At 35.2% G+C, this 57,671-nt stretch carries 59 protein-coding genes and 1 pseudogene (1 of these 60 running past the window's edge); 5 read left to right on the top strand and 55 right to left on the bottom strand.

Annotation, left to right across the window (positions count from 1 at the left end; genetic code table 11):
• From PGC14_RS04935 to mtaB, 20 genes are all read right to left on the bottom strand, one after another.
• Nucleotides 1-79, bottom strand: the beginning of a protein-coding gene (locus PGC14_RS04935; RefSeq protein ID WP_011917385.1) for a rod shape-determining protein. The gene continues 953 nt to the left of window position 1, outside the view; 79 of the gene's 1,032 nt are visible here — the first part of the coding sequence; it begins with the start codon at nt 77-79; its stop codon lies off the left edge, out of view.
• Entirely contained in the window at nt 79-687 is a 609-nt protein-coding gene (locus PGC14_RS04930) for a Maf family protein (RefSeq protein WP_039767708.1), read from the bottom strand. The genes PGC14_RS04935 and PGC14_RS04930 overlap by 1 nt, the downstream gene beginning before the upstream one ends.
• A gap of 186 nt (nt 688-873) precedes the next feature.
• The gene (locus tag PGC14_RS04925) at nt 874-2,613 is read right to left on the bottom strand and encodes an NADH-dependent [FeFe] hydrogenase, group A6 (RefSeq protein WP_039767707.1); all 1,740 of its coding nucleotides are present in this window, start codon (nt 2,611-2,613) and stop codon (nt 874-876) included.
• A gap of 17 nt (nt 2,614-2,630) precedes the next feature.
• On the bottom strand, nt 2,631-4,427 hold the full coding sequence (gene nuoF / locus PGC14_RS04920) for an NADH-quinone oxidoreductase subunit NuoF (protein ID WP_271629689.1): 1,797 nt from the start codon (nt 4,425-4,427) through the stop codon (nt 2,631-2,633).
• Between the two features lie 17 nt (nt 4,428-4,444).
• Nucleotides 4,445-4,834 carry a (2Fe-2S) ferredoxin domain-containing protein gene (locus PGC14_RS04915; RefSeq protein ID WP_039767706.1) on the bottom strand — a complete coding sequence of 130 codons (390 nt, stop codon included), beginning with the start codon at nt 4,832-4,834 and terminating at the stop codon, nt 4,445-4,447.
• A complete protein-coding gene (locus PGC14_RS04910; RefSeq protein ID WP_307742499.1) occupies nt 4,827-5,387 on the bottom strand; it encodes an ATP-binding protein in 561 nt (186 codons plus the stop codon). The genes PGC14_RS04915 and PGC14_RS04910 overlap by 8 nt, the downstream gene beginning before the upstream one ends.
• A 44-nt stretch (nt 5,388-5,431) precedes the next feature.
• Nucleotides 5,432-5,914 (bottom strand): NADH-quinone oxidoreductase subunit NuoE, encoded by a 483-nt coding sequence (nuoE, locus tag PGC14_RS04905; RefSeq protein WP_271629687.1) that lies wholly within the window; start codon nt 5,912-5,914, stop codon nt 5,432-5,434.
• A 108-nt stretch (nt 5,915-6,022) separates the two neighbouring features.
• Complete coding sequence (locus PGC14_RS04900) at nt 6,023-6,718, bottom strand: PHP domain-containing protein (protein ID WP_039767703.1); 696 nt, start codon at nt 6,716-6,718, stop codon at nt 6,023-6,025.
• The gene (locus PGC14_RS04895) at nt 6,702-7,055 is read right to left on the bottom strand and encodes a DRTGG domain-containing protein (RefSeq protein ID WP_011917377.1); all 354 of its coding nucleotides are present in this window, start codon (nt 7,053-7,055) and stop codon (nt 6,702-6,704) included. The genes PGC14_RS04900 and PGC14_RS04895 overlap by 17 nt, the downstream gene beginning before the upstream one ends.
• Nucleotides 7,056-8,390, bottom strand: coding sequence for a [Fe-Fe] hydrogenase large subunit C-terminal domain-containing protein (locus tag PGC14_RS04890; protein ID WP_271629686.1), 1,335 nt, complete (start codon nt 8,388-8,390; stop codon nt 7,056-7,058). It lies immediately after the preceding gene.
• Nucleotides 8,391-8,432: 42 nt separating this feature from the next.
• Complete coding sequence (locus PGC14_RS04885; protein WP_039767784.1) at nt 8,433-8,852, bottom strand: ATP-binding protein; 420 nt, start codon at nt 8,850-8,852, stop codon at nt 8,433-8,435.
• 4 nt (nt 8,853-8,856) lie between these two features.
• Nucleotides 8,857-9,207, bottom strand: coding sequence for a DRTGG domain-containing protein (locus PGC14_RS04880; protein ID WP_039767782.1), 351 nt, complete (start codon nt 9,205-9,207; stop codon nt 8,857-8,859).
• Between the two features lie 24 nt (nt 9,208-9,231).
• Complete coding sequence (locus PGC14_RS04875; RefSeq protein WP_271629685.1) at nt 9,232-10,044, bottom strand: TlyA family RNA methyltransferase; 813 nt, start codon at nt 10,042-10,044, stop codon at nt 9,232-9,234.
• Complete coding sequence (dxs, locus tag PGC14_RS04870; protein WP_271629684.1) at nt 10,041-11,894, bottom strand: 1-deoxy-D-xylulose-5-phosphate synthase; 1,854 nt, start codon at nt 11,892-11,894, stop codon at nt 10,041-10,043. The genes PGC14_RS04875 and dxs overlap by 4 nt, the downstream gene beginning before the upstream one ends.
• Nucleotides 11,895-11,913: 19 nt before the next feature.
• A complete protein-coding gene (locus PGC14_RS04865) occupies nt 11,914-12,462 on the bottom strand; it encodes a hypothetical protein (protein ID WP_271629683.1) in 549 nt (182 codons plus the stop codon).
• A gap of 738 nt (nt 12,463-13,200) precedes the next feature.
• The gene (locus tag PGC14_RS04860; protein WP_039767780.1) at nt 13,201-13,647 is read right to left on the bottom strand and encodes a divergent PAP2 family protein; all 447 of its coding nucleotides are present in this window, start codon (nt 13,645-13,647) and stop codon (nt 13,201-13,203) included.
• Nucleotides 13,648-13,654: 7 nt separating this feature from the next.
• The gene (locus PGC14_RS04855) at nt 13,655-15,799 is read right to left on the bottom strand and encodes an ATP-dependent helicase (protein ID WP_271629682.1); all 2,145 of its coding nucleotides are present in this window, start codon (nt 15,797-15,799) and stop codon (nt 13,655-13,657) included.
• Between the two features lie 9 nt (nt 15,800-15,808).
• On the bottom strand, nt 15,809-18,181 hold the full coding sequence (gene pheT / locus PGC14_RS04850; RefSeq protein ID WP_271629681.1) for a phenylalanine--tRNA ligase subunit beta: 2,373 nt from the start codon (nt 18,179-18,181) through the stop codon (nt 15,809-15,811).
• A gap of 34 nt (nt 18,182-18,215) precedes the next feature.
• Nucleotides 18,216-19,238, bottom strand: coding sequence for a phenylalanine--tRNA ligase subunit alpha (pheS, locus tag PGC14_RS04845; RefSeq protein ID WP_271629680.1), 1,023 nt, complete (start codon nt 19,236-19,238; stop codon nt 18,216-18,218).
• A gap of 17 nt (nt 19,239-19,255) precedes the next feature.
• Nucleotides 19,256-20,560 (bottom strand): tRNA (N(6)-L-threonylcarbamoyladenosine(37)-C(2))-methylthiotransferase MtaB, encoded by a 1,305-nt coding sequence (gene mtaB, locus PGC14_RS04840; protein WP_271629679.1) that lies wholly within the window; start codon nt 20,558-20,560, stop codon nt 19,256-19,258.
• A 228-nt stretch (nt 20,561-20,788) separates the two neighbouring features.
• On the opposite strand from mtaB, the gene PGC14_RS04835 reads away from it, so the two are divergent.
• A complete protein-coding gene (locus PGC14_RS04835; RefSeq protein WP_011917365.1) occupies nt 20,789-21,019 on the top strand; it encodes an HPr family phosphocarrier protein in 231 nt (76 codons plus the stop codon).
• A gap of 33 nt (nt 21,020-21,052) precedes the next feature.
• Here the strand turns inward: PGC14_RS04835 and PGC14_RS04830 are convergent, their stop codons facing one another.
• Nucleotides 21,053-22,186 carry a D-alanyl-D-alanine carboxypeptidase family protein gene (locus PGC14_RS04830; protein WP_271629678.1) on the bottom strand — a complete coding sequence of 378 codons (1,134 nt, stop codon included), beginning with the start codon at nt 22,184-22,186 and terminating at the stop codon, nt 21,053-21,055.
• A gap of 62 nt (nt 22,187-22,248) precedes the next feature.
• The gene (gene aroC / locus PGC14_RS04825; RefSeq protein WP_039767778.1) at nt 22,249-23,394 is read right to left on the bottom strand and encodes a chorismate synthase; all 1,146 of its coding nucleotides are present in this window, start codon (nt 23,392-23,394) and stop codon (nt 22,249-22,251) included.
• Between the two features lie 69 nt (nt 23,395-23,463).
• On the opposite strand from aroC, the gene PGC14_RS04820 reads away from it, so the two are divergent.
• The gene (locus PGC14_RS04820; RefSeq protein ID WP_237738282.1) at nt 23,464-24,006 is read left to right on the top strand and encodes a hypothetical protein; all 543 of its coding nucleotides are present in this window, start codon (nt 23,464-23,466) and stop codon (nt 24,004-24,006) included.
• 5 nt (nt 24,007-24,011) lie between these two features.
• On the opposite strand, the gene PGC14_RS04815 is transcribed toward PGC14_RS04820, so the two are convergent.
• The 21 genes from PGC14_RS04815 to PGC14_RS04715 all read right to left on the bottom strand — a co-directional run bounded on the left by PGC14_RS04815 (nt 24,012) and on the right by PGC14_RS04715 (nt 43,021).
• On the bottom strand, nt 24,012-25,634 hold the full coding sequence (locus tag PGC14_RS04815; protein ID WP_039767688.1) for an MBL fold metallo-hydrolase RNA specificity domain-containing protein: 1,623 nt from the start codon (nt 25,632-25,634) through the stop codon (nt 24,012-24,014).
• 14 nt (nt 25,635-25,648) lie between these two features.
• Nucleotides 25,649-26,725 (bottom strand): DUF3048 domain-containing protein, encoded by a 1,077-nt coding sequence (locus tag PGC14_RS04810; protein WP_271629677.1) that lies wholly within the window; start codon nt 26,723-26,725, stop codon nt 25,649-25,651.
• A gap of 13 nt (nt 26,726-26,738) precedes the next feature.
• Nucleotides 26,739-27,437, bottom strand: a complete 699-nt coding sequence (locus tag PGC14_RS04805) for a diacylglycerol kinase (RefSeq protein ID WP_039767684.1) — start codon at nt 27,435-27,437, stop codon at nt 26,739-26,741.
• The gene (gene ybeY / locus PGC14_RS04800; protein WP_271629676.1) at nt 27,434-27,910 is read right to left on the bottom strand and encodes an rRNA maturation RNase YbeY; all 477 of its coding nucleotides are present in this window, start codon (nt 27,908-27,910) and stop codon (nt 27,434-27,436) included. Before ybeY ends, PGC14_RS04805 begins: the two co-directional genes overlap by 4 nt.
• On the bottom strand, nt 27,879-29,393 hold the full coding sequence (locus PGC14_RS04795; protein WP_307742507.1) for an HDIG domain-containing metalloprotein: 1,515 nt from the start codon (nt 29,391-29,393) through the stop codon (nt 27,879-27,881). Before PGC14_RS04795 ends, ybeY begins: the two co-directional genes overlap by 32 nt.
• 1 nt (nt 29,394) lies before the next feature.
• The gene (locus PGC14_RS04790) at nt 29,395-30,372 is read right to left on the bottom strand and encodes a PhoH family protein (protein WP_271629674.1); all 978 of its coding nucleotides are present in this window, start codon (nt 30,370-30,372) and stop codon (nt 29,395-29,397) included.
• Nucleotides 30,373-30,394: 22 nt separating this feature from the next.
• Nucleotides 30,395-31,537: a sporulation protein YqfD gene (locus PGC14_RS04785; protein WP_271629673.1), complete on the bottom strand. Its 1,143-nt coding sequence runs from the start codon at nt 31,535-31,537 to the stop codon at nt 30,395-30,397.
• 1 nt (nt 31,538) lies between these two features.
• Nucleotides 31,539-31,832: a YabP/YqfC family sporulation protein gene (locus PGC14_RS04780; RefSeq protein WP_271629672.1), complete on the bottom strand. Its 294-nt coding sequence runs from the start codon at nt 31,830-31,832 to the stop codon at nt 31,539-31,541.
• Between the two features lie 120 nt (nt 31,833-31,952).
• Nucleotides 31,953-32,402 carry a GatB/YqeY domain-containing protein gene (locus PGC14_RS04775; protein ID WP_039767677.1) on the bottom strand — a complete coding sequence of 150 codons (450 nt, stop codon included), beginning with the start codon at nt 32,400-32,402 and terminating at the stop codon, nt 31,953-31,955.
• A 17-nt stretch (nt 32,403-32,419) separates the two neighbouring features.
• Nucleotides 32,420-32,596: a 30S ribosomal protein S21 gene (rpsU, locus tag PGC14_RS04770; RefSeq protein WP_011917352.1), complete on the bottom strand. Its 177-nt coding sequence runs from the start codon at nt 32,594-32,596 to the stop codon at nt 32,420-32,422.
• A gap of 98 nt (nt 32,597-32,694) precedes the next feature.
• On the bottom strand, nt 32,695-33,111 hold the full coding sequence (locus tag PGC14_RS04765; protein WP_271629671.1) for an acyl-CoA thioesterase: 417 nt from the start codon (nt 33,109-33,111) through the stop codon (nt 32,695-32,697).
• 18 nt (nt 33,112-33,129) lie between these two features.
• Nucleotides 33,130-34,881 carry a pyruvate kinase gene (gene pyk, locus PGC14_RS04760; protein ID WP_039767668.1) on the bottom strand — a complete coding sequence of 584 codons (1,752 nt, stop codon included), beginning with the start codon at nt 34,879-34,881 and terminating at the stop codon, nt 33,130-33,132.
• A 21-nt stretch (nt 34,882-34,902) separates the two neighbouring features.
• Nucleotides 34,903-35,871 (bottom strand): 6-phosphofructokinase, encoded by a 969-nt coding sequence (pfkA, locus tag PGC14_RS04755; RefSeq protein WP_011917349.1) that lies wholly within the window; start codon nt 35,869-35,871, stop codon nt 34,903-34,905.
• 24 nt (nt 35,872-35,895) lie between these two features.
• Nucleotides 35,896-36,087: a hypothetical protein gene (locus tag PGC14_RS04750; protein WP_011917348.1), complete on the bottom strand. Its 192-nt coding sequence runs from the start codon at nt 36,085-36,087 to the stop codon at nt 35,896-35,898.
• Nucleotides 36,088-36,103: 16 nt separating this feature from the next.
• Nucleotides 36,104-36,349, bottom strand: a complete 246-nt coding sequence (mtrB, locus tag PGC14_RS04745) for a trp RNA-binding attenuation protein MtrB (RefSeq protein WP_011917347.1) — start codon at nt 36,347-36,349, stop codon at nt 36,104-36,106.
• A 48-nt stretch (nt 36,350-36,397) separates the two neighbouring features.
• Complete coding sequence (locus tag PGC14_RS04740; protein WP_271629670.1) at nt 36,398-39,823, bottom strand: DNA polymerase III subunit alpha; 3,426 nt, start codon at nt 39,821-39,823, stop codon at nt 36,398-36,400.
• A gap of 23 nt (nt 39,824-39,846) precedes the next feature.
• Entirely contained in the window at nt 39,847-40,920 is a 1,074-nt protein-coding gene (locus PGC14_RS04735; protein WP_011917345.1) for an HD-GYP domain-containing protein, read from the bottom strand.
• Entirely contained in the window at nt 40,901-41,500 is a 600-nt protein-coding gene (locus tag PGC14_RS04730) for a 5-formyltetrahydrofolate cyclo-ligase (RefSeq protein WP_039767662.1), read from the bottom strand. Before PGC14_RS04730 ends, PGC14_RS04735 begins: the two co-directional genes overlap by 20 nt.
• A gap of 109 nt (nt 41,501-41,609) precedes the next feature.
• Entirely contained in the window at nt 41,610-41,786 is a 177-nt protein-coding gene (rpmF, locus tag PGC14_RS04725) for a 50S ribosomal protein L32 (protein WP_039767660.1), read from the bottom strand.
• A gap of 5 nt (nt 41,787-41,791) precedes the next feature.
• The gene (locus tag PGC14_RS04720; protein WP_039767658.1) at nt 41,792-42,313 is read right to left on the bottom strand and encodes a YceD family protein; all 522 of its coding nucleotides are present in this window, start codon (nt 42,311-42,313) and stop codon (nt 41,792-41,794) included.
• 63 nt (nt 42,314-42,376) lie between these two features.
• Nucleotides 42,377-43,021 (bottom strand): helix-hairpin-helix domain-containing protein, encoded by a 645-nt coding sequence (locus PGC14_RS04715; RefSeq protein WP_039767656.1) that lies wholly within the window; start codon nt 43,019-43,021, stop codon nt 42,377-42,379.
• A gap of 133 nt (nt 43,022-43,154) precedes the next feature.
• Here PGC14_RS04715 and PGC14_RS04710 point away from each other — a divergent pair, with 133 nt between their 5' ends.
• Nucleotides 43,155-44,519 carry a D-alanyl-D-alanine carboxypeptidase family protein gene (locus PGC14_RS04710; protein WP_039767654.1) on the top strand — a complete coding sequence of 455 codons (1,365 nt, stop codon included), beginning with the start codon at nt 43,155-43,157 and terminating at the stop codon, nt 44,517-44,519.
• Between the two features lie 32 nt (nt 44,520-44,551).
• On the opposite strand, the gene leuS is transcribed toward PGC14_RS04710, so the two are convergent.
• From leuS to nadD, 5 genes are read right to left on the bottom strand one after another with little or no spacing between them, the layout of a single operon-like run.
• Nucleotides 44,552-47,005, bottom strand: coding sequence for a leucine--tRNA ligase (leuS, locus tag PGC14_RS04705; protein WP_271629669.1), 2,454 nt, complete (start codon nt 47,003-47,005; stop codon nt 44,552-44,554).
• A gap of 44 nt (nt 47,006-47,049) precedes the next feature.
• Complete coding sequence (gene rsfS / locus PGC14_RS04700) at nt 47,050-47,376, bottom strand: ribosome silencing factor (RefSeq protein ID WP_271629668.1); 327 nt, start codon at nt 47,374-47,376, stop codon at nt 47,050-47,052.
• A 26-nt stretch (nt 47,377-47,402) separates the two neighbouring features.
• Complete coding sequence (locus PGC14_RS04695) at nt 47,403-48,614, bottom strand: LCP family protein (RefSeq protein WP_039767648.1); 1,212 nt, start codon at nt 48,612-48,614, stop codon at nt 47,403-47,405.
• The gene (gene yqeK / locus PGC14_RS04690) at nt 48,611-49,189 is read right to left on the bottom strand and encodes a bis(5'-nucleosyl)-tetraphosphatase (symmetrical) YqeK (protein ID WP_011917335.1); all 579 of its coding nucleotides are present in this window, start codon (nt 49,187-49,189) and stop codon (nt 48,611-48,613) included. The genes PGC14_RS04695 and yqeK overlap by 4 nt, the downstream gene beginning before the upstream one ends.
• Entirely contained in the window at nt 49,186-49,776 is a 591-nt protein-coding gene (nadD, locus tag PGC14_RS04685; RefSeq protein ID WP_011917334.1) for a nicotinate-nucleotide adenylyltransferase, read from the bottom strand. The genes yqeK and nadD overlap by 4 nt, the downstream gene beginning before the upstream one ends.
• Before the next feature lie 151 nt (nt 49,777-49,927).
• On the opposite strand from nadD, the gene PGC14_RS04680 reads away from it, so the two are divergent.
• Both PGC14_RS04680 and argH read left to right on the top strand, forming a co-directional pair.
• Nucleotides 49,928-51,145 (top strand): argininosuccinate synthase, encoded by a 1,218-nt coding sequence (locus PGC14_RS04680; protein WP_271629667.1) that lies wholly within the window; start codon nt 49,928-49,930, stop codon nt 51,143-51,145.
• On the top strand, nt 51,141-52,520 hold the full coding sequence (gene argH, locus PGC14_RS04675) for an argininosuccinate lyase (protein ID WP_422653040.1): 1,380 nt from the start codon (nt 51,141-51,143) through the stop codon (nt 52,518-52,520). Before PGC14_RS04680 ends, argH begins: the two co-directional genes overlap by 5 nt.
• Before the next feature lie 62 nt (nt 52,521-52,582).
• Here the strand turns inward: argH and PGC14_RS04670 are convergent, their stop codons facing one another.
• The 7 genes and pseudogenes from PGC14_RS04670 to PGC14_RS04640 form a co-directional block, all read right to left on the bottom strand.
• On the bottom strand, nt 52,583-53,194 hold the full coding sequence (locus tag PGC14_RS04670; RefSeq protein ID WP_271629665.1) for a 50S ribosomal protein L25/general stress protein Ctc: 612 nt from the start codon (nt 53,192-53,194) through the stop codon (nt 52,583-52,585).
• A gap of 55 nt (nt 53,195-53,249) precedes the next feature.
• Nucleotides 53,250-53,879, bottom strand: a complete 630-nt coding sequence (locus PGC14_RS04665) for a YesL family protein (protein WP_271629664.1) — start codon at nt 53,877-53,879, stop codon at nt 53,250-53,252.
• A 288-nt stretch (nt 53,880-54,167) separates the two neighbouring features.
• Complete coding sequence (locus tag PGC14_RS04660) at nt 54,168-54,674, bottom strand: CarD family transcriptional regulator (RefSeq protein WP_271629663.1); 507 nt, start codon at nt 54,672-54,674, stop codon at nt 54,168-54,170.
• A gap of 85 nt (nt 54,675-54,759) precedes the next feature.
• Nucleotides 54,760-56,094: an LCP family protein gene (locus PGC14_RS04655; protein ID WP_271629662.1), complete on the bottom strand. Its 1,335-nt coding sequence runs from the start codon at nt 56,092-56,094 to the stop codon at nt 54,760-54,762.
• A 39-nt stretch (nt 56,095-56,133) separates the two neighbouring features.
• Nucleotides 56,134-56,796, bottom strand: coding sequence for a glycosyltransferase (locus PGC14_RS04650; protein ID WP_271629661.1), 663 nt, complete (start codon nt 56,794-56,796; stop codon nt 56,134-56,136).
• A gap of 98 nt (nt 56,797-56,894) precedes the next feature.
• Complete coding sequence (locus tag PGC14_RS04645) at nt 56,895-57,230, bottom strand: glycosyltransferase (protein WP_271629660.1); 336 nt, start codon at nt 57,228-57,230, stop codon at nt 56,895-56,897.
• A pseudogene (locus PGC14_RS04640) lies at nt 57,227-57,671 on the bottom strand (hypothetical protein); the annotation flags it as partial. The pseudogene PGC14_RS04640 and the gene PGC14_RS04645, both read right to left, overlap by 4 nt.

Here is a 57,671-nt window from a genome sequence, read left to right as displayed (position 1 = left end):
TGCCACGTAAATGAACCAATGTATTTGCTGTGCCCAAGTCAATTCCTAAATCTCTATAAAGCGACTTTAATAATCCCATTATAACTCTCCTTTCATCAAGTCATATCCTAATTTTTGTAGCATGGTGTTTAGCTTGTACAGGGGAAGACCAACAACATTGTAAAAACAACCCTCTACCTTTTCAACTATCAAACTTCCAAAACCTTGAATCGCGTATGCTCCTGCCTTGTCAAAAGGTTCACCTGTCTTTATATATCTTAATATCTCTTCGTCACTCATCTGTTTTATATAAACATAACTTTTTTCAAAGTCAACTAAAATTTGGCGACAACTATCATCAATTATGCAGACACCTGTAAAAACTGTATGGCGTTTGGCGCTTATCTTTTTTAACATGTAAAAAGCTTCCTCTTCATTTGATGGTTTGCCAAGAATAGTGCCTTCTATGAAAACAATTGTATCGGCTGAAATTATTAAAGAATCTTTTGCACTCTCACCAAGCCTCCTGAAAACCTCTTCAGCTTTTTTCTTAGCTAAATTCATCGCATTTTTCTCTGGTGGTAAGTCAGGGTCAATAATTTCATCTACATTTGAAGGAACTATATCAAACTTTATTCCAAATTGTTTTAAAAGTTCTATTCGCCGTGGGGAAGAAGATGCAAGTATCACTTTCTTCAATTTCGAAATATAACCCCTTTCGCTTTTTTTTGAAATTATAACCTCACTTTTAGTTTGTGGTAAAATTGAGACCTCTGATAATTTATTATATCATTTAAATGTTGCAAAAAAAATAACTTTCGATAAAAAAAGAAGCTGGCAAATGAACAAACCAGCTTCTTCCAGGAAATTGTAAGATATTCTTATGGCTCCTTTTTAATACAATGGTCTTCTTTTGTAATGTGTATGAAGTATATGATGTGCTTTTTCACTATTTGGATGTTCTAAGAATTCATCGTAAAGTCTCTTAATAGTTGGATTTTCATGAGACTTTCTTATTGGCAGTGACCTATCCTCGTCATATATAGCACTTGCTCTGAGTTTTGCAACATCTACCCTTTCTCTTACCTTTGCTGGGATAATTGGCTGGCCACCGCCCATTATACAACCACCAGGACATGCCATGATTTCTATAAAGTGATATTCCTTTTCACCGTTTTTAACCATCTCAAGCAGTTTCTTTGCATTAGCAAGCCCGTGTGCAACTGCAGCCTTTATCTTCATTGTACCAACATCAATTTCTGCCTCTCTAATTCCTTCCAAACCACGAACCTGTGTAATTTCTACATTTTCAAGTGGCTTCCCTGTCAAAATCTCGTATACTGTTCTAAGTGCTGCTTCCATTACACCACCTGTTGTGCCAAAAATGACACCTGCACCTGTTGCATCACCCATTGGGTCGTCAAAATGATTGTCTGGCAGGTTAACAAAATCTATTCCTGCTTCCTTTATCATCCGAGCAAGTTCTCTTGTTGTCAGCACAGCATCTACATCAGGATATCCACTTGCTGCAAGCTCTTCTCTTTGCGCTTCAAACTTTTTGGCTGTGCATGGCATTATGGAGACTACAAACATGTTAGCAGGATCAATTCCCATCTTCTGCGCATAGTATGTCTTCAAAATTGCTCCAAACATCTCATGTGGAGATTTGCAAGTTGATAAATTGTCTAAGAATTCTGGGAAGTAGTGTTCACAGAATTTTATCCATCCAGGTGAGCATGAAGTAATAAGCGGAAGCTTCCCACCATTTTTGATTCTATTTATAAGCTCTGTGCCTTCTTCCATGATTGTAAGGTCTGCACCTGTGTCTGTGTCAAATACCTTGTCAAATCCAAGCATCTTAAGAGCTGTTACCATCTTACCTGTCACACGGGTCCCAATCGGAAGACCAAATTCCTCACCAAGCGCAACTCTTACAGCTGGTGCTGTTTGAACAACAACATATTTGTTCTTATCAGCCAAAGCCTTCCATACGATGTCAGTAGAATCCTTTTCACGAAGTGCCCCGACAGGGCATGCTTGGATACACTGACCACACATTGTACATGCAACATCATTTAAACTTCTGTCAAACGCTGTTGAGACAACTGTTCTGAAACCTCTATAGTTTGCATTTATAACACCAACTTCTTGGACATTTCTACATACATTAATACATCTTTTGCAAAGTACACATTTGTTCGGGTCTCTAACAATTGAAGGTGAAAAGTCGTCAAGTGGCCGTCTTATATTTTCACCTTCATATCTTATCTGCTTTACGTTTAAATCCTCAGCCAGTCTTTGAAGTTCACAATTGCCACTCCTTATACATGTTAAGCAGTTTCTGTCATGGTTGGACAAAATCAGCTCAAGATTAACCTTTCTTGCTCTTCTTACTCTTTCACTGTTTGTGATAACCTCCATACCTTCTGACACAGGATAAACACAAGCTGCTTGCAAGCTCCTTGCACCTTTTATTTCAACAACACACATCCTACAAGCGCCAATCTCATTTATACCTTTTAAGTAACAAAGGGTTGGAATTTCAACTCCTGCCTCACGTGCTGCTTGCAAAACAGTGTAGTCCTTTGGTACCTGAAGTTTCTTGCCATCTATTGTTATATTCACCATCTCCATTTGTTGTACCCTCCTTCTTAAGCCTTCTTAGAGATTGCTTTGAATGGACATTTTTCTATACATACTCCACACTTAATACACTTTTCTTGATCAATCTCAAACGGCTTTTTAATCTGCCCAGTTATAGCATTTGCAGGACAGTTCTTAGCACAGATACCACAGCCTTTGCAAAGATCTTTGTCAATTACAATTCTTAAAAGTGCCTTACATGCCCCTGCTGGACATCTCTTTTCTTTGACATGTGCTTCATATTCATCTCTGAAGTATCTTAGTGTACTCAAAACTGGGTTTGGCGCTGTCTGACCAAGTCCACAAAGAGCGCTGTCCTTAATTGAATATGCAAGCTCTTCTAACTTCTCTAAATCCTCTTCTGTCCCGTTTCCACTTGTAATCTTTTGCAAAATCTCAAGCATTCTTCTTGTTCCTATTCTACATGGTGGACACTTTCCACATGACTCATCAACTGTGAACTCTAAGAAGAACTTTGCTATATCAACCATACAGGTATCTTCATCCATTACAATCATGCCACCAGAACCCATCATTGTACCAAGAGCTGTGAGTGAGTCAAAGTCAATTGGTGTATCCATAAGTGATGCAGGAATGCATCCACCAGATGGTCCACCTGTCTGAACAGCTTTGAATTTCTTACCACCTGGTATTCCACCGCCAATGTCTTCGACTATTTCTCTTACAGTTGTCCCCATTGGAACTTCAATAAGTCCTGTGTTGTTGACCTTTCCAACAAGTGCAAATACCTTTGTACCCTTGCTCTTTTCTGTTCCGATTGATGCAAACCACTCTGGTCCTTTGAGGATTATCACAGGAATATTTGCATACGTCTCAACATTGTTCAAAAGTGTTGGTTTGCTCCAAAGTCCCTTTACAGCTGGGAATGGTGGTCTTGGTCTTGGCTCTCCACGATGACCTTCAATTGATGTCATTAAAGCTGTCTCCTCACCGCAAACAAATGCACCAGCACCAAGTCTTATCTCTATATCAAATTCAAAGTCTGTTCCCAAAATATTCTTGCCCAGAAGCCCATACTCTCTTGCCTGGTTTATCGCAATCTCAAGTCTCTTGACAGCCAACGGATACTCAGCCCTGACGTAAACATAGCCTTGTTTTGAGCCAATTGCATAACCAGCAATTGCCATAGCCTCAATAACAGAATGTGGGTCACCCTCTAAGATGCTTCTATCCATGTATGCACCAGGGTCACCTTCGTCAGCATTGCAGACAACATACTTAACATCACCTGGTGCTTTTGCTGCAAATTCCCATTTCAAACCTGTTGGGAATCCACCGCCACCTCTTCCTCTTAAGCCCGACCTTTTTACCCACTCAATTACCTGCTCTGGAGTCATCTCTGTCAAGACCTTTGCTAAAGCTTTGTATCCGTCGTATGCTATATACTCTTCAATGTTTTCTGGATTTATAACACCGCAGTTTCTAAGAGCAATTCGCATCTGCTTTTTGTAGAACTTGACTTCATTTAAGGACCTTATCTGGCCTTCTTCAAGTGACTCTTTATACAAAAGCCTTTTTACTATTCTTCCTTTTAAAAGATGTTCTTCCACAATCTCTTTTACATCAGAGTCTGCAACCTTACTATAGAATGCACCTTCGGGATAGACAATGACAATCGGACCTTCTGCACAAAGTCCAAAACATCCTGTACGAATTACTTGAACCTCGTCTTTTAAATTGAAGTTTTCTATCTCTTTCAAAAAAGCGTCATATATCTTGTCTGACCCACCTGATGTACAACCTGTCCCACCACATACAAGAACATGTGCTCTATATAATGGCATTATTGCTTACCTCCCTTTTATTTGTTTGCTTCTTTATTTTCTTCATAGCCAATTGTGTATTCATAAACTGGCTTTCCATTCACAATATGCTCAGCAACAACTTTTGAAACTTTTTCAGGTGTCATTTTTACATATGTTACCTTCTCTTTGTTTGGCTCATATACTTCTACAATTGGCTCATATTTGCAAAGACCTATACAGCCAGTCTGAACAACTGTTACATTCTTAAGATTTCTTTTTTGAATCTCCTCAACAAACTTTAGCATAACAGGTCTTGCACCTGCTGCTATTCCACATGTTGCCATACCAACAACTATTCTGATTCCCTCTCCTTGCTGTTTTCTAAATTCGAGCTCTTCTAATGCCTTTTTTCTTATCTCTTCAAGTTCCTGAATAGACTTAATCATTGAAATTCGCACCTCCAAATAAATTTGATAACCCTCTTGAGAGCTCTTCCTTAATAAACTCTTGTACACTTGGCAAATTGAGAGGTACATCATCTCCAAGAACACTTTTTAGCTTATTTGTATCAAAAACAAACTCTTTTTTGTCAGCTCTGTGCACATAAACAAAATCCACATCTGGCGCACCACATATCAAAAGTAGGAGAGTATCAACAATATTTCCAAGTGGTGGCCTGTCAATATGCGAATGCTGAAGCTTAATTTTTACTTTTGTGCCATTTTCAGATGAGTCAATAAAAAGCTTTCCATTACAGTCTTTTGCAAGCTGTGAGGCAAGTGCCAAACCAAGTCCTACCTTTCTTGTCTTCCTTGTAGTATAAAAAGGATTTGTCACCTCATTTATCAATTCTTTTGGTATACCTCTCCCATTGTCTTCAATCGAGATCGAAAATATATCATTTTCTAAATCTTCGACAATCTCAATCTTAACAAACGTTGCCCCAGCTTCAATTGAATTTTGCACAAGGTCAAGGATATAAAGTGAAAGTTCGTTCAACCAAATCACCCTATTTTACTCTTATCACACAGACATTTGTTAAGTTAATATCTTGACAAGATATTTTCAATATCTTCAGGTGCTAATTTCCCATAGACAGTGTTATCAATTACAACAACAGGTGCAAGTCCACAAGCTCCTAAGCATCTTGTTGCTTCAATTGAAAATTTGCCATCTTCTGTTGTACCACCAACGTCAATCTTTAAAAGCTCTTTTAATTTTTCCAAAATTTTATCTGCACCTTTTACATAGCAAGCAGTTCCCATGCATACACTAATCTTGTGATCCCCTGTTGGTTTTAATGTAAACCTTGTATAAAATGTTGCTACCCCATAAACCTCTGCCATTGGTATGTTCAGACCCTCTGCAATTCTCTTTTGTACCTCGTATGGCAAGTATCCAAATAGCTCTTGTGCCTCATGCAAAGCAGGAATTAGAGCACCTCTTCTTGATTTATTCTTTTCAATAATTTCATCAAGTTTTTTGAAGTTTTCCTCGGTCAGATTTTTGCCTTGGTAACAAGACATTAAATCGCATCCCCCTTCTATTGTTAGAAATTTAACATATTCAATTACACCTACTTTCACTATTGTAACATATAATAGGGTATAAATGAAGTATAAATTTTGGAGAATTTACTTGAAAAATATTGTATACAGTATATCACTTTCAATAAAAAATTCCTTTTCGTTAATATCCCACAGATGATGTGCATCAGAGGAGTGTAAAAAGATATACCTGCTATCTTTCGGCAAAAACTTTGAAAATTCAAATTCGTTGACTTTTGAGACTTCAAGAATTGAAACATCTTTTAGTTCATCTGGTAATGTCCCCAGCCTTCCAATTATTCCATAGGATTGTCTATTGATATGAGCTGGAACAAAAATCATATTGTAAAACTTTGAAATTTCATAAACTTGAGATATACTTAAATTCAGTGGTTGTAGCAGGAGTTTTTCGTAGCTTCCGACAATATTGTCTTCCTTGTCCACTAAGAACTGATTTCCATATATATCCTCTCTCAAGGCTACGTTTGGAAGATTTTCTTCAATAATCTCTTGAAACTCTTCCACTACAGAGAAATCTTTGAAATATAAAAGAACATGGACTTCTTCACAAGTTTCTATCTCAACACCAGGGATAAATAAAATCCCAAGATGTTTTGCAACCTCTGAGAACTCTTTTAAATTCAATGTAGAATTATGGTCTGTTATGGAAATTACATTTAGTCCCTTTATCTTTGCCATGTTTATTATATTGTTTGGGGTCATGTCATTGTCAGCACAAGGTGAGAGCGCAGAGTGAATATGCAGGTCATAATAAAGTTTCATTTTGACCTTCCTTCTCTTGAAGAATTAGTAATTTTGCGGTCTCAAAATGAGAAAGCTCGGTTGTGAAAATAGGAATATTTTCCTGTTTAGATTTTTGAAGCATATTGGCATCTGGCTTTACTCCTTCTGTTAATATGATAGCCTTCACATCTCTCAAAGTTGCCACTGCAATGACATTTATGTTGTTCTGAATTGTTATCCAAATGCTATTGTCTTTGATATGTGAAATTGCAAAGCTCAAAACATCTCCAATATACACATTTTCATACACATCATTATCTCTAATAACATCATTCACAAGGTTAAAATATTTTCTTAGGTACGCAACTCTTGGCATTTATTCCTCATCCCTTTCAAGTGATGGTGGTAGTTTATTCGAAAGCTCAACCATTTTATTTGCAAGCTCTTTAATATTTTCACGAAGGATAAAGATACAATCTGTATCGTTTGCCAAGCCTCTGACTATGTCCTCTGCAAGGGTTTTGCATGTTGGAGAACCACATGCGCCACAGTCCAAACCAGGCAAAATTTTTAATATCTCATTTACTCTCTCATACTTTTTCATAGCCTCTTCGATGTCAGAATCAAGTTCTAATACAGGGTTTGCCTCCAATTCTTTTCTAAACAAAAGGTCTTCCATCTTTATTCCAACGTCATTGACAATTTTTCGAGTATTTTCTTTTAACATTTGAGCTTTGTCTGCAAGTTTAGAAGACCACTTTTTGATTCTATTCTTGGCAACATATGGATTTTCTACCGTCAACGGCCCACCAACACAACCTCCACTACATGCAAGTCCTTCAAAGTAAATAATATTATTCAGCCTTCCATTCTCAATCTCTTCCAAAACCTTTATAACATTATGAATCCCATCCACATTTACATACTCATCAATTCCCAAAGCTAAACTTTCTCCACCAGATGCTGCCCATCCAATTCCTTTCCCGGATGCAATAGAAATAGGCTTCGCATCTTTTATACTTTTTAGCTTGCTTCTAACAAGTCCATAGATATCTTTGATAGCAATTACTCCATCAACATATGACTTTTCAAATCCAAGAGGCCAGTTTACATAAGTCATCTTTGCTGCACAAGGTGAGATGAAAAAAGCACCTATCCTATCCATCTCAATGCCTTTTTGCTTGTTTATTCTCTTTTTTGCGAGGTGGGCAGCAACCTCCATTGGAGAAGCAAGTGGGAGGATATTATCAATCAAATCTGGGAATTTTGTCTGGATAAGCCTTACCACCGCTGGGCAGGCAGAAGAAATTATGGGTCTTTTATCTTTCTTTTTTGAAATAAACTCTTTTGTAAACTCTGTTACAATCTCTGCTGCTTTTGCCACTTCAAATATGTCGTCAAATCCTATTTCTAACAATGCATGTAATAGTTTATTGATATCATCTGTTTCAAATTGAGCATAAAATGAGGGTGCTGGTAGAGCAACTTTATATTCGTATTTTTTTATATCATCTAAACTATTTGTTACAGCATATTTTGCGTGATACGGGCATGTTCGTATACACTCACCACAGTCTATACATCTTTGATCGATAATTCTGGCTTTTGAACTTCTCACTCTTATTGCTTCTGTTGGACACTTTTTAATACAATTTGTACACCCTCTGCACTTCTCTCTGTCAAGCATTATCGAATGCAGATTAAAAGGCATTTTAAAATTCACTTCCTTAAAAGAATATTAAGATAATTTAAATTATTTGTTGAACACGACCATATACACCCTTGTTCCACTGCCTTTTTGGGACTCAATCTCAAAATGATCAGAATATTTTTTCATATTAGGAAGACCCATACCCGCGCCAAATCCTAAGTTTCTTATTTCTTCAGGAGCTGTCGAGTACCCTTCCATCATTGCAAGTTCAACATTCTCTATTCCAGGGCCTCTGTCTTCAGCAATTATTTCAATCTTGTCTTTTGAGATGATGGCTTTCAAAATTCCACCTACAGAATGTATAACAATATTCATCTCTGCTTCGTATGAAATGATGGCAACCTTTTTCAAAATTTCAGGCTTAACTCCCAACTTTTTTAAAGCATCCTTAATCTTGCTTGAGGCCTCTCCAGCTAATACAAAATCTCCAGCTTTGATGTCAAACTCCATTGAAAGCAGCATCTTTTCAGCACCTTTCTTTTCCCAACCCATTTTCATAGAGTATTCCACATGCCTGAAACATTGGAAAGTCTGTAGAGTAAAGAGCTATGCATTTTTCTTTTGCCAACTTCAACATCTCTTCTGAGGGTTGCTTTCCACGAACAATTATAACAGCCTTTATATCCATCATTTCAGCTGTACGAATAACCTGAGGATTGACAAGACCAGTAAGTAGAATTACCTTTTCCTTTACAAAGGCTAAAACATCACTCATCAAATCAGAACCACAAGCATTTAAAAATTCTTCTTCAGAAAGTTCTTGAGGCTCAAAAAAAACCTTACATTTTAAAAGATCTTTTATTTTTGATAATTTCATAACTTTAAAAACCTCCATCCAACTTCATATTCTTTTTCCTCCTAAAGATTCAAAAGCTTCACTGACAACCTCTTGCACCTTACCTTCTGTTAATACATTTTGCGGAAAATCTTCTTGTTCGAGGCAAAGTAAATATTCAATGTTTCCTTCTGGACCTTTAATAGGAGAGTACGTCAAGCCTTTTATGCTAATACCTAAGGAGAAATAACAATCAATCACCTTTTTAATAACACGAACATGTGTTTGACTTGACCTTACGACTCCTTTTTTCCCAACCTCCTTCCTTCCTGCTTCAAATTGAGGCTTTATTAGCAAAATGCCTTCAGTACCTTTTTCCATAAACTCCTTTATTTTATGTGCTATAAGCGTCAATGAGATGAATGAAACATCACATACAACTATATCAATTCTATCAGGTATCTTTTCTCTCTCAAAATACCTAAAATTTGTTTTCTCAAAATTGATAACTCTTTGATCTTCTCTTAGCTTCCATGCAAGCTGGCCATAGCCAACATCAACACAGTAAACTTTTTTTGCACCATACTGCAAAAGGCAGTCTGTAAACCCACCTGTAGATGCTCCAATGTCTAAGGCAATTTTTCCTGAGACATCTATACTAAAAAAATTCAATGCCTTTTCAAGTTTAAGTCCGCCTCTGCTCACAAATTTCAGCTGTTCTTTTACTACAATCTGAGCATTACAATCAATTAGCTCCCCAGCCTTTTCAATCTTTTGATTGTTCACATAGACATTTCCACTCAAGATAAGTGCCCTTGCTTTTTCGCGAGACTCTGCAAAACCTTTCTCAACAAGTAAAATATCTGCTCTCTTTTTCAATCTGCTATCAACTCCATAATGACATTTTTTAAATTCTCTTTGTCCAAACCAAGTAAAGAATAAAGCTCACTAATTGATCCCTGCTGAATGAACTTATCTGGGAGTCCAATATGTTTTACCAAATTCTTGCTATTGACTTCACCAATAATACCCTTTATTTTTTCGCCAAGACCACCAACTACAGTATTATCTTCAACAATTAATATTTTCCTGTGAGTTTTTGCTATTTTTTTCATAAATTTAGCATCTAAAGGTTTTAAAAATCTTACATTTATCAGCGTTATGTTCAAATTGTTTTCTTTAATAATATCATACAACATTGAAACATGTCTTCCAACTGTAAAAATAGCCAAATCACTGCCTTCTACTAATATTTCAGACTTGCCAAATAAAATTGGTTCATAAACCCCCACAATCTTAGTTGTTCCTCTTGGATATCTTATTGCAATAGGTCCACCATGATAAGCTGCGGCAAAGTCTAACATCATTTCAAACTCTTTTGTATCCTTTGGAGCCATCACTGTTAAGTTTGGTATTAACGTTAAATAAGATATATCAAAGCTGCCGTGATGAGTCTCGCCATCTTCGCCAACAAGTCCTGCCCGGTCTACACAAAATACTACATTCAAGTTTTGAAGACATACATCGTGAATAATTTGGTCAAATGCTCGTTGTAGAAATGTAGAATATATTGCCACAAATGGTTTGAAACCTTCTTTTGCAAGGGCTGCTGCAAACGTCACAGCATGTTCTTCGGCAATCCCAACATCAAAAAATCGCTCTGGATACATCTTCGCAAACTTAGTAAGCCCTGTTCCATCAGGCATAGCAGCCGTTATTCCCACAATCTTTTGATTTTCCTTTGCAAGTTCGCATAACTTGTCTCCTAATACTTCTGAAAAACTTTTGGAATTTGTATCTGTTAAATGATTGCCTGTCTCTATGTCAAATGGTGGAACACCATGATACTTTTCAGGGAACCTTTCAGCATGTTCATATCCTTTTCCTTTCTGTGTGACAATATGAACCAAAACAGGTTTTGTCAAATTTTTAACATTTTCAAAAACTTCACACATCTTCTTTATGTCATGTCCGTCAATCGGTCCATAATATTCAAAGCCTAGAGCTTCAAAAAGCATACCCGGAAAAAGTATATATTTAAGACCACCTTTTAGTTTTCTTACTAACTGATTAAGCTTTTCTCCTATAAATGGAATATTTGCAACCAATTCATCGGTAGCTTTTTTTAGTTTAAAATACCTGGGCTGTGTTCTAACCTTAGACAAATACTTAGCAATCGCGCCAACATTTTTTGAGATTGACATTTGATTGTCATTTAATATTACAAGAAGTTTTCCGTTATACCTTCCAGCATTGTTAAGCCCCTCATATGCAAGCCCACCTGTCAACGCTCCATCTCCTATTACAGCAATTACATTATAATCTTTGTGATTTAGGTCACGAGCAATAGCAAATCCTAACGCAACTGAAATAGAAGTTGAACTGTGTCCTGTGTCAAATGAGTCATAGATACTTTCTTTTGACTTTGGAAAACCACTCAACCCCCCTAATTTTCGCAAAGTAGCAAACTTTTCTTTCCTTCCTGTCAAAATCTTATACACATAGCACTGATGACCTACATCCCATACAATCTTGTCCTCAGGCGGATTAAATATATACAAAAGTGCCAGTGTAAGTTCCACAACACCTAAATTTGCTGCTAAATGCCCACCCGTATTTGCAATGTTATACAATAAAAATTCCCTTATCTCTTCAGATAAAGTATATAATTGCGATATACTGAGCTTTTTTATGTCCTTAGGATAGTTTACTTTTTCTAAAATACCCAAATCATCTCACTTCCTACCTCTATGTCTTTATAAAGATGCTGAGAATTTTCCCACTTATTTTCACTATATCATAACTTTTTTGGATTGCAAAATACTTGCCAATTGCTTTACCTGAAATTGTAAGAGCAGCAACAGTTGCTGTTAAAATCAGTGAAAGAAACACAATATCAGCGTTACTATTCTTTGAAATATAGAAAACAATACTTGCTGAGAGCGAACCGCTCAATATCCCACAGATGTCTCCTATTACATCATTGCAAATTGAAGAAACTTTACTTGCATTTTTAATGAGCCAAATACTGTTTTTTGCTCCTTTAACTTTTTTTGCAGCCATGGCATGAAAAGGAACTTCATCAGCAGCAGTAGTTGCTATACCTATTATATCAAATAAAATTCCCAAAAGAATTATTATAAGCAATAATACAAATGATATAGTAATTGGTAATTTTTCAGACACAATACTCGAGATGTAATTTAGAGAAGCAGACAATAAAAAGGACAATACAAATAAAAACACTACCCATTTAAAATACTCTGACTTTTTGGTTTGTGTCTTCTTACTCCCCATTTTTCCTCCCCAATATATAAAAAAACTTTTTTATCTTACATTGAAAGTATACAAATTTATGGGATAGGGTGATTTTACGAAGGGTAAATTTTGCGGCTTGAGGTCTGGTAGGATTTCCCCCAAACTTACCTCCCGTCGCCAGGAGGCGGTTTCCCTTTAAAAGTTTGGGTGTGCGGTTGCCCAACACACAACCAGATCGCCACTAAGTCCGCACTTTAATCCCCTTCGTAAAGCCGAAAATCGGCACAGCCTAGGAGCTTTCCTCGACAGAGGGCATGCTTTCTAGCCTCTTTTGCGAAATAGATTTCAGGCCTCAAGACTCCTCTAAAAACGGGCCCTATTTTTAGAGGAGCCATAAATTCGGCCATCCGTCTATCTCGCTCAAGGCAGGCTACACTACCCCAAGCACATCTACTTAATTATAGATGTACCTGGCGGTAGGTTTTACTAACGCACAAAAAGAATTTAGCCTTCTTTTTGTGCGTTAGCCTCCACGGGAAAAGGGTTCCATCCTGCATGCCATTGCAGGACTCCCTTATCCCTTACTCCCAGCTTCAACCCCTGACTGGGCGTCAGAAGCCAAAACCAGGAACTTCATCGGTGTGCCCTTTGGCGGATTTTTAGGCCCGCCTTCGAAAGCAGCCACTCTGACTAGGATACTGCATCACCCTATCCCATTTTATAGACCTTTTTTATTATGTTTTCAGAATAATATTATACCACAGCTTCTTTTTTGCTTCAAATCATTATAGTTGCTATTAAAATGCCAAGAAGTGCTCCAACAAACACCTCTGTAGGTTTGTGCCCTATAAGCTCTTTTAATTTGTGCTGGGGCTTGTAATGTGGTGAAAAATACATTTCTATGAGCTCATTTAGTGTCTGTGCTTGTTTGCCAGCCTCTCTTCTCACGCCAGCTGCATCATACATCACAATCAATGTAAATGTCAATGAAATAGCAAAACTTGTTGAGCTAAAACCATCTATAAACCCCACCGCAGTTGAAAGCCCGCAGGCAAACGCTGAATGAGAACTTGGCATTCCACCTGAACTTATGAATTTTCTAAAGTCTATTTGGTGGGACACAAAGAAGGTTATTATTATCTTTAAACACTGGGCTATAAACCAGCTAACAAAACCAACTTGTAGAGCCTTGTTTGTAACTATTTCGTATATGACCTGTTTCATCTTCCCATCAACCAATCTTTATGAGATTTGCATATGATAAAAGCAACCTTTTCTGTCCAAACTTCTCAAAGTCTATCAACACCTCATTCATATCCTCTGAAACAGATAATACTTTCCCAATACCAAATTTCTTGTGCTGTATTATATCACCAACAGCCAAAGCCTTTTTGGTACTACTTTCTGTATTACCACTGATTTGTGTACCAGAAGATTTTATAATCATAAGTGGTGTATATATCTGCTGGATATATTTTGTTGGAATCTCGTCAATAAAACATGATCTTTGCCTTGATGAAAATCGCCCAAAAACTCTTCTGTTGTTTGCATATGTTAGAACCAATAATCTCTTTGCTCTTGTAATTGCCACATAACAAAGCCTTCTTTCTTCTTCAAGTTCATTTTGCAACTCAATTTCATTTTCTGACCTCATAAGAGGAAATAACCCTTCTTCAAGACCAGTCAAAAATACCACCTCAAATTCTAAACCTTTTGCAGCATGGACTGTCATTAACATGACTTTATCTTCTTTTTGACTGTCATCTTCTTCAAAGCTCAGGGTAATTGAGTTTAAAAAGTTTTGTAAGCTTTTATCTTCGTTTTCTTCATCAAACATAGCTGCTGCACTGATTAGTTGTTCTATATTCTTTGCTCTTTGGAAATCTTCCTCATTTTTACTTGAAAGCAAGCTCTCCATATACTTTGTCTTATCAAGCACAAGCTTGATTACCTCAACCACTGATTTTGACTCAGCTTCAAATCTCATGCTCTCTAATAGTAAAATAAAGTCATATAATTTTGCATACGTTCTTCTGTCAAACTCAAAATTCCCTCTTTCTTTTAACAACCTATAAGCAGAAATTCCATACTCATCACTCAAAACCTTTATCTTTTCTACTGTGCTTGGCCCAATTCCCCTTTTTGGTACATTTATAACTCTAAACAAACTTAAGTTGTCATCAGGATTAGTTATGAGTCTTAAATATGCAATAATATCCTTTATTTCTTTTCTTTCGTAAAATCGCAAACTTCCTACCACTTTATAAGGGACTGAATGAGAAGAAAGAGAATTTTCAAAGTTTAGCGACTGAGCATTTGTCCTATATAGGATTCCTATTTCAGAAGGCTTAATTCCACTTTGTATAAGATTCTTTATTGACATTGAGACAAAATTTGCCTCGTCAACCTCATCAACTGCTGAATAAAGATAAATCTTTTCGCCTTCGTTATTATCTGTCCAAAGCCTTTTTGACTTTCTATATTTGTTGTTCTTTATAACCTCATTTGCAGCGGACAAGATTATCTTTGTAGATCGATAATTTTTTTCAAGCTTTATCACCTTTGTATCTGGAAAAACATTTTCAAATTCTAATATGTTCCTTACATCTGCGCCCCTGAAGCTGTAAATACTCTGATCATCATCGCCTACAACACAGATATTTCTGTGTTTTTGTGAAAGTAGATAAATCAAATAAAACTGTGCATGGTTTGTATCTTGATATTCATCCACTAAAATATATTTAAACTTATGCTGATACTTTTCTAATATGTCTGGGTTTGTTTTAAAGAGCATTATAGTATAGTACAAAAGGTCGTCAAAGTCAAAAGCATTGTACTCTTTTAAGAGTTTATTATAAAGCCTGTAAACCTCAACAACATGTGGGTCCACATCTCCTTCTTTATAAACATCAGATGGACCTATTAGCATATTCTTGAAATTGCTAATTAGTTTTGAAACATACCTGAGTTCAAGTCTCTCTTCATCAATATTCAACCTTGTAAAACACTCTTTTAAAAGCTGGTTTCTATCTAGCATGTCAAATATGACAAAGTTATTAGAAAATCCTATATTATGTGCTTCCATTCTAAGTATCTTAGCACATGCAGAGTGAAAGGTAGAAACCCACATCTCCGAAAAAGACTCCACACTTACAAGCTTTTTTATGCGTTCTTTCATCTCATCCGCTGCTTTATTAGTAAATGTTATAGCCAATATATTGCTTGGTTTTGCCAATCCCATATTCAATATATATGCAATTCTGTATGTGATTACTCTTGTTTTGCCAGAACCAGCTCCGGCCAATACTAAAAGCGGTCCTTCCGTTGAAAGAACCGCCTCTAATTGTTCTTCATTTAACTCTTTCAACCACTCCATTTTCCTCTACTACTCCCTAAGACCAATATTGTGATTTTTTAGCTCACCTAATATCTTTTCTTGCAGTGGCAAGATGTCGCCGTCTGACAATGTCTTTTCTTTTGACCTGAAAACTGCTTTGTATGCATAGCTTTTAAATCCTTCTTTTATCTGCTGTCCCTTGTAAACATCAAATAAATAAAACTCTTCTAAAATCTCTGACGCATATTTTTTAAATACATCTTCAATTACTCTGCTTTCAATCTCGTCAGGTACCAAAAATGCATAGTCTCTTTCAATAGCTGGGTACCTGGGGAGTGGTGCATATTTCTTTTCCTTTTTCTCAAGCTCTAAAAGCTTGTCAATGTAAACTTCAGCATATATTGCTCTTCCTTGAATGTCAAAACCACTTAAAACATCTGGATGGACCTCACCAATATACCCTATTATTTTATCTTTTGATGTAATTTTCGCAGACCTCGTTGGATGCAGATTTAAATTAGTATGGTCAGAAGAAAATTCTATATCTTCAATTCTCAGCATATCAAAAAGGTTTTCTAAAATTCCTTTTACAAAGTAGAAATCCTGCCCAACATTTCCTAATGCCAATACAAGCTTTTCATCTGGCAACTTATCGTTTGATTTTTTGAACACAGGCGCAAGTTCAAATATCTTAATATCTTTGATATTTCGTGAAAGATTAAGATTGATAGCTTTGAGGATTGAACTTAAAAGTTGCATTCTCATAATTGAAAAATCTTCTCCAAGCGGATTTAAAATTTTAACAGCATCATCTAAATTGTACCCTTTTAAAATCTCATAAACTTTCGGTGATTCAAAAGAATACGAATAAATCTCATAGTAACCACTATTTGCAAGAAAACTTTTGATTTCATTTACCATCTTTTGTTTTTGAGTAAGTCCTGAGGAGATTGCATTTCCCATATAAACTCTTGAGGGTATTTTATCATAACCGTAGATTCTTATTACCTCTTCAGATATATCTGCCATATCAGCAATATCAACCCTAAATGGTGGAACAATAAAAACGTTTTTTTGGCTGTCATACAAAATTTCAAGCCTTTCTAAGATTTCAATTACATTATCATGTGGTACACTTACTCCAAGTAACTTTTCTATATACGAAAAATCGGCTTTAACTGTGACCTGCTGCTGAGGAACTAAATAAGTGTCTATTGTGCCTTTTACAACCTCACCAGCACCTATTTCTTCAATAAGTGCACATGCTCGTTGTATTGCAACCTCCGCAAAGTAAGGGCTAAGACCTTTTTCAAACCTGTTTGATGCTTCTGTTCTAAGACCTAAATACCTTGAAGTTCTTCGCACCATTGCAGGGTTGAATGTAGCTGACTCAAGAAGCACCGTTTTAGTATTTTCGTCAACCTCTGTTTCCAAGCCACCCATCACACCAGCTACTGCAATTGCCCTATCTTCATCCGCAATTACTATATCTACAGACCTCAAAGTTCTTTTTACACCATCAAGAGTAATAATCTCTTCACCATCATTTGCAAGTCTCACAAAGATATTTCTGCCATGAATTTTGCTCAAATCAAATGCATGAAGAGGCTGGCCTATTTCAAGCATTACGTAGTTTGTAACATCTACAATATTATTTATTGGACGAACACCACAGGCTATAAGTCTTTTTCTAAGCCATTCAGGTGATGGTCCAATTTTTACATTTTTTATTACCTTGCCAATATATCTTTTACAAATATTCCCATCTTGAATCTCAATTTTATCAAGATAATTCTCTATTTTGTCATCAACTTCTATATAGCTTAAGTTCGGAAATTTTAATTTTTTCTTCAAAACAGCTGCAATCTCTCTTGCTAAACCAACAACACTCAAACAGTCTGGCCTATTAGATGTTATCTCAAAGTCTACAATTATATCGTCTATCTTTAAAGCCTCTTTTATATCAATTCCAAGTTTGTCATCATCTATACCCTCAAGAATGAAAATCCCATTCTCATCAGCATAAGGAAACTCAGCGCTTGTCAGTCCAAGTTCATCTAAGGAACAAAGCATGCCTTCTGATACAACACCTTTGAATTCTAATTTGTCAATCACCTTGCCGTTTGCCAGACTTGCACCAGGTTTTGCAACAGGTACAAAAGCACCTTTATAAATATTTTTAGCAGCTGTGATTATTGTCAATACACATTCTTTTACATCAACCTTGCAAACAAACAAATTGGGATTCTCTGGATGCAAAAATACATCCAATATCTTGCCAACAACTACATTCCTGACAGAATCAAGTCTTTTCTCATACCCTTCAACTTTCGTTCCACTCATTGTGAGCTTTTCAACAAGTTCATCAACAGAACAGTCTATCTCTACAAGGCTTTTTAGCCACTCAAGAGATACTTTCAAAACTCTTCACTCCTTCTGTAAGTTAAATTTAATTTTATCTAAATTGTTTCAAAAATCTCAGGTCATTTTCATAAAAAAGTCTAATGTCCTCAATTTCATATTTTAACAGTGCTATCCTTTCAACACCCATACCAAATGCAAACCCTGTGTATTCATCTGGATCAATGCCGCAATTTGCCAAAACCTTTCTGTGTACCATTCCTGCACCTAAGATTTCAATCCACCCTTCTCCTTTGCAAGTTTTACATCCTTTTCCCCCACAAAATATACATGAGATATCAACCTCAGCAGATGGTTCAGTAAACGGAAAATGGTGAGGTCTGAATCTCACTCTTGTTTCCTCACCAAAAAACCTCTTTGCAAAAACCTCAAGCGTTCCTTTCAAATCAGCCATTGTAACCCCTTTGTCCACAAAAAGTCCTTCTATCTGGTGAAAAATAGGCGAATGTGTTGCATCAACCTCATCAGATCTGTAAACCCTTCCAGGTGAAATTATTTTAATTGGGGGCTTTTTGCTCTTCATAACTCGAATCTGAACTGGTGATGTATGTGTTCTTAGCAAAACATCATCTGAGATATAAAAAGTATCCTGAGTGTCACGCGCTGGATGGTCAGCAGGAATATTCAAAGCTTCAAAGTTGTAATAATCAAGCTCTACCTCAGGTCCCTCAGCAATCTCATAGCCCATGCTTAAAAATATCTCACTAATCTCTTTTTGTACCTGCGACAGGATATGAATTGCCCCTACTTCTACTCTTTTTCCTGGTATTGTAACATCAATTCTCTCTTTTTGTATTCTTTTTTGTTTTTCCTCTTCCTCAAATTTTTTGCGCAACTCATTTATTTGTCCTTCAATAAAGTCTCTCAGTTCATTCAACTGTCTTCCAGCTTGTGCTCTCTTGTCCGAAGGGAGGGTGGAGAGTTCTTTTAGCATATTTTTAACAATACCCTTTTTCCCTAAATACTTTATTTGAAACTCTTCAAGTTCTTTTAAATTTTTAACATTTGCTATTTCACCCATACACTGAACTTTTAAGTTTGAGATGTCAATGTTCAAAACAAACACCACCTTTTTTAAAATATTATATCACCAATAACATACTGCTCAAAAGCTTCCTTCACCTTGACCTTGTAAATTTCACCAACTCTAATTGACTCTGTCTTTGGAACAAGTGTACGAATGTAATTTCCCGAGTACCCTTCAAAATATCCTTCAAAGGTTGAGTTTTCTTCTATTAAAACATCCACTATTTTCCCTTCAAACTTTTTGTGAAAACCAAATGAAAGTTTTCTTGCTACACTTTTTAAAATCTCGCTTCTCTTTTCTTTCTCTGCGCTACTTACTTGATTTGGCATATTATATGCATTTGTACCTTTTTTTGGTGAAAACCTAAAAACATGGATTCTTGAAAATCCTATCTCCTTTACAAACTCTACAGTCCTTTCAAAATCCTCATCACTCTCCCCTGGAAAACCCACGATAATATCTGTTGTAAAAGCAACATCATCCCAATAACCTCTTACCATTTCTACAATTTGTCTGTACTCATCAGTTGTATAGTGCCTATTCATAAGTTTCAAAATCTTGTCACTTCCACTTTGAAGTGACAGATGCAAGTGATGACATAGCTTCTCTATCTTTACTAATCTTTTTATAAAATCTTCTTTCATAACAATTGGCTCAAGAGAACTCAACCTAATTCGTCTTACCTTTTCAATCTTGCTAATTTCTTCTATTACATCAAGAAGTGTAACCTTATAATCCAAATCTTTGCCATATGCTGAGATATTAATACCTGTAATTACAAACTCTTTGTACCCATTTGAAGCAAGTCTTTGTACCTCGTCTAAAATGGAACTTAAGCTTCTGCTCACAACAGAACCTCTTGCATATGGAATTATACAGTAAGAACAAAACTGTTCGCAACCTTCTTCTATTTTTATAAAAGCCCTCGTCCTCTCATTAAAGCTTGAAATTTTTAACTCTTCAAAAGTATCCCTTTTATATTCATTATTAACAGCTAAAATCTTCTTTTTCTGTTTTAAATATTCGGTTACATACTCGACAATCTTTTCTCTATCCCTTGTACCAACAATTATATCAACTCCCTCAATCTTTTGAACTTCTTGCGGGTAAACCTGCGGATAGCACCCCATTACAACAACTATACTATCTGGTGATGTCTTTTTGGCTCGTTTTATTGCCTGTCTTGACTTTCTGTCACTTACATTTGTAACTGTGCACGTGTTTATAACGTATATATCTGCTTCTTGGTCAAAGTCTACTATCTCATAACCCAATCTTTCAAAGGTTTCAGCAATAGCCTGTGTTTCGTATTGATTTACCTTGCACCCAAGTGTATAAAAAGCAATTTTCAACGTATAACATTCACCTCCATGTTTTAAGTTATATTATAATATTTAGCTTACAATAAATAAAGAGTCATAATTGCTTTTCAACCTTTTTTATGAAAATTAAAATGGATTGTTATTTTTTAATGAAAAAAGGGTATAGAAAATGTGTAAGAGGTTAATTGATTTAAGTTTTAAAAATATGTATGATAATAAATGTGAGTATTATTTTAGTTGTGAAGGGAGGAATTTAAAATGAAAACAGTAACAGTAAGACTAAACACAATTGATTCAGTTAAGAACTTTGTCAACATTGTTAGTAAGTATCCATTTGACATTGACCTAACATCTGGCAGGTATGTAGTTGATGCAAAGTCAATCATGGGCATATTCAGTCTTGACCTCAGCAAGCCTATTAAGGTAGAGATTCATTCAGACAACTGCGAAGACCTGTTAAAAGAACTTGAGCCGTTTATAGAAAAGTAAATAAATTTAGCGTGGCTAAAGCCCACGCTAAATTTATTTTTGAGAGGCTTTCTGCCTGAAAAACCTCTCTTTTAACTTGTCCCAAAAGGTTTTTCTCTGACATTCTTGAAGAGTCGCAATAGGAACTGAGTAGGTTTGATGGTCATATTTTATCTCAAGTTTCCCCACCTCTGTATACTTTTTAACTGGTGCTGATACCTTCTTTGAAATCACAACATTGAGACCTGGATACTGGTCCTTTGTCAAAACAAAAATATTTTGTTCTGTTATCCCCAATTTTACCCAATTCTCCTTTGAATCTTTTACTCTCAAATAACCAATCTCTCCTCTGGCAATTTTGAGAATTTTGTAATTTTGATATGCAAAATCAAGAATTTTTTTGGTATCATTCCACATATCAGGTGCGTTGAGCACAACACAAATAACCCTAAAATCATCTCGGCAAGCAGAGGTGACAAGGCACCTGCCAGCTCTTTTAGTAAACCCTGTCTTAACACCTTCTGCACCTTGATAAGATTTTAGCATCTTGTTTTTATTTTTTAAAACTCTACTATATGGCCTTGTTGTCCACCTTATTTCCTTTTGAGTTGTGCTTACAATCTCTCTAAATGTCTGATTTTTCATGGCATAAGCAGTAAGACGTGCTAAATCATGTGTAGTAGTGTAATGTTCTCCTTCTTCAAGTCCATGTGGGGAGGAAAACATAGTATTCTTAAGTCCAAGCTCTTTTGCTTTTTTGTTCATTAAATTAACAAACTTTTTAACATCTCCACAAACGCTAATTGCCAAAGCAGCCGCAGCGTCGTTGCCAGAGGCAAGCATAAGTCCATATAAAAGCTCAATTATTTTAAGCCTTTCACCTTTTTCTAAATAAATCGACGAGCCAGGAACACCAATAGCTTGAGCAGGAATTTCAATCTCCTTGTTGAGGTCACAATTTTCTATCGCCAGTATCGCTGTCATTATTTTAGTAGTACTTGCCATAGGGAGCTTTAAATCTTTGTTTTTCTCAAATAAAATTTTGCCTGTGGTCCATTCTATTGCTATTGCCGATTTTGCAGTGACTTGAATGTCACATTTCAAACCTGCATAGCATTCATTATAATAGCTTAAAATCCTTAAACTTACTATAACCAATAGAACAGAAAACTTGATTTTCTTGGACATATACAAAAACACCCCCTACACCTTATTTTGAGTTTTTAATGTAGGGGGTATGTATCCATCTTTTACTTCTGGTACAATCTTTTGTAATTATCTATCATGATATCTAAAGAATCACCTGACAGGCGGTCAATCAAGCTATTTGCTAATACATAAGCTACAGCAGCCCTCATTACAACACTTCCTGCTGGTACAGCGCAAGTATCTGATCTTTCAACTGCTGCTTCTTTTTTCTTTAAACCTTGTAAATCTACACTTCTGAGTGGCTTGTACAATGTCGGAATTGGCTTGAAAGCAGCCCTTATTACAATATCCATACCATTGGAAATTCCACCTTCAATACCACCTGCATTGTTTGTCTTTCTATAAAAGCCTTTTTGATCATCGTAAAAAATCTCATCATGCACTTCACTACCAAACCTTCTTGATACTTCAAATCCCATTCCAATTTCAACGCCTTTAACAGACTGGATGCTCATAACAGCCTGAGCAAGCAGTCCGTCAAGTTTCCTATCCCAGTGTACATGACTTCCAAGACCAAAAGGTACATTTTTACAAATTACCTCAGCAACACCACCAACACTATCTCCCGCTTCTTTTGCGCTATCTATTACCTGCTTCATATCATTTTCAGCTTCTTTGTCAATACAAAAAAGGTCAGAGTTTTCTGCCTCCTCGAATAAATTTACATCGTCAGTACTATACTCTTTTTTGATTCTGACCCCGCCTATTTCAACAACGTGATTGTAGAGTTTTATACCAAAAACATTCAAAAGCTCTTCACACAAAGCCCCTATTGCAACACGCATAGCAGTCTCACGCGCACTTGCCCTCTCCAGCACAGGTCTTGCATCATCAAATCCATATTTAAGACAGCCTGGCAAATCAGCATGCCCAGGACGTGGTACAGTAACCTTTTTAGTTATAGTGTCGCATAAAATTGGATCCATATACTTTTGCCAATTTACATAATCCCTGTTCTCAATCATTATTGTAATAGGCGCTCCTGTTGTATATGAGTTTCTCACACCCGACAAAATTATAGCTTTGTCTTTTTCTATTTCCATTCTCTTGCCTCTACCATAACCTCTTTGGCGAAGTTCTAAAAGCCTATTGATATTATCAATATTAATCTTTACATTTGCTGGAAATCCTTCAACAATTCCTACTAAGCATCTGCCGTGTGTTTCACCTGCGTCCAAGAATCTCATCTTTTCACCCCAAACAAAAAATAATTTCATTCACTTGCAAAAAAAGAAGTCGCAAAAAATATAATATAAATGAACATGTTTAAGTATATTAAAGAGATGAAGACAAAGCTTGTGAGTATACTTTGTGTCATTTTAATTGTATACATTATCCTCAGTATTTTCATTATGAGAAGTTCAAATCAGCATATATACGTGTACCATGAACCTTCGATGGTAAAATTAAGTTTTGGCGAGTCTAAATATTTCTCAATAATAGGAGTGCTTAAAGTAAGCCTTGAAAAAATAACAAAGGAGAAGTATTTTATAACCTATTCCCAGATTACGGGCAACCAAAGCTATTTTGGTCTGACACTTATTATCGAAGATTTAGCAAGAAAAAATATTGATAAATCAGCATTTGAATACATCTACATCGAAGATACAACTACAAAACAAAAATTCTACCCTATTCCGTACTATGAAATAGAAAACTTCCCTACAGATAGACCTCTCGGGTATAAAGTAAAATTCTATGCCAAATTTCTACCTCTACCTTACCAGACCTCATCTATAAATATCTATTTCAAATTTTCCGACAAACTTTTTGTATTAAAGAATGTAGACATAAGGTGAAAATATCAATAATCATTGAGTGCTAAGCTAATAAGATACCGGAGCTCTTCAAGATTACTGTTTATAGCATTCAATCTCTCTGGTGAGACAGAAGCACTTTTTATATATTCTTTTAGTCTATTTAAATCATCTTCAATATCTTCAATCTGAGCCAAAATAGAGAGATTGACAAATGAAGGCGACTCTGAAAATAGTCTGTCTTTTGTCACAATCTGCTCCGGACCTATTACGTAAAATTCGCCACGTGCAGGAATATGAACATCAAAACCAAAGTTTCTTTTAAGCTCCTGTGCAAATTCAACTTGTGATTCTTTCTCACCATGTACAATGAAGACTTGTTGGGGCTTGTTTTTCATACTATCAATCCACTTGATAAGTCCGTTTTTGTCAGCATGTCCTGAATATGCTTCGATATATTCTATCTTCGCTTTGACTTCAATTTCTTCACCGAAGATCTTGACCTTTTTCTGACCATCTAAAAGTTTTCTTCCAAGGGTATTTGGTGCTTGATAACCTACAAATAGGATGGTATTGTTTTCTTTCCAAAGGTTGTGTTTTAAATGATGTTTTACTCGCCCAGCTTCGCACATTCCGCTTGATGAGATTATTATACAGCTTCCTTCATAGTTATTTAGCATCTTTGACTCGTCAGCTGTACGGACAAATTTCAAATTCTTAGGTTCAAGTGGATAAATTCCCTTTTTTATAAACTCTGCAGCCTCTTCATCAAAGTAGTCTATGTGTTTTTTGTACACACTACTTGCTGAGGTAGCCAATGGACTGTCAACAAATATATCAATACTTTGAATAAGCTTTGCCTCATCAGAACCTGTAGTAAGTTCCTTTGCTATCTCATATAAGATCTCTTGAGTTCTTCCCACTGCAAACGAAGGAATTATAACCTTACCACCATTTGAAATGGTATCACAAATTATTCTTATTAGCCTTTTAGACTTATTTTCCACATCTTCATGCAGTCGATCACCGTAGGTGCTTTCAATAAAAAGATAATCACAGCCATCTATTGTTGATGGGTCTTTTAAAATGGGAACGTTTCTATTCCCTAAATCGCCCGAAAACACTAACTTGTACTCTTTTTCATCTTCAGTTATATAAAGCTCAACTATTGCTGAACCAAGCATATGACCTGCATCTTTCAATACAAATCGAAGATTGCTATCTATCTCAACTACCTGTTCATATTTCACACCACTGAAAAGCTCTAAACACGCATAGGCATCGTCAATAGTGTAAAGGGGTTTTAGCTCCTCTCTGCCTTCTCTCTTTCTCTTTTTATTCTTCCACTCTACATCACTTTCTTGAATATGCGCACTGTCTGGAAGCATAATGGAACATAAATCAACAGTTGCATCAGTTGTATAAATTATCCCTCTAAACCCATCTTTGTAAAGTTTAGGAATTCTCCCGCTGTGGTCAATGTGAGCATGAGATAAAATCATAAAGTCAATCTCTGATGGATTGAATGGAAATACCTCAAAATTTAGCTCATCCTCTGCATGCCCACCTTGAAACATTCCACAGTCAATTAAAAATTTTTTATCATTGAATTCAAAATAGTAACATGAACCTGTCACAGTTTGAGCAGCACCTAAAAAGGTTACTTTCAAAATCCTCTCTCCTCTCAATTAATCTCTATTTCCCCATATTGAGGTACTATTTCAAACCATGTGTTACCCTTCAGAAGCTTAATCTCTTTGCCATCATTATCTTTCATTGTAAATGAGTTTTTTATATCAAATGTATAAGTTATTGGAATAGTTTTTCCTTCTTGAAGTAAGTATCCTTTCCCTTTAGAAAAATCTACTTCTTGTCGTCCTTTGTCGTCATTCTTTATTGTATCATATTTAGCAACTAATATTATCAAATTTTTTGCAAAAAGCTCAACACCTGTTTCCTTGTCAATATGTGGCTTTTCTTTCACAAACCTTTTATAAGCCTTCTTTACAGGGTCATACTCGTACTTAACATAATACCAACCAGAAAATCGAATTTTAACTTTTGAGTTTCCTGAAGTATACTTATTGACTACACTGTCTGTTAAAGGATAAAACTTATAACCTTGCTGTTTTTTGTACCCTTTTTTATCAAAGTACTTTACTAGACTTTCCATTGTTGAATACAAATTATGTGGTGCCTTTCTATCAGATGTTCTATAAAAAATTCCTCCACCTGTGTAAATTGCGTCAATATGAGGGATATAACCTTGTTTAAAGAGCCTATAGGCTTGAGGACTTCCTCCACAGTGAATATAATATGCATTCAGTGACTTTGCTATCTGCATAAAGTAAGGTCTTGCACTTCTGATTGGCCCCACTTTTTTTGGATATGTATGGTGGTAGATTGCCATTATACGTGTTGCTCCACCTTCTATTAGCGCTTCATAAAGATATTCTGCTTGATTTAAAGAAGATTGAGGGATTGCGCCAGGTTCATTGTTTATCATCACCGCAATTACCTGGTGCTCGTCCTTTTGATATATAACCTCACCTGTGAGCTTACATATGTAATTATCTGAACTAAAACTTGTTACATTATTATGTTCTTCTTTTTCAGTCTGCTTCACTTTATTGATTTCAGAATCGCTGTGAGCACAAACCTTTTTCTTTCCGCAACCTGCTAACAACGATATAAGCAAAATTATCACACTTGCAATTATACAAATATTAAATACCAATCTTTTTAAGAAAATCCTTTTCATGGTTGTCCCTCTCTCATTTAATCTTGAATATTAAAAGTGTCACAAGCACACCAATTATTGCTCCTACAACTGTTTCCCAAATTGTATGAATCTTTGCTTCCAATCTGCTCTCCAAGACCAAAAGTGCCATAAAAACTGCCAAAGAAACAATTATCAGATTATTTGTAAGCATAATAATGGCAGTTGCTGCTGCAAAGGCTAAAGCTGTGTGACCGCTTGGCATTCCGCCTTGCATAAATTTTGTCCTCTTGTTGACAGCTTTTACGACAACTATTACCATTGCCACAATTATAAGCGACAAAAAAACTACGTGAAAAGAAATTCCTCTAATATGCTTTAAGGTAATCTCTAAGGGTAGTTTCATTTTGTCATAAAATAGAAAGTATCCAATTGTCAAGGCTAAAAGAGCAGTCACTAAAACAGCACCTGCTGCTACATCTTTTGCAATCTTTGCTTTGGGTTCAAAATCTTTGGCCATAAGGTCAATAGTATTTTCTATCGCCGTGTTTATAAGTTCTGCAGTTATAACAAATCCAATACAAATCAAAATTATTACTGTTTCAATTTTGTTTAGCTTAAATACTATCGTAAAAAACAATACTAAAAAGGCTATTAAAAAATGTATCTTCATATTCCTTTGTGACTTGAACGCAATAATTATCCCATTTATTGCATTGTCAAAACTTTCAAGAAGTGTTCTTTTTCTTTTCATCTTGTCAACCCCATACCCTCTAAAACCATTTCTTCATATTTCCTCATAAGCCTTCTATCATCTTCTTCTATGTGGTCAAAGCCCAATAAGTGCAATACCGAGTGGACAGTCAAATACGCAATCTCTCTTTCAACAGAGTGTCCAAACTCTTTTGCTTGTTCATAAGCCTTTTCAATTGAGATTACAATATCTCCAAGTGGAATTTCCTCTTCTACAATTGCTATATCTTCCTGAAGCTCTCCATTTTTAAACTCAAAAATAGGGAATGATAACACATCAGTTTCTCTGTCTATACTCCTATAGTGTTTGTTTAGCTCTTTTATAAATTGATTATCAACAATCATTACACTAATTTCATAGTTTTCGTCATCCATAAAAATCTTCAATGTATTCAATACCGAATTTTCTATTATCCTGGAAATGCTCTCATCTATTTGATATTTATCCTGCTGATTTTGAATGATAATTTTCACTTCTGCTTACCACCTCTTCCATTTTATTTGTAGTGTCATCAACTAAATTATAACTGACTCTTTTATGGAAAACACCCGTCAACACCTTAATAAAGCTATCACAAATAGTTTCTAATTCTTTAAATGTCAAATTGCTTGAATTTAACTGGCCGTCCATAAGTTTTTCATAAATTATCCCTCTTATAGTACTTTCAATCAGCTGTGGTGTTGGCGATGATAGTGCTCTTACCGCCGCCTCAACAGAGTCTGCAAGCATAACTATTGCTGCTTCTTTGCTCTGGGGGACAGGACCTTCATACCTAAACTTTTGTTCACTAACTTGCTGATTTTGTGTCAAAGCCTTGCCATAGAAAAAAGCCACCTTTGTAGTTCCATGGTGCTGCCTTATAATATCCAACACCTGCTTAGGCAATTTATATTCCTTGCCAATTTCAACACCATCTTTTGTGTGAGATGTTATAATAAGTGCAGAAAGTGTTGGTGATATTTTGTTGTGAGGGTCTTCCTCTACAATTTGATTTTCTTTAAAATAAAATGGTCTTTTCAATTTTCCAATATCATGGTAATAAGCACCTATTCGTGCTAAGAGGTAATTTCCACCAACAGCTTCACAAGCAACTTCTGACAAATTTCCCACAATTAAACTGTGATGATACGTACCAGGAGCTTCTAATAGTAACCTTTTTAACAATGGATGGTTAGGGTTTGAAAGTTCCATAAGTCTAATTGGTGTTGCATAGTCAAAGATATATTCCCATATAGGGAGAGTACCATACGCGAGCACAAATGAAAGCGCTGTCCCAACAAAGGAGTTTATTGAATTATATAAAATCATTTCCCCATCAGTTTGATAGACAAGTTCAATTGCCAAAACAAAAAGGGCTGAGATTAAGCTTGATAAAAAACCATGACTTATAAACTGAATTCTACTTTGAATCTTGTGCGAAACAATTGAACTTAGACTCCCACCTATAAAAAGATAAAGAGCAAAATCAAAATTTTTGTCTCCTACAATTAACAATGTAATAATCGATACAACAATGTTGAATACAATTGCAATCCTTACATCGATCAAGAGAGAAATTAAAACAATCCCCATAAAGCCTGGGATTGCAAATGCGGGGATTGGAATAAGAAATTTTACCAAAAGTAAGTTTAAAATCAAAACTGTACTTACTGCTATCATATCATTGCAGCTGTTTATAAATTCTCTTTCAAAAAGATAAAAATACACACTCAAAAATAGAACTAAAATTAGAAGAAGTAATAATATTCCTATAAAATCTCTGGTTATTTGTACGTTATTATGATAATTTGTGCTAATTTTTAAAAATGTAAAAATTTTGCCATACAGAAAATCTTGACTTTTTCTATTCGACGTTAATATCAATATCATGGAAACAATAAAAAAAGAGCTAAGTGACACCATGCGACAAAGATAAATCTTTCTTCTGCTATGCCATTTCTGGGAGTTTTGTAACATCTTAAGCCTTTTGTTTCTCCTTTCGTTTTTCTTCATACCTATTGTATGCATTTATAATCTTCTGAACAAGTTGATGTCTCACAACATCTTGATATGTCAAAAACACAAATTCAATTCCCTCAATGTCTCTTAATATCTTTGTCACCTGAACAAGCCCAGACTCAACACCACTTGGCAGGTCAATCTGGGTTATATCGCCAGTTATGACCGCTTTTGAGCCAAATCCAAGACGTGTCAAAAACATCTTCATCTGCTCAGAGGTTGTGTTTTGGGCCTCATCTAAAATAATAAAAGCATCGTCCAAGGTTCTACCGCGCATATATGCAAGCGGAGCAACCTCTATAATTCCTCTTTCCATATACCTCTGATAGGCTTCTGTGCCAATCAAATCATGAAGTGCATCATAAATTGGTCGCAAATAAGGGTCAACCTTTGTTTGCAAATCGCCTGGTAAAAATCCTAACTTTTCGCCTGCTTCAACCGCTGGCCTTGTTAGGATGATCTTGCTTATCTCTTTCTTTTTAAGATAATAAACAGCCATGGCCATAGCTAAATATGTCTTTCCTGTTCCTGCAGGTCCAATTCCAAACACAATTGTGTTGTTCATTATAGCATCAATATATCTTTTTTGCCCTAATGTTTTGGGCTTTACTTGTTTTCCTCGGTGTGTGATAAATATAACCTCATCTTCTAATTTTCTTATTTCTTCATCTTCTAATGTCTCAATAACATACCTTATTGTGTGCTCATCAATGTCCATTTTTTTCTTTTCCATATCATGTAAAATCTTTATTGTCTTCTCTGCCCTTTTGATATTTTCTGGACTGTTTCCGATAATCTTTATTGCGTTGTCGCGAAAAACTATACTTACATTTAAAAGCTCTTCTAATGTTTTGACTTTAGAATCAAACTCACCAAAGATATTCCAAAAATCCTTTGTGTCCTCAATACTGACAGTTGAGATTAATCTTTCTTCCAACAAACTTACCCTCCTACGTTTCTTATTTTTTCAAAGTAATATCTTCTAAACACTCATAATCTCTTATACATTTTATTTCCTTTATTTCACTTTTCACTTTTTTAATCTTAAAATATGTCTTCACTTTAACAATACTCTGAATTTTTTTACCCAAAGTAATCTTTTTAAAATTATCATTACACCTTTTTATTAACTCCCTTTTTATCTCCTCCAAATTAATTGTATGTTTTTTTAACTCATACCTTTTTATTTCATATATACCTACTCGAATTGGAACAATAAAAAGTTTATACTCTCTTATTTTAATTTTATCACATTTCTCGTTATTAGTAACTACAATTTTTGGCATAAACTCATGTTTACCAATTACAATAAATGGAACCTTTTTTTGTGACGTATAGACCTTTTGATATGCAGGCAAAGAAAAGTCTTGAGATACTGAATAAAAAGTTGTTGCAACTATCTCTGCTATTGCATCTTCATAGTATTCATTCCCATCTTTTGTAACAACCCTGTTATCAATAAGAAGTTGTCCTGCGATTACTGTATCGCCTTCCTTGACAAGAGCATTCCCTGACTTTAGTATCAATTTTTGTATAACTCCACTACTTTTTGCAAAAATTTTACCCCATTTGTTTTTTAAATCTCCTTCTTCTTTTTTTACATACTCTACTATCAACAGTCCACCTTCTTTTTTAACTTTTACCCACATTAGCTCTTCCAAATCTGCAAGAAGCTTCTTTGAAAGCTTTTCTTGGTCAATCTTCATCTTTAAAGTAAATGGCTTTATATTGTAGTTTTTTAGTGTTTGTACTATTTTATCATCTATTAATTTATTAGAGTCCTGAGATTTTATCTTTACATCAAATATAAAAAGGCTGAACAAAAAGAGTAATAAGATACAAAACAAAATAGAAATAAGCTTGAAAGTAGTTATCTCTCTTATCAAAAAATAAATTCCTCTTTTTTCTAAGATGTGAATTCTTGAATTTGTTCTCTTGACAATATTTACTACTTTCTTGAAATCGGCTAAATACACTACAATAACCAATGAATTCTGTCCTTTTTCCCTAATATCCAGCAAAACTTTATTGAATACAAGCATGTTTAAAAACTTGTTTAGATTCTCACCTTCTACTTTTAAGATTAGCTGATTTGCAAACATCCTACTTTTCCTTCTCCTCATTTAAGCTTATATACTCAATTGATCTTATTCTTCCACTAATCACCATTACCTCTTCATCCATTTTTTTGATTAGAAGACCACTTCCCTTAATATAAAGCGGATGCCTTACCGTATTTATCTTAACTAAACCTTCTTCATACAATATAAGTCCTTTGTGATTCTCTACTACTACCTCATCTTCTCCAATAAGTGTAATTCTCGGCTCATTTGTGATTATCTCTCTTGGAACTTGAGAGGCTTGTGTTACCTCTTTTAAGGTCTTTGACTTCTTCATCGACAAACCAGTTTCACTTGAAAATAAACATCTTCACCTTTATTTTATTTATACTCATATCTTTTTATAACAAAAAAGTGGTCCCCTTTTCTCAAAGAGAACCACTTTTTCACGCTTTTTTCACATTTTTGACAAATGCTTTTTTACAATTTCACTAACAACCTTACCTTCTGCCCTGCCACTCACTTTATGCATTACCTCTTGCATAACCTTACCCATATCCTTCATCCCAGAAGGTTTTACTCTTTCTATCACATCAAGCACTATCTTTTCTAACTCTTCCTGGCTGAGCATAGGCGGAAGATAAGATTGCAATATCTCAATTTCTCTATTTAGATCATCAATCAAGTCTTGTCTTCCGCTTTTTATATATTCAGGCAAGCTGTCTTTTCTTTTTTTAATTTCTTTTGCAATGACATTCAACACACCATTGTCGTCAAGCACAACTTTGTTATCTTTTTCAAACTGCAATATTGCAGCTCTTACCATACCAACTACATTTTTTCTCACGACGTCCTTGTCTTTCATAGCAGACTTATAATCTTCCAATAGCTTTTCTTTAAGGCTCAATTACAACGCCTCCTAAATTATCTGCGTTTTCTCCTGCGTGCCGCTTCTGATTTCTTTTTTCTCCTTACGCTTGGGCTTTCATAGTGCTCTCTTTTCCTGAGCTCTGCTAATACCCCAGCCTCTGCACATTTCTTTTTAAATCTCCTGAGGGCACTATCGAGTGATTCATTTTCACCCACTCTTACTTCTGACATCAATTTCCCTCCCCTCAAACCAGGCTCTAAAACATAACCTTGGGATTATGGTATTATTATAACTCAGCTATTTGAGGTGTGTCAAATAATTTTAAATATTACATATCTTCTTCCAATAAGGTCTTGAACAAATTGAAAAGTTCTTTGTTCTTCTTCTCAAGATTTATAGGTCGAAAGTTTTTGTCAACAAAGGCATGTTCAGTATATCCTATTGCACACACAACATGGTCTTTCACAACTTCATAATAGAATTTTATTCGCACAGGCGTCAAATTATTAACCCTTGCGCTAACCTTCACTCTTTCTTCATAAAAACAAGGTTTTTTGAACTCGCACCCGCAGCTTATTAAAGGCAAATATACACCTAAGTTATTTTCAATCTCGGAATATGAAATGCCTACCTTTTTTATAAGCTCGGTTCTTGCAACCTCAAACCATACAAAATAGTTCGAGTGATGGACAATCCCCATTTTGTCTGTTTCGGCATACCTTACAACAAGGTCTGTCTCTATCATCTTCTATTACCCCAATAATTAATTTTTAAGTTCTCCACTAAAGACAAGTCCTTTTTGTGCATCCATCGTAACAACAATACCATTTTTAAGTATCTCTAAAGCGTTTTTAGCATCGGTTATAACAGGAATATCCAAAGCTGCCCCAACAATTACTGCATGAGAATTTTGCCCGCCTTCTTCTGTTATTATTCCAGCTGCTCTTTTCATATAAGGAATAAACTCATTGGTTGTTTGTGTTGTAACAATGATGTCACCGTCTTCAAAGTTTTGCTTTAGCTCATTAAGATTTTTTGCAACACATACTCTTGCTGTCACCTTTCCACTTCCCCAGCCTCTTCCTTCAACAAGCACATGACCGACAACATGAACTTTGAGAATATTTGTAGTGCCACTTACACCAACTGGCACACCTGCTGTTATTACAACCAAATCACCATTTTTAACAATCTTTGATTTAACAGCAATCTCCACCGAATGGTCAAAGATATCATCTGTAGAGTCTTTATACTCTGCCAAAAAAGGATAAACACCCCATGAAAGATTGAGCTGTCTTCTTACCTTCTCGCACGGTGTTGTTGCTATAATTGGGCAGGCAGGTCTGAATTTTGACACCATTCTTGCTGTGTTGCCTGACTTTGTCACAGTGATGATTGCCTTTGCTCCAAGATCATGCGCAGTTGTACAGGTAGCATGAGATATGGCATTTGTAACATTTACTGGCATGTCAAATACTTGGGATTGGAATCTTTTGATATAGTCTATTTGACTTTCTACCCTTTCGGCAATCTTTGCCATTGTAGCAACACTTTCAACAGGATACTTGCCCATAGCTGTCTCGCCAGAGAGCATTATCGCAGATGTTCCATCAAAAATTGCATTTGCAATATCGCTGACTTCTGCTCTTGTTGGGCGTGGGTTTCTTATCATTGACTCTAACATTTGGGTTGCAGTTATTACTGGCTTTCCTGCTTTATAACATTTTTCAATGAGCATCTTTTGCACAAGCGGCACTTCCTCAAATGGAAGTTCAACTCCCAAATCCCCTCTTGCAACCATGATTCCATCAGCAACTCTTATTATTTCATCACAGTTTGCAACACCTTCTTGAGTTTCTATCTTTGCTATTATCAAAAGGTCTTTGCCATTGTGTTTATTTAAAAATTCTCTTATTTCAACTACATCACTTGCTTTTCTTATAAAAGAAGCTGCCACAAAGTCAACATCGTTTTCAATTCCAAAGAGGATATCTTCCTTGTCTTTTTGGGTCAGTGCAGGTAGTCTTATTGGTATTCCTGGTACGTTTACTCCCTTTTGATTTGTCAAAATACCACCATTTTTTACCTTGCAGATTATATTTTTGTCTGTCTTGTCTTCAACAACAAGCTCAATTAATCCATCGTCAATTAATATTTTATCACCCGGCTTAACATCTTTAACAAGTTCTTTGTAAGTTATGCTCACAATCTCTTCATTTCCTAATATTTCTTCGGTTGTGAGTGTGAATCTCTGTCCTTCTTTTAGCTCAACCTTACCGTCTTTGAAAAAACCAATCCTAATCTCTGGACCTTTTGTATCAAGCAGAATTGGAATTGGCTTATCAAGCTCTTCTCGTATCTTTTTTATCATATCAATCTTCTTTTTATGTTCTTCGTGGGTGCCATGTGAAAAATTAAGCCTTGCAACATCCATTCCATTTTCAATGAGCTTTCTTATAATCTCTTCTGAATCGGTTGCCGGCCCTAATGTACATATTATCTTTGTCTTTCTCAACTTTAAAACCTCCACAACTTCTTATAAAGACAAGATTGTAGCCAAGTCATACATGTACTCGTCAATGCTCTTTTGCATAGAAAGCGCCTCGTCAATATCATAGTCAACAATCTTTCCATCTTTTAGGGCAATTATCCTGTTCTTCTTTCCTTCTTTTATTACTTCAACAGCTCTTGCACCCATAAGGCTTGCCATAACTCTATCATATGCAGTTGGTGAGCCACCCCTTTGTATATAACCCAAAATTGTTGCTCTTGTTTCAATTCCTGTTGCCTCTTCAATCTCTTTTGCAAGTTCTGTTGCCCCACCAATTCCCTCTGCCAAGATAATTAAATTGTGAAGCTTTCCCTTGTTCTTACCATCAATAATTCTTCTTATTATCTCATCTTTATCTAAACCCTTTTCAGGTATTACAATGGATTCAGCACCACCTGCAATACCACTATAAAGTGCAATGTAGCCTGCATGTCTTCCCATTACTTCTAATATGCTAACTCTCTCGTGAGAGGTTGCTGTGTCTCTAATCTTATTGATTGCGTCTTGTACAGTATTTAAAGCAGTGTCAAAACCAATTGTATAATCTGTACATGCAATGTCATTGTCAATTGTACCAGGAATACCCACTACATTTATTCCAAATTTGCTCAAATCTCTTGCCCCTCTAAAAGACCCATCTCCACCAATTACTACAAGAGCATCAATCTTGAATATTTTGCACATAGAAGCTGCTTTTTTCAGCCCGTTTTCTGTCATAAACTCTGGAGACCTCGCAGTCAAAAGTATTGTTCCACCACGCTGAATTATATCAGACACTGACCTTAAATTCATTTCAAATATATCGCCTTCTATTAGCCCATTATATCCGCGCCTTATACCCATCACTCTAAAACCATAGTAAATCCCTGTCCTCACAACAGCCCTTATAGCTGCATTCATTCCAGGTGCGTCTCCGCCACTTGTGAGCACTCCTATTGTCTTCACTTCTGGCATATACAATACCCCTTTCCGTAAAATTTAAAATCCTTTTTCAATAATTATGTTATGTGCTTCATTGACATCTGTCTCAGGAACAATAATCTCAAAATACCCTTCTTGCCCCTCTTGCGAAATTGCTTTAACCTTTGCAAGTATTCCCACTTTTTCTAATTCTTCTTTTATTTTGTTGGCTATTTCACTGTTGGAGGTTATATATACAACTTCCCACATAAAAACACCTTCTAAATCATTTATTTTGGGATTCTGAAATCACAACCCCAAATTTGGTATAAATCTCTGCCTTGCCTCTTACCTTTATTGCTGAGGTCACCTCAGTAAACTGGGCAAGCAATACCTCACCACTGTCCAATTTTTCAGTATGGTGAAGTTTTGTGTCTTTTCCCCTTGTGAGACCTATTACATTTACTCCGTTCTCTAACGCTTTTACTACTATATAGTCACCATTCTTGTACTCGTATAAATTTTCGTTCATTATTGTTTCTCACCTCTTTTCAAATATTATAACAAAAATACCTAAAAATCAAGAATCTAAATCTTCAAGCCACACATTTTCTTCACCGAACCACTCTTTGAGCTGCTGTATTACAGTAGGATTTATATCTATGCACATGTTTGATTTTGAAACAAGTCTTTTTTGCTTGTAATAAAGAATGATTTTTGAACTGCCAGTAAAGAACCTGACAAATGAGGTAAACTTTTTAGATTTTAAAATAGAGTCCTCATCTGTTTTTATTGCAATTGCTTTATTGGAATTCTTTTGAGAAGATGATGTTTGTGCTTTTTCGCCCAGTCTGTCTATTTTTTGTGCAACAATTTTAACACCCTCGTCCTCTCTAAATGTAGCTTTGGCTTCAATCAAGACAATTGCATTCTCTTTAATCAAATGCGAATACTTCTCATAAACACTTGGAAAGAACAAAACCTCTAAAGTATCTGTCAAATCCTCAATTTTAGCAAACGCCATTGTTTGATTATTTTTGGTCAGCTTAATTTTCACTTCTTTTAATATCCCACAGACAAGTATTTGCTGGTACTTATATTCATCATCTTCTGTCATGTTAGAAAGTTCAGCTAAACTTACAACATTGTATTTTGAAATCAAATCTCCATACTTTTCTAGGGGATGACCACTTATGTAAATTCCTATTGTGTCCTTTTCCATTTGCAAAAGTTCTTCAGCCGTCGGTTCAGGAAGGTTTTTATAAGAAAACATCTCCGTCTTGTCCTCTGAAATCTCAAAAAACGTAACCTGATTTGCATTTTTCTTTTGAGATTGTTTAATTGTCAGAATATCTTCTACAGAAGCTAATAATGAATTTCTATTTATTTTAGTAAAATCAAAAGCACCACTTTTTATTAAGTTCTCAATAATTCTTTTGTTCACTGTATTATTATCTACCCTCATTACAAAATCATACAAATCTTTAAAATCTCCATTTTGTTCACGTTCTTTCAAAATATGAGAAATCACATTTTCACCCAAGCTTTTAATTGCCCTCAAGCCAAACCTGATACTATTTCCTTCAATTGTAAAATCATAACTACTTTTATTTATATCAGGTGGTAAAATTGAGATTCCAAACCTTCTGCACTCCTCAATATACATCCCAACCTTTTCATTTGAGTTCATCACACTGGTTATTAAACTTGTCATAAACTCAATTGTAAAATATTTTTTTAGGTAAGCTGTTTGATATGCCAATATAGCATATGCTGCTGCGTGAGATTTATTAAATGCATAGCTTGCGAAGTCTTCGATTATTTCAAATATCTTCTCAGCTGTCTGTCTATCAACGCCATTTGCTACAGCGCCCTCAATAAACCTGTCCCTCTCTTCCATTAAAATGTCAGCCTTTTTCTTTGCCATTGCACGTCTTACCAAGTCAGCTCTCCCAAGTGAATAACCTGCAAGTTCTCTAAATATTTGCATGACCTGCTCTTGGTAAACGATACACCCATATGTGACATTCAAAATTGGCTCAAGTTTGGGATGTAAATATTCTATTTTCTCTTTATTGTTTTTATTTTGGATATACACTGGGATCTGGTCCATGGGGCCCGGTCTAAAAAGAGATATACCTGCTATTACATCTTCTAAGTTCTCTGGTTTTAACTCTTTCATAAATTGTTTCATACCACTGCTTTCAAGCTGAAACACTCCATTTGTATTTCCTTCAGAAATGAATTGGTAGACACTCCTGTCATTGTAGTCAATCTTGTCTAAGTCAATTTCAATCTTGCGATGTTTTTTTATAAGCTCTAAGGTATTTTGAATAACAGTAAGAGTCCTCAAACCCAAAAAGTCCATCTTTAAAAGCCCAAGCTCTTCTAAAGTGGTCATTGGAAATTGAGTAACAACGGCATCTTCTGTCCTTGCCAAAGGTACTAAATCAGTTATAGGACAACTTGAGATAACAACCCCTGCTGCATGAACAGAAGTATGGCGTGGCATTCCTTCAAGACTTCTTGCAGTGTCAATTATTCTTTTGACAGTCTCATTTTGCTCATAAATCTTTTTAAGGTCATGATTTACTTCAAGCGCCTTATCAATTGTCATACCTGGTGAAAAAGGTACCATCTTAGCAATTTCGTCCACTTGTGCATATGGTACACCAAGTACCCTTCCAACATCTCTTATTGAGGCTCTTGCCGCCATTGTACCAAATGTTATAATTTGGCTTACTCTGTCTTTTCCATACTTATTAGTGACATAGTCTATGACTTCCTGCCTTCGCTGATAACAAAAGTCAATGTCAATATCAGGCATAGACACTCTCTCGGGGTTTAAAAATCTTTCAAAAAGTAGGTTATACTTGATTGGGTCAACGTTTGTGATTCCAAGGCAGTACGCAACAATACTTCCTGCAGCAGACCCTCGCCCAGGCCCCACCATTATATTATTCTGCTTCGCATAGTTAATAAAATCATGGACAATCAAAAAGTATTCAGTAAAGCCCATATCTCTGATTACATTTAATTCCATTAAAAGCCTGTCATATGCAGTTTTGTCTTCTTTGGAATATCTTTTTTCAAATCCGGCAAATGCCAATTCTTTAAGATACTCAAATGCATCAGATTTTCCTTCTGGCAACTGAAATTTAGGAAGGTTAATCTTCCCAAATTCGAATTCAACATTACATTTCTCTGCAATTTCCAAGGTATTTTTAAGGGACTCTGGAATGTATCCAAATATCTCTTCCATCTCTTGAGCAGATTTGAGATAAAACTCACTTGTAGGAAACTCCATTCTATTACTTTCATGTATTGTTTTTCCTGTTTGAATGCAAAGCAATATATCGTGAATCTCTTTGTCTTCTCTTTTTAGATAATGTACATCATTTGTTGCAACAACAGGAATTTGATATTTCTTAGATAATCTTATAAGTTCACTGTTTACAAACCTTTGCTCGTCAATCCCATGATATTGAAGTTCAAAGTAAAAATTGCTACCAAAGACATCTTTGTAAAAACTAATTGCATCCATTAGTTTTTCCTTCTGGTCTCTTAGAATAAATTTTGGTATCTCTCCTGCAAGACAGCTTGTTAGCGCAATCAAGCCTTTTGAATACTTTGAAAGTATTTCCCTGTCAACTCTTGGTTTATAATAAAAGCCTTCTACAAACCCGATTGAGACAATTTTTGAAAGGTTTTTATACCCTTCATTGTCTATAGCAAGAAGCACAAGATGGTGAATATCATTGTCAATATTTGGTTCTTTGTCAAAACGCGAACGTGGAGCAAGATATACCTCACAGCCAATAATAGGCTTTATCCCGTTTTCTTTTGCTGCCTTGTAAAAGTCGACAACCCCATACATTGCGCCATGGTCTGTTATCGCAATACTGGGCATGTTGAGCTGTTTTACCCTTTCAAATAAACTCTCTATACGAACCGCTCCGTCAAGCAAACTATACTCTGTATGTACATGAAGATGGACAAAGCTCATCTTATATTACACCTTTCTTGCCTTTAAAGTTCTATATCTTCTAAAACATCCACTATATAATAGTGAAAATTTAATGCCAAATCTATATCTTTTTTATACGGAAGTTTTCTACCTTCACTATCATAAAAGATTCTCACAATAGGGCGAGATGGAAATCTTGGATTGTTATGTACTACAATACCCTTTTCTCTTGTGTTCAAAATCACAGGTGTTCCAACTTGGAATAATGATATAAATGTAACAAATTTTGATACTATATAGCTGTCAAAGTGAGTCGAACATGAATTCAATAGGTATTCAATTGCCATATGAGGTTTTAATCGTTTTCTGAACTCCCTGTCACTTACCAGTGCATCAAATACATCCACAACAGCAACAATTTTGGCCGTTTGTGGTATCTCATCCCTTGTCTTCCCAAAAGGATAACCGCTTCCATCCAGTCTTTCATGATGATAAAGAGCAATTTCAGATACATGTTGGTCAAATTTGTACTCAGAGTTTAAGATATCATACCCCATAATTGTGTGCATTTTGATCATTTCGTATTCCTTTTCCTGAAGCGGTCCTCTTTTATTTAATATATTTCTTGGAATTTTTACTTTACCTATATCATGCAGCAAAGTACCCATTCCAAGGGATAGCAATTTGTCATAGTCATAATTTAGCTTTATTCCAACAAGAAGGGAAAAGATGGTAGTGTTAAGTGAGTGAAAAAGGGTATAGTTTCCAACTGTCCTGATATCACAAAGGTTTAGTATAACTTCTTTTTGCTCAAGAAGTTGAGAAATTATCTTGCTAACAAGTACTTTTATCTCCGGGGTAATCTCTTGTGTATTGATATACTCTGCGCTGAAAGCAGTATTCACTACCTTAAATGCTTCTTCTTTAATCTCCTTTGTAATAACATCCTCTATTTCAACTATGTCAATGTTGTCATCCACGATGTATATATCATACACACCAAAATCCTTTAGCCTCTTTATCATATTGTTTGTAAGCTTCTGACCTGAAGCCACTAAAACCTTCCCATCCTCACTGTATATGTCTTTTGCAAGCACCATATTCTCCTTGGCATTTTTAAGTAGTATCCTTCTCATTGTATTCTCCCCTATATTTGTTTTCTCTTGTCAAAATAAACCTATCTGTCACAATAACATCAAGCTTAACATCATGCCTTTCAGAAAAAATTTTTGGTACTTTTTGAAAATGATACGCTACCCCAACCTTTAAACAAGAAGGCTCCACCTCTTTTAAAAACCTGTCATAATACCCTTTGCCAAATCCTATTCTATTTAAACTTTGGTCAAAGGCTAATAGGGGAATTATACAAACGTCTATATCAGATGGATTTACCTCTATAGTTTCTTTTGGTTCAACAATCCCAAACCTGTTTCTTTTTAGTTTGCCATCTTTTCTATACTCTCCAGCAATCATTCTGATCCTGTCAACAATTTTGGGCACACAAATCCTTTTACCTTTTGCAGAAAGGTAATTTATAATCCTGCTTGTATCAACCTCATATGGCAAGTTCATATATACAAACACTGTATTAAAGTTTAACTTTGAGAGAAATTTCTTTAAGTTTAAGTAGACTAATATATCAAGATGCAACTTTTGAAAATTACTTATCAGTCTTCTTCTAATTCCAATTATCTTTCTTATTTTTTTCTTTTGCAAGAGAAAATTCACCCTTTGCATTTTAATTTATCACATTTTTAATAAAAATTAAAATATCTTTTTTTCATAAGTAAAAATAGCCCTGAAAATCCACTCAGGGCTATTTCGATTAGTCTTCATTTACTACTTTTCTGTTTTTATAATACCCACAACTTGGACAAACTCTATGTGGAAGTTTCATCTCGTGGCACTGTGGACACTCAACAAGATTTGGCGCCTTAATTTTCCAATTTGCTCTATGCTTATGCGTTCTTTGCTTTGACCATCTTCTTTTTGGTTGAGCCAACTTTTTCACACCTCCCTTTTTTCATCTGTGTCAAGTTCGTTTATGAGTGTTTTTAGAACGCTCAGTCTTGGATCAATCTCATTCTTTTCACATGAGCACGAATTGAAATTGAGATTGGTACCGCAAATAGGGCACAACCCCTTGCAGTCTTCTTTACATAAATATTTCATTGGAAGATACAATACAATGGTTGCAATGACATTTTCATCAAATTCTATTACCTCATTTTCAAATTGAATTACATCATCATCTCGAACTTCTACTTTGTTTGAATATTCTTCATAAAATGGAACATCAACCTCAATGAAAGCATCCTCCGTACATCTGTAACAAGTTGTCTTAAGTTTTGTTCTGATATTACCACTTACCTCAATTACATTCCCTTTCTTTGTTGCAATCCCATAAAAAATAACTGGTTCAACAAAGAATAAGATATCACCTCTGAATTCTATCTTTTCCCATGTTTCACAAAATTCAAATTCTTCTGAATCACCATGTGATTTTAGTTTTGATACATCTAATCTCATCTTTAAGTCACCTCATATCATAACGGTTGTATTATAAACTTTTATTTGAGTTTTGTCAATTCTTTATTGAACTGTGATAGAATCCTTAATAGCTTCAAATATCTTATCCCCTATGCCATTTACATTTTTTATTTCTTCTATACTTTTAAACGGACCATGTTTTTGTCTATATTCTATTATCCTTTCCGCAAGTTTATCACCTATTCTATCAAGAGTCTTCAGCTCCTCTTTTGAGGCAGTATTAATATTTATCTTACCACTTTGGCCTGACGAACTTGTACTGTTTTGTGCTACCTCAGAAGCCAGATTGCTTTGAGTCTGCATCTCACCAATTTTGGGAATGTAAATCTTCTGTCCATCCTGGATCTTTTCAGCAAGGTTTAAGCTATTTATATCACTGTTTGGTAAAACGCCACCAGCTACCTCTATTGCATCGTTTACTCTGCTACCACTCAGAAGTTCATAAACCCCAGGCTTTTTTACGTTGCCACAGACATACACTACACACTTTTGTTGTTCATAGGGTTTGTCTGTTTGCACATCTACCTTTTCTTGACTCTGTTCATCTATTACCTGTGTGTCAAGCTTTATCTGCTGACCAAGATTTTCACTTGTATTTGTGTGTGTTACATATTGAAATATATTCAGTAGAAGAAGTAGTACAATTATGGCAATCATCATCTTTTCTCTTTTTGAGAATGAAAACACAATTTCACCTTCCTTCTTTGGTCAAATGCAAAATAATGCTTAGGAATGTTCACAATTGACTTAATTTGTCTGTATAATATATACTTATTTTATCATACATATCAAAGGCTTTTAAAGGAGGCAACATGTTTTAATGACACAAAAGTCTAAAAAGGTTCCTTTTAGTTGCTTGAGGATTGCTTTACTAATCTTCTTAATTTTACTTATGCCAGTACCGGTTTATTCAAAAGAAGAAAGTAATACTTTATTACCAGATATAAGTGCCAAGTCGGCACTTCTCATTGAGGCAAACACAGGACAAATACTTTTTCAAAAGAATCCAAACTTAAGGTGCTTTCCAGCAAGCACAACCAAAATCCTAACAGCCCTTGTTGCACTCTCGAAGGAAAAAGACCTTGGCAAATTGTTCAAAGTCTCCAAAAACGCCATCATGATAGAGCCTGGGAGTAGCAGTTATTACCTTAATGAAGGCGAAACAATATCTTTTCAAGACGCACTTTATGCAATGCTTTTAATTTCCGCAAACGACGCTGCTAATGTAATTGCTGAAAATATATCTGGCAGCATACAAGAGTTTGTTAAAGAAATGAACCAGTTTGCTCTAAATATTGGTGCAAAGGACTCACACTTTGTAAATCCAAACGGGCTTCACAATCCACAACATTACACAACAGCTTATGATCTGAGCTTAATTGCCCAGCAAGCTTATAAAAATGAAACTTTGCGAAGGATTGTATCAACAGTTGAATATAAAATTACAACAGCTTCTATGCACAAAAAACCCGATTGGCAGATTATATACAATATCAATAAGCTTTTACGTAAAAATTCAAAATATTATTACCCATACGCAAATGGCATGAAAACAGGCTACACTGCTCAAGCAAAAAGGTGCTTGATTGCCTCTGCTAAAAAAGATGATATAGACCTTATTGCAGTTATTCTATCCTCAGACGACGCTTTTGCTGATGCAATCAAACTTTTTGACTATGGTTTTAACAATTTCAGAAAAGAAGAGCTGTTTAAACAAAATCAGATTATTGGAAAAGTAATGGTGGACAAAGTTAATAAAAAGTGGATTGATGGTTATATCAAATCTTCATTTTATGTGCTAAAAAATAAAAACACAAATTCAAAAACCCAAGATATTACTTACCATATAACCTTTTTAAAAGACATTAAACCGCCAATAAACAAAGATACAGTAATTGGAAATGTATATATTTACAGTGCGGGGAACTTGCTTTCTTCAATCCCTATACTCTCATATGAAAGTTACATTCCTCAGTCAAAAGTTACATCAGTCATACATACTGTAAAAAAAGGGTTTGTCAAAGGAATGAAGTTTTTATTTGATTTTCTCTTAGCTGTTGTAGGGTTAATATTTATTTTCGCGATAGCAACTATAATAAGACTTAGAAGAAAAAGAGTAAAACTCAGATTAAGGTCAACAAAGACAATAGACTTTTCTTCATTTCCAAACAAAAAGCTAAAATAAAAAGAGGGTCATCGATCTTGACCCTCTTTTCTTTATTTTATGACAATGTTAACAAGTCTATTTTTAACATATATAAACTTCACAATCTCTTTTCCTTTTAAAAGAGTTTTAATTTTCTCATCATTCATGATCTTCTGTTTCAGTTCCTCTTCAGAGATATCTGCAGGAATGTCAAACCTTGCTCTGATTTTACCGTTTATTTGAACAGCTATCTCAACATTCTTTCTAACAAGCGCACTTTCATCATATTCAGGCCATGAAACATCTTCGATGTCTCCTTCAAATCCCATAATCTCCCATAGTTCACATGCTATATGAGGCGTAAATGGATATATTAAAACCAAAAGGTTCTTTAGTGTCTTTAAAATTAGTTCTCTATTTAAACTGCCTTTTTCTTTATAGTCATATAAGAAGTTCAAAAGCTCCATTATACTACTAATTGCAGTATTGAAATTAAACCTCTCACCTATGTCCTCAGTAACCTTTTTAATAGTGTAATTTAGCCTATAATTAAGTTCCTCGTCAAGCTCAGACTGACCAGTTGAAATGCTTTCAGAAAGCTTATCTTTTAGTTCAATGTAAAGTCTCCAAAGCCTATTTAAGAATCTAAAACATCCTTCAACGCCCTGGTCTGACCACTCTAAGTCTCTTTCTGGTGGCGCTGCAAAAAGGATAAATAACCTTGCTGTATCAGCTCCATACTTTTCAACTATATCTTCAGGGCTAACAATGTTACCAAGAGATTTTGACATCTTCGCACCATCTTTTAACACCATACCTTGGGTCAAAAGATTCTTAAATGGCTCTTCAAATGACACATAGCCCAGGTCGTAAAGCACTTTTGTAAAGAACCTTGAATATAAAAGATGTAGTATAGCATGCTCCACTCCACCAATGTATTGGTCAACAGGAAGCCAATAGTCTACAAGCGACTTTTCAAATGGTTTTTCACAATTTTGGGGGTCTGTATATCTAAAGTAGTACCAAGATGAACATATAAAGGTGTCCATTGTATCAGTTTCTCTTCTTGCAGGTTTTCCACATTTTGGACAGGTTGTTTTTACAAACTCCTCACAATAAGCAAGCGGTGACTGGCCTGTTGGCTTGAATTCAACATTGTATGGCAAAAGTACTGGCAATTCCTCTTCTGGAACAGGTACAATTCCACAGTCATCACAGTATATAATAGGAATTGGTGCACCCCAATAGCGCTGACGAGAAATTAGCCAATCTCTTAGTTTATAAGTAACACAAGCCTTGCCATAACCCTTTTCTTCAAGGTATTCTGTAATCTTTTTCATAGCCTCTGTGTTCTTTAGTCCGTCAAACCTACCCGAATTAATTAAAATTCCTTCCCCTTCATAAGCGCTTTGAAGATTTTGTATGTCAACTTCATCACCTTTGATGACAACCTTTATGGGTAGGTTATATTTTTTTGCAAAGTCAAAGTCTCTTTGGTCATGAGCAGGAACACCCATTACTGCACCTGTTCCATAGTCCACAAGTACATAATTTGCAATCCAAATAGGCACCTTTTCTCCTGTCAGCGGATGTATAGCATACCCACCTGTGAACCTTCCTTCTTTTTCCGTCTCTGTTGATGTCCTCTCAATTTCGTTTAGATACTGCATCTTCTCAATAAATTCAAGACATTCCTTCTCTTGTGGTTTTCCTGCAATTATCTCTTTTGTTAGTGGATGTTCTGGTGCCAAAACCAAGTATGTCACACCAAAAAGTGTATCAGGTCTTGTTGTGAAAACCTTTATTCTCTTACCAAGACCGTCTATTTCAAATTCAATTTCTGCGCCTTCACTTCTTCCAATCCAGTTTCTCTGCATAATCTTGACTTTCTCAGGCCAACCATCAAGTTTTTCTATATCGCGAAGAAGTCTTTCTGCATATTTGGTTATTCTAAAGAACCACTGTTCTAAGTCCTTTTTACCAACAAGAGATTTACACCTTTCACACCTTCCGTTTACAACTTGTTCATTTGCCAGAACTGTTTCACAGGACGGACACCAGTTAACATACGACCTTTTTCTGTATGCAAGTCCGGCTTTGTAAAATTGCAAAAACATCCACTGTGTCCATTTGTAATATTCAGGGTGGCATGTAGCAACCTCTCTGTCCCAGTCATAGCTTATGCCAAGCTCTTTTAGCTGTCTTTTCATGTTCTCAATGTTTGACCATGTCCAATCAGAAGGATGGATTCCATGTTTAATAGCAGCATTTTCTGCGGGCAGTCCAAAAGCATCCCAGCCCATTGGATGCAATACATTATATCCTTTGAGCCTCATAAACCGTGCAAAAACATCCCCAATTGAATAATTTCTTACATGTCCCATATGGAGTTTCCCTGAAGGATATGGAAACATCTCAAGCACGTAATACTTTGGTTTTGGACTGTCTTCTGTAACTTTGTACTTGTTTTGTGAAAACCATTTTTGCTGCCATTTTTTTTCAATTTCTCTGAAATTGTATTCCATAAAACATACCCCCATTAATCTTATCTTTTGAGTACTTTAAAAAACTATATTGCTATTTCCACCTTCGGAGCATCTATCCATAGCCTTTCTAAATTATAAAATTCTCTTTCTTTTTCATGAAAAATATGAAGAATTACATCTCCATAATCAACAACAACCCATCTATAACTCTCTCTTCCTTCAATTCTGAGGATATCAGCAGGAGACTTTTCTTCTATCTCCTCAACAAGTGCCTTGACATGCTGGATATTTGAAGCGCTGCATATTATGAAGTAGTCTGCTATTATTGTAAGCTTTGATATATCCAAAACTACAATGTCTTGGGCCTTTTTTTGACTAAGAATCCTTACAATTTGAAGTATCTTTTCCAATTTAATTTTGTCACCCCTTTTTTAGTTTACTTAACTTTAATATACACATCAAATTTGTCATTGTAATCAGGAGAGTATACAACTTGATAAGTGGAAAGGTTAATGTCATTTTTTAATAACTCTAAGTATTTTCTATTTACTCTTTTTAACTCAACCTTGCTGCTTTCAAGCTTACTTACCCTTCCAAGATTAACATTTGAGTATCCTTTTGACTCAAGGTCATTTTTAAGCTGGGTTGCTTTATCATCAAATGACCCTGATAAGATTTTTATCTTCATACTATCTTTTAATACCTCAGGTTCATTTAAATCATCAATTAAAGCTTTGCATTTTTCTTCATTTAAGATGTAATAAGAGACTCTGTCAATATATTTAGGATACCCTGGTAAGATTGTCATCATGATATTTTGTGTATTGAACTTTCCAACATTTTGTATAAACCACATTATTTCATTTTTTGTAAAATTATGGTCAGTATATTTAGAAACGGTCTGGACAATTAGTGGAAGTCTTACTATGTTTTGTGGTTTTAACATCTTTTCAATGAGGGCATATAAAAGTTTTCTTTGCATCTCTATGCGTCCTAAATCGCCGCCTCTACCATATTCTTTGCCATTTGAGTTGTGTCTCCAGCGCAAAAACTCCACAGCCTTTTTGCCATCAAGATGCTGAAGACCAGCAGGGATATTAATATAAAGCTCTTTGCCAGGTGTTGTGTCAACATAATAAAGGTGGAATGGTACCTCAACATCAACACCACCAACCAAATCCACTATCTTTTCAACAGCCTCATAGTTTACAACCACGTACTTGTCAATCTTTATACCAAGAACATCCTCTACTGTTTTTACAGCAAGCTTTGATTTCCCATAGGCATAAGCAGCATTTATCTTTGAATACCCTTTTATCCCCTCAACTTTTACTCTTGTATCTCTTGGTATTGAAATTACAATTGGTTGAAAGTCTTTTTGTATATGAACAAGCATTATTGTATCTGACCTTCCACCCTGCTTTTCATCACATCCCAGAACAAGAATATTCATAGGAAGCTTGTCTTCTATATCAGCAGGCTCAGTGTTTGTTACCTTTTCAATAATGTTGCTCAAAATTGGAGGTAATGTCTTTGTTTGTTTAATATATAATGCAGTTGCTAAGATACCTATAAGCACAATAGCAACTGTTATCAGAAAAGAACTTAAAAATATCTTTGCCTGTTTTTTAAGTCGTATCCTCTTCAACTGTCTTCCCCGCTTTCTTTGAGAATTAACTGATTTCTTGCAAAAATAGTAGAAGGATGTATAAGCCCGCCTTTTTCAATTACATACTTGATAGTGTTGTCCATGGCCATAACTACTGCCTTGTCAAGATCCTCAAATGATTTCTTTCTAATAAGCTCGACCGATTTGAATTTTCTTGATGGTTCAATTAAATCAGCAACATAGATGATTTTTTCTAATTTTGTCATATTCTCTCTTCCTGTCGTATGATAGGCTATAGAGTTCAATATATCACTATCATAAATTCCAAAAAGTTCCTTTGCAAGATAATATCCTGCTGGGCCGTGTAAAAGCTCTGGCTGACTTATCATTATGTTATCTATAACTATACCAGATTTGAAAGCACAATTCAACAACTCTTCTTTTTTGAGGCACTTTGCACAGTCATGAACAAGCCCTGCAATCATCGCCTTTTGGACATCTTCATCAAATCTTTTGGCTAACATCATTGCACAGTCCATTGTCCCAAGTGAATGGACAAACCTTTGCTCATCCAAAAGTTCTTTCAGTTTCTCTTTGATTGTATCAATATTCACTCTTTATAAAGCCCCTTTCTTATTATATATTCTTCCACTTTGGGATGCACCATATATCTTATGCTTTTATTCTCTCTTATCAGTCTTCTAATCTCTGTCGAAGAAATGTCAATAATAGGCATATCTATCAGAACCATTTTTGCACTAAACTGTATACCAAGCTCTTCAATTTGTCTTCTTATCAAAGTTGTATTCCTCTCTCTTGGCAAAACAATAATAGGAAATTTTTTTAAAATCTCTTCCGCCCTGTACCATTTTATAATTTCAAAAAGATTGTCGCTTCCTAGTATGAAATACACTTTCTCATAAGAGGTGGCAAAGTAGTTTAAGGTATTTATAGTCCAGCTCGGCTCTTTATTCTTTATTTCAAAATCGCTTATTTCAAAGTCTGGATTATCTTCAATTGAAAGTTTTACCATTTCAAATCTGTCTTCAGGCAATGCGATATCAACATTTTTATGCGGTGGTACACCATTGGGTACAAAGATAACTCTGTCAACCTCAGAAAAATTTTTAACATACTGTGCCATAATCAAATGTCCTATATGAATAGGATTAAATGTTCCACCAAAGATAGCTACTTTCATTTAAAAACTCCTTGAGTTTATAAGCATATCTAAGATATTATAATAAAATAAATCCTTTTAAATCTCAAGAAAATTAAAGAAAGAACTGTTGAATAATTATTCATTTGGGTGTATAATTTAATAAAAATCAATTAAGTGAGGGGAATTGAAGATGCAACTTAACAAAGTAGTCCTTGCTTATTCAGGCGGGCTTGATACATCTGTTATAATACCATGGCTAAAAGAAAACTTCAGCTGTGAGGTCATTGCAGTTGTAGTGGATGTTGGCCAAGAAGATGACTTTGAGACCATAAAAGAAAGAGCCTATAAAACTGGTGCATCAAAGGTTTATATTGAAGATGCCAAAGAGGAATTTGTAAAGGAATATATATTCCCTACTCTAAAAGCTGGTGCAGTTTATGAAGGAAAATATCTTCTTGGCACGTCAATGGCAAGACCGCTAATTGCAAAAAGGCTTGTTGAGATTGCTAAAAAGGAAAATGCTGATGCAATAGCTCACGGTGCCACAGGCAAAGGTAATGACCAGGTAAGATTTGAGGTGACAATAAAGGCACTTATGCCAAATATAAAAATAATTGCTCCTTGGAGAATGTGGAACTTAAAATCACGTGAAGACGAGTTAAATTACCTTGCCCAAAAAGGAATAGATATTCCTTTCAAAAAAGAAGAAAGTTACAGTACTGATTGGAATATATGGCACCTGTCGCATGAAGGACTTGAGTTGGAAGATCCCTGGAACATGCCTAATTTTGAAAAAGTGTTAATGATTATAAAAAATCCTTTTTCATTAAATGATGAGCCAGAAACTATAGAAATAGAGTTTGAAAAAGGTGTTCCGATTAAGATAAATGGCAAAGAAATGAATTGTGTTGAACTTTTGAAGTATTTAAATAAAAAAGGAGCAGAACATGGAATTGGCATTGTTGACATAGTTGAAAATAGGCTTGTGGGAATGAAATCGCGTGGCGTGTATGAAACACCTGGCGGGACAATCTTGCACTATGCTCATAGAGAATTAGAATATCTTTGCCTTGACAGAGCAACTTTACACTTTAAAGAGATGGTAGCTATCAGATTTGCTGAACTTGTTTATGATGGGCTTTGGTTCTCACCTTTAAGAGAAGCACTTTCAGCATTTGTTGACAAAACCCAAGAAGTTGTAAATGGTACAGTAAAACTTGTGTTGTACAGAGGTAATATTTACTCTGCTGGTTCAAAATCACCAAATTCACTGTACATCAAAGACCTTGCAACATTTGAAGAAGACCAGATGTATAATCAAAAAGATGCAGAAGGATTTATAAACTTGTTTGGCTTACCTTTGAAGGTATTCGGAATGGTGAACAAGAAGGCGGGTGATTCAGATTAAACTGTGGCAGGGTAGGTTCTCAAAAGATACAGCAAGGATATTTGATGAGTTCAATGCTTCTATCATGGTTGATATTAACCTCTTTGAGTATGACGTTATGGGCTCTGTTGCCCATGTGAAGATGCTCTCAAAATGTGATATTATACCTGAAGATGAAGGCAAACTAATTGTAAACACACTTTATGAAATATTAAATGACTTTAAAGAAGGAAAAATTGAGTTTGATATGTCTGATGAAGATGTCCATATGCTGATTGAAAAAGAGCTAATAAAGAGAATAGGACAGGTTGGAAAGAAGGTCCACACGGCTCGGAGTAGGAACGACCAGGTGGTACTTGACGAAAGGCTTTTTTGTCGTGAAAAAAATCTCTATTTACAAGAGCTGATAAAAAATTTAATAGATACTATTATAAAATTAGCAGAAGAAAATATAGACACAATTATGCCAGGATTTACTCACCTTCAGAAAGCTCAGCCAGTGTTGTTCTCACATTACATCTTAGCATATGCCCAGATGCTAAAAAGAGATCTTTTAAGATTTAGGCAAAACTTTATCTCAATTAACCTAAATCCACTTGGCAGTGCTGCACTTGCAGGAACTACATTCGATATAGATAGATTTTTTGTGGCAGATCAGCTTGAATTTGACGGAGTTACAGAAAATAGTATAGATACAGTTTCTGACAGAGATTTTATTTTAGAAATGCTTTTTAATATAGCTATGCTTCAAATGCATCTTTCTCGGCTTGCGGAAGATTTTATTATATTCAATACCGATGAGTTTAGATTCATTGAACTTGATGATGCATTTTGTTCTGGCAGCAGCATAATGCCACAGAAGAAAAATCCTGATGCACTCGAACTTATACGTGGTAAGACAGGAAGAACGTTTGGAAACCTAATTGGACTTTTGACAGTTTTAAAAGCTTTACCACTTTCCTATAATAAAGACCTGCAGGAAGACAAAGAATTCTTGTTTGATTCTATCGACACTGCTGAAAAGAGTTTGATAATTGTAAATGAAATATTAAAGACTTTGAAAGTAAATAAAGAAAATATGCTTTTGGCTTGCAAATCTGGATTTATCAATGCAACAGACCTTGCCGATTACTTGGTAACAAAAGGCGTAGCCTTTAGAGATGCTCATTTTGTTGTGGGAAATATTGTAAAGTACTGTATTGAAAACAATAAATCATTAGAAGAGCTTTCTACAGAAGAGTTTAAAAGATTTTGCGATAATATTGAAGAAGATGTTTACAAGTTTATAAGCATCGAAAACTGTATTAAAAGGCGTAAAAGCTATGGTGCCACCTCACCTGAACTTGTCAAAAAGCAAATTGAAAATTTAAAAGAATTTTTGAGAGCTTATGAATGAATATAAACCCCAAAACAGAAAAGGGGCTGAGAGAAAAGACCTTTCTCTCAGTCCCTTCTTTTTTAACTATTCGAAACAGAAGAAGCCCCCTCTTCTTTCTTCTCCTCTGTCTCTGGCTCTTCTGTGATCTCGCTTACATCAATTACTGCAACAACCTCATCCAAGTCCTCTGTTATCTTAATACCCTCTGGAAGCTTTATATCTCTTAATTTTATAGCTGTTGGTTTTTCATACTCCATAAGGTCAATTACTAAGTGTTCAGGAATATCCTTTGGAAGTCCTTCTATCTCTACTGTGTCTATCTGTCTTTGTAACACAAGTCCCCTTGACTTTAATATCTCTGCATTTTCAAATATTATTGGCACTTCAACATATATAGGTTTGTTCTCAGACAATATCTGAAAATCTACATGAATAATATTGCCCTTTACATAATGAGTCTGTACTTCTTTTATAAGAGCAACCCTCTCTTTTCCGTCAATAGATATCTTTATCTTTCCAGCTAATCCTTTTTGTTTATATAACTTTTCAAACTCCTTTTTAGAAACATAACCTGGAAGGCTCTTTATGTCATCACCATATGCAACAGCAGGGATATATCCTTCTTTTCTGAGCTTGTTCAAGTTACTTTTAGTAAAAGTTTCTCGCTTATTGTAGACAAGCACTGGTTCCATAAAGATGTACCTCCCTTCTTTTGATATACGTGTAGTTTAACGTATTTTATTATATCTAATTATCCTCGTGTTTGTCATCACTTTTATTTTCAGTTTGCTCTTCTTGTTTTTGAGGATTCAAATATATTCCAAATACGTAATTTGTATAAAAGTTTTGCATAAGACCCAAGATGCTTACCCAAATGAGAGGATAGAGTAGTAAAACAAGAAGGAATTTTGTCACAAACAGTAGCAAAAATGGTATTACCCATACTCCGATCATCAATAAAAACATACCTATTGTATGAGGAAGCTTTAATATTGTAAAGATAAATGCGTTTTTGTATATATGCCTTACCTTGAGATTATATGTCACCATCATCGGATAGATGTAAATATGCATCATGAGATAAACTAAAAAGGTAAATATTAAGAAGTATTTTATAATGCCAACGCTTGGATACTTTATACTCTGATATGAGTAAAATCTTATACTAACAGAAAACACAAATATGACTAATATATCTACAATAAAGCTTATAAAGCCCTCTTTTATATTTTTTCTCAAGTGCTCAAAAAAGTCACTTGTAACCCACGCATGCTCTTCCCTTGCAAAGTTTCTAACAATATAGGTAAAACCAGCAGTTGTCGGTCCTATTCCAAAAACCATAAAACCACTTAAAAACAGAAGGCTCAATGCTGTCATCAAAAAAAGACTGCAATGTTTGAACATCCTTTGCACTTTGAACGCCCTTTGTAACTGACTCTATTATAGGCAATAAATAACTCCCAATCATAAAATATAATATTGCTAATATTGGAAGCGATACAAGAAAATAGAGAATGTTTAGCCAACAAAGTTTCCAAAACTTGCGTGCAAGTACTTCAAAAAAATACTATAAATTTTGACTTTGGTGGAAGATCTTCTGGCACTCCTGGACCAGGCTTTGTATAATCAAAAAATCCAAAAAATCCAGCCACACAAATAGCCCCCTTATTCTGCTGTCTCAAGCTCAAAAAGAATGCTATCTACCATTTTTTCAACCTCTTCCATATCAAGTCCTTTTGCAAGTCCAAGCTCACTTACCAAAATCTGTTTTGCATTGTTAAACATCATCTTTTCGTTTGTTGATAACCCTTTTACCTTTTCTCTTGCTGCAAGCATTTTCAAAACTTCAACAACACAATAAATATTCCCACTCTTTAGCTTTTGCTGGTTTTCTCTAATCCGCTTGTTGTAATTGCCACAATTATTTATGTCAACCTTGAAATTGTTGTCTTTTAAAAGCTCAAACACCTTGTTTGCTTCTTCTTCAGAAATGACATTGCGAATACCAATCTCAGCAGCACTATTGACAGGCACTAAAACCTTCATACCGTTATATAAAATCTTCACAACATAGTATTTTTGAACGGTGTCAAATACCTTTTCCTCCACTATCTCAACTATCTCTCCTGCTCCATGCAAAGGGTGTATTATGGTATCTCCCACTTTGTACATTCTTTGCCACCCCATGACATCCCCCAATAACTTTACATAATAAAGTATATCTAATTAAAAAGTTTTTGTCAAAAATATCTTTTTTCTACCTTCCACCATATACATTTGAAACTACATCTGAAGAAGTAGACGGTGTATCGACTTGAATTTCAGATTCAGTTGTAGCTTGTTGCTGCTGAGCACCTTGAGTAGTTTGGCTGTCATTTTCAGGTGGCAAAGCTTGAGTGTCCTCACTACTATTTCTCCATTGCGCATCAAATGGACTTGAGCTTTGCGTGCTGTTTTCTATAGTTTCAGTCTGCTTCTGTACTAAATTTACTTCCGAATTACTTTGACTGTTCTGATTTTGGCTACTTTCAGTACTATAAGACTTATTTGTATGGCTATAACTTATATTATTCTCCTTTTTGGTCTTTACAATAATTCTTCTTGCGTATTTATATTTCTCTGGCATCTTAAGGTCAATTTCTATATCATATCCAAATAAATCCTTAACGAGCTTCTTTATTCCTTCATAATCAGGCTTCCAGTAACTTACTCCCATGTAGTTAAAATAATCGCCAGGAATACTTTCAAATACAATGTCCTCTTTTTTCATATTCTGTGCAAAATAGGCTAAAGATGTTATCTGCTGAAGAGATAAATTTGTATAAAAATGTCGTCTTATTTTCCAGTATATCTCTGGAAGAGTTATTATTTTGTTACTTGCTTTTAACTGTTCAAAAACCGAAAGAATAAGTTCTTTGTCTCTTTTAATACGATCAATATCACCACCTGGGGTTTTTCTCCAAAGAGCGTAGTAAAGCGTTTCAATACCATTTAATTTCTGATACCCAGGCTTTAAATCTATGTTAACCCATTTTGTCTTCACTTTTACAGGAACTTCAACATTTACATACACTCCACCCAAGATATTTACAACTTTTCTTACTGCATCAAGGTCAAAGCCTACATAGTACTCAATTGGCATACCACCTAATAGCTTGCTAACAGTCTCCATTGTGTAAAAAAAACCTTCTTCCTTCTCTCCTCCTCCATAGCCAAATGCACTATTTATCTTGTCCCACTTACCAACCTTGTATATTTCAGTCAAGGTGTCTCGTGGGATAGAAATACCTTTTACCTTCTTGTCTTTAAAGTTTATGTTTAAAAATAAGATTGTATCCGTTCTGTGCAAATCATATGTACTGCGATTACTTGCCTTGTCAAGTCCAATAATTAACACATTGACACTATTTTCGTCAAATGGGTACTTAACTTGTGCTTTATTACTTTTTGCCGGCACTTTTTTAACAAAAACCTTTTCAATGTGTTTTGCATCAATTATAAATATCTTGTACAAATACCCTAATATGCCCCCAAGAACCACAACTGCACTTATTAAAATGATTAATAGTTTGTTTTTTAGTATTTTCCCCATACCCAAAACTTATCTCCCTTCCCCGCCATTTTAAATGTTTTAACCTACAATCCTTTTGTAAAAATCGAATAGTTTTTCCTCTTCTTTTGACCAATTGTACATCTCAATAAAAGCGCTATATCCATTTTGTCCTTTATTTATAATCTCTTGACGATTGTTATAAAAATACAAAATAGCACTTTTAATCTGCTCAATATCCGTAGGATCAACAATAATCCCACAGTTGCTACTTTCAATTATACCTTCCCACAGCTCAAAGTTCGAAGCAACTATAGGCACACCTGCCGCCATGTATTCAAAAAGTTTGAGTGGAAGTGATGTCAAATACCGTTTCAATGGCAAAAGAGTAACAAACCCAATATGTGCATTCTTCAAAATATCAGGAACACAGCTTTTGGGCACTCTTCCCCAAATTTTTATCTTTTCATTTTCAAATTTCTTTATTTCTTCAAAATAATTACTGCTTTCGGCAGGTCCTACAATATCTAACTTTATATTAAGATTTTGCAAATCTTTTACCGCTAAAATTAAATTTGTAATTCCCCTCTGATATGATACACTTCCAATATAAACAAGATTTATTGTGCCATCTAAGTTATACTCCTCCCTTTTTTCGTACATATCAATAGTTGGGAAGTTCTTTAATATAACCTTATTTTTGCAATTGAATTTATTAAAAATGTCCTCAGTGACAACAACCATACCATCAAATAATTTACTCACATTTTTTTCAAAGAGATTAAAAATAGAAGAAAAAAGGCTTCTTAAAAGTTTTGGTAAATACTCGCGGTCCTTAAACGCTAAGGAGTAGTCTTCATGAACATCGTATATAACTTTTTCTTGAGTATCAACTTAAAATATAAAGCAAGAAGCAAAAGGTCTGGATCGTGAAAATGAATTATGTCTGGCTTTTCTTCTTTTACTATCCTTATAATCTTTGAATAATTTTTATACCTCTTTGCTCTCGATAGCTTTTTTAATCCGTAGATTTTTATACCGTCTACAACCTGTAAATCATCCTCTGCTACGGCACATAAAACTGTTTCATACCTTTTTTTTAAACTCTTTGCAATTTTATTAAACACTCTTTCATCGTCCCAAGGATGTGCAGATGACAAAACTAATACCTTTTTCAATTTTCTGGCTCTCCTTTGTCCTCCTGTGGACTTGTTATTATAAAAAGTGCAAGTGCAAACAAAAACCACATAATCCTCATCTCTATCATCTTTGACGAACTTATGCTTGAGATACCAAATGCAGCAAGTGAAGCTATTGTTGAAACTGCTGGCAATTTTAATTTATTGTTTGAACCTTTAACGTGTAGTAGTTTGTATATTACATAAAAAATCCAAATTACATAGAGTGCAAAAACAATTAAACCATAACATACAAGCACATCTAAAAACCAATTATGAAGTTCCACGTTTACAGTATACTGTCTTACCTTTTCCATCAAAACTCTGCTGTTTCCTGCTCCAACACCCAAGAAAAGATAGTCATACAAAAATGAAAGACCATACACAATCAAAAGTTCTCTTCTCACATTTGATGTAAGTGAACTTGTTGAAAAATCAGAA

The sequence above is a fragment of the Caldicellulosiruptor sp. DIB 104C genome (genome assembly GCF_028198085.1).
Classification (GTDB): Bacteria; Bacillota; Thermoanaerobacteria; order Caldicellulosiruptorales; family Caldicellulosiruptoraceae; genus Caldicellulosiruptor; species Caldicellulosiruptor saccharolyticus.
Note: the sequence above shows the minus strand (reverse complement) of the source record. Positions and strands in the feature narration are given on the sequence as shown.

What these genes read in the sequence shown, in the direction of transcription:
- aroC (WP_039767778.1), bottom strand. Translation starts at nt 23,394, where the DNA reads ATGAGATTCTTGGACGCAGGTGAAACACACGGCAGATGCTTAGTAGGA.
- PGC14_RS04865 (WP_271629683.1), bottom strand. Translation starts at nt 12,462, where the DNA reads ATGGGGAGTAAGAAGACACAAACCAAAAAGTCAGAGTATTTTAAATGG.
- mtrB (WP_011917347.1), bottom strand. Translation starts at nt 36,349, where the DNA reads ATGAACGAAAATTTATACGAGTACAAGAATGGTGACTATATAGTAGTA.
- PGC14_RS04670 (WP_271629665.1), bottom strand. Translation starts at nt 53,194, where the DNA reads ATGGAACCAGTGCTTGTCTACAATAAGCGAGAAACTTTTACTAAAAGT.
- PGC14_RS04655 (WP_271629662.1), bottom strand. Translation starts at nt 56,094, where the DNA reads ATGGGGAAAATACTAAAAAACAAACTATTAATCATTTTAATAAGTGCA.
- nuoF (WP_271629689.1), bottom strand. Translation starts at nt 4,427, where the DNA reads ATGCCATTATATAGAGCACATGTTCTTGTATGTGGTGGGACAGGTTGT.
- PGC14_RS04765 (WP_271629671.1), bottom strand. Translation starts at nt 33,111, where the DNA reads ATGATAGAGACAGACCTTGTTGTAAGGTATGCCGAAACAGACAAAATG.
- PGC14_RS04810 (WP_271629677.1), bottom strand. Translation starts at nt 26,725, where the DNA reads ATGAAAAGGATTTTCTTAAAAAGATTGGTATTTAATATTTGTATAATT.
- PGC14_RS04835 (WP_011917365.1), top strand. Translation starts at nt 20,789, where the DNA reads ATGAAAACAGTAACAGTAAGACTAAACACAATTGATTCAGTTAAGAAC.
- PGC14_RS04895 (WP_011917377.1), bottom strand. Translation starts at nt 7,055, where the DNA reads ATGCCAAGAGTTGCGTACCTAAGAAAATATTTTAACCTTGTGAATGAT.
- PGC14_RS04785 (WP_271629673.1), bottom strand. Translation starts at nt 31,537, where the DNA reads ATGTTTGCAAATCAGCTAATCTTAAAAGTAGAAGGTGAGAATCTAAAC.
- PGC14_RS04915 (WP_039767706.1), bottom strand. Translation starts at nt 4,834, where the DNA reads ATGATTAAGTCTATTCAGGAACTTGAAGAGATAAGAAAAAAGGCATTA.
- PGC14_RS04750 (WP_011917348.1), bottom strand. Translation starts at nt 36,087, where the DNA reads ATGTGGGAAGTTGTATATATAACCTCCAACAGTGAAATAGCCAACAAA.
- PGC14_RS04665 (WP_271629664.1), bottom strand. Translation starts at nt 53,879, where the DNA reads ATGACAGCATTGAGCCTTCTGTTTTTAAGTGGTTTTATGGTTTTTGGA.
- PGC14_RS04680 (WP_271629667.1), top strand. Translation starts at nt 49,928, where the DNA reads ATGCAACTTAACAAAGTAGTCCTTGCTTATTCAGGCGGGCTTGATACA.
- nuoE (WP_271629687.1), bottom strand. Translation starts at nt 5,914, where the DNA reads ATGTCTTGTTACCAAGGCAAAAATCTGACCGAGGAAAACTTCAAAAAA.
- PGC14_RS04860 (WP_039767780.1), bottom strand. Translation starts at nt 13,647, where the DNA reads ATGAAACAGGTCATATACGAAATAGTTACAAACAAGGCTCTACAAGTT.
- pfkA (WP_011917349.1), bottom strand. Translation starts at nt 35,871, where the DNA reads ATGCCAGAAGTGAAGACAATAGGAGTGCTCACAAGTGGCGGAGACGCA.
- PGC14_RS04710 (WP_039767654.1), top strand. Translation starts at nt 43,155, where the DNA reads ATGACACAAAAGTCTAAAAAGGTTCCTTTTAGTTGCTTGAGGATTGCT.
- PGC14_RS04925 (WP_039767707.1), bottom strand. Translation starts at nt 2,613, where the DNA reads ATGGAGATGGTGAATATAACAATAGATGGCAAGAAACTTCAGGTACCA.
- PGC14_RS04720 (WP_039767658.1), bottom strand. Translation starts at nt 42,313, where the DNA reads ATGAGATTAGATGTATCAAAACTAAAATCACATGGTGATTCAGAAGAA.
- PGC14_RS04820 (WP_237738282.1), top strand. Translation starts at nt 23,464, where the DNA reads ATGAACATGTTTAAGTATATTAAAGAGATGAAGACAAAGCTTGTGAGT.
- PGC14_RS04880 (WP_039767782.1), bottom strand. Translation starts at nt 9,207, where the DNA reads ATGAAATTATCAAAAATAAAAGATCTTTTAAAATGTAAGGTTTTTTTT.
- PGC14_RS04660 (WP_271629663.1), bottom strand. Translation starts at nt 54,674, where the DNA reads ATGTACAAAGTGGGAGATACCATAATACACCCTTTGCATGGAGCAGGA.
- PGC14_RS04855 (WP_271629682.1), bottom strand. Translation starts at nt 15,799, where the DNA reads ATGGAGTGGTTGAAAGAGTTAAATGAAGAACAATTAGAGGCGGTTCTT.
- PGC14_RS04890 (WP_271629686.1), bottom strand. Translation starts at nt 8,390, where the DNA reads ATGCCTTTTAATCTGCATTCGATAATGCTTGACAGAGAGAAGTGCAGA.
- PGC14_RS04740 (WP_271629670.1), bottom strand. Translation starts at nt 39,823, where the DNA reads ATGAGCTTTGTCCATCTTCATGTACATACAGAGTATAGTTTGCTTGAC.
- leuS (WP_271629669.1), bottom strand. Translation starts at nt 47,005, where the DNA reads ATGGAATACAATTTCAGAGAAATTGAAAAAAAATGGCAGCAAAAATGG.
- nadD (WP_011917334.1), bottom strand. Translation starts at nt 49,776, where the DNA reads ATGAAAGTAGCTATCTTTGGTGGAACATTTAATCCTATTCATATAGGA.
- rpsU (WP_011917352.1), bottom strand. Translation starts at nt 32,596, where the DNA reads ATGTCAGAAGTAAGAGTGGGTGAAAATGAATCACTCGATAGTGCCCTC.
- PGC14_RS04830 (WP_271629678.1), bottom strand. Translation starts at nt 22,186, where the DNA reads ATGTCCAAGAAAATCAAGTTTTCTGTTCTATTGGTTATAGTAAGTTTA.
- PGC14_RS04650 (WP_271629661.1), bottom strand. Translation starts at nt 56,796, where the DNA reads ATGGTTGTTGTCACTGAGGACATTTTTAATAAATTCAATTGCAAAAAT.
- PGC14_RS04805 (WP_039767684.1), bottom strand. Translation starts at nt 27,437, where the DNA reads ATGAAAAGAAAAAGAACACTTCTTGAAAGTTTTGACAATGCAATAAAT.
- PGC14_RS04735 (WP_011917345.1), bottom strand. Translation starts at nt 40,920, where the DNA reads ATGAGAAGGATACTACTTAAAAATGCCAAGGAGAATATGGTGCTTGCA.
- PGC14_RS04795 (WP_307742507.1), bottom strand. Translation starts at nt 29,393, where the DNA reads ATGTTACAAAACTCCCAGAAATGGCATAGCAGAAGAAAGATTTATCTT.
- PGC14_RS04900 (WP_039767703.1), bottom strand. Translation starts at nt 6,718, where the DNA reads ATGAAACTTTATTATGACCTGCATATTCACTCTGCGCTCTCACCTTGT.
- PGC14_RS04780 (WP_271629672.1), bottom strand. Translation starts at nt 31,832, where the DNA reads ATGAAGAAGTCAAAGACCTTAAAAGAGGTAACACAAGCCTCTCAAGTT.
- PGC14_RS04885 (WP_039767784.1), bottom strand. Translation starts at nt 8,852, where the DNA reads ATGCTGCTTTCAATGGAGTTTGACATCAAAGCTGGAGATTTTGTATTA.